The sequence below is a fragment of the Microvirga aerilata genome (assembly GCF_016743775.1).
Lineage (GTDB): Bacteria > Pseudomonadota > Alphaproteobacteria > Rhizobiales > Beijerinckiaceae > Microvirga > Microvirga aerilata.
Genome location: NZ_JAEQMY010000041.1, coordinates 1 through 45389 on the forward strand (window position 1 = coordinate 1; position 45389 = coordinate 45389).

At 60.6% G+C, this 45389-nt stretch carries 51 protein-coding genes, 1 tRNA gene and 1 pseudogene; 25 read left to right on the plus strand and 28 right to left on the minus strand.

The window, feature by feature from the left end; translation table 11 throughout:
- Window positions 1-224: 224 nt before the first annotated feature.
- Both JKG68_RS20880 and JKG68_RS34775 read left to right on the plus strand, forming a co-directional pair.
- Window positions 225-413, plus strand: a complete 189-nt coding sequence (locus JKG68_RS20880) for a CsbD family protein (protein WP_202063291.1) — start codon at window positions 225-227, stop codon at window positions 411-413.
- Between the two features lie 12 nt (window positions 414-425).
- A pseudogene (locus JKG68_RS34775) lies at window positions 426-728 on the plus strand (EAL domain-containing protein); the annotation flags it as partial.
- Between the two features lie 93 nt (window positions 729-821).
- Here the strand turns inward: JKG68_RS34775 and JKG68_RS20890 are convergent.
- Window positions 822-1568, minus strand: a complete 747-nt coding sequence (locus JKG68_RS20890; protein ID WP_246515683.1) for a Crp/Fnr family transcriptional regulator — start codon at window positions 1566-1568, stop codon at window positions 822-824.
- A 378-nt stretch (window positions 1569-1946) separates the two neighbouring features.
- Here JKG68_RS20890 and JKG68_RS20895 point away from each other — a divergent pair, with 378 nt between their 5' ends.
- On the plus strand, window positions 1947-4520 hold the full coding sequence (locus JKG68_RS20895) for a sensor domain-containing phosphodiesterase (protein ID WP_202063293.1): 2574 nt from the start codon (window positions 1947-1949) through the stop codon (window positions 4518-4520).
- Between the two features lie 308 nt (window positions 4521-4828).
- On the opposite strand, the gene JKG68_RS20900 is transcribed toward JKG68_RS20895, so the two are convergent.
- Entirely contained in the window at window positions 4829-5224 is a 396-nt protein-coding gene (locus tag JKG68_RS20900; RefSeq protein WP_202063294.1) for a response regulator, read from the minus strand.
- A 754-nt stretch (window positions 5225-5978) separates the two neighbouring features.
- Here JKG68_RS20900 and JKG68_RS20905 point away from each other — a divergent pair.
- Window positions 5979-6638, plus strand: a complete 660-nt coding sequence (locus JKG68_RS20905; RefSeq protein WP_202063295.1) for a hypothetical protein — start codon at window positions 5979-5981, stop codon at window positions 6636-6638.
- 2 nt (window positions 6639-6640) lie between these two features.
- Window positions 6641-7033, plus strand: coding sequence for a hypothetical protein (locus JKG68_RS20910; protein ID WP_202063296.1), 393 nt, complete (start codon window positions 6641-6643; stop codon window positions 7031-7033).
- A gap of 236 nt (window positions 7034-7269) precedes the next feature.
- On the opposite strand, the gene JKG68_RS20915 is transcribed toward JKG68_RS20910, so the two are convergent.
- Window positions 7270-8166 carry an AcrVA2 family anti-CRISPR protein gene (locus JKG68_RS20915; RefSeq protein WP_202063297.1) on the minus strand — a complete coding sequence of 299 codons (897 nt, stop codon included), beginning with the start codon at window positions 8164-8166 and terminating at the stop codon, window positions 7270-7272.
- Between the two features lie 828 nt (window positions 8167-8994).
- Between JKG68_RS20915 and JKG68_RS20920 the strand changes: the two genes are divergently transcribed.
- Window positions 8995-10656, plus strand: coding sequence for a recombinase family protein (locus JKG68_RS20920; protein ID WP_202063298.1), 1662 nt, complete (start codon window positions 8995-8997; stop codon window positions 10654-10656).
- Here the strand turns inward: JKG68_RS20920 and JKG68_RS20925 are convergent.
- The 4 genes from JKG68_RS20925 to mnmA all read right to left on the minus strand — a co-directional run bounded on the left by JKG68_RS20925 (window position 10635) and on the right by mnmA (window position 13170).
- Window positions 10635-10711 (minus strand) — tRNA-Met (locus tag JKG68_RS20925). The two genes, JKG68_RS20920 and JKG68_RS20925, sit on opposite strands and share 22 nt — an antisense overlap.
- Window positions 10712-10899: 188 nt before the next feature.
- A complete protein-coding gene (locus JKG68_RS20930; RefSeq protein ID WP_202063299.1) occupies window positions 10900-11118 on the minus strand; it encodes a hypothetical protein in 219 nt (72 codons plus the stop codon).
- Window positions 11119-11351: 233 nt separating this feature from the next.
- Window positions 11352-11993 carry a class I SAM-dependent methyltransferase gene (locus JKG68_RS20935; protein WP_202063300.1) on the minus strand — a complete coding sequence of 214 codons (642 nt, stop codon included), beginning with the start codon at window positions 11991-11993 and terminating at the stop codon, window positions 11352-11354.
- Between the two features lie 22 nt (window positions 11994-12015).
- The gene (mnmA, locus tag JKG68_RS20940; RefSeq protein ID WP_202063337.1) at window positions 12016-13170 is read right to left on the minus strand and encodes a tRNA 2-thiouridine(34) synthase MnmA; all 1155 of its coding nucleotides are present in this window, start codon (window positions 13168-13170) and stop codon (window positions 12016-12018) included.
- 230 nt (window positions 13171-13400) lie between these two features.
- On the opposite strand from mnmA, the gene sciP reads away from it, so the two are divergent.
- A complete protein-coding gene (gene sciP, locus JKG68_RS20945; protein ID WP_114187418.1) occupies window positions 13401-13676 on the plus strand; it encodes a CtrA inhibitor SciP in 276 nt (91 codons plus the stop codon).
- Between the two features lie 159 nt (window positions 13677-13835).
- Window positions 13836-14135 carry a helix-turn-helix domain-containing protein gene (locus tag JKG68_RS20950; protein WP_376773180.1) on the plus strand — a complete coding sequence of 100 codons (300 nt, stop codon included), beginning with the start codon at window positions 13836-13838 and terminating at the stop codon, window positions 14133-14135.
- A 40-nt stretch (window positions 14136-14175) separates the two neighbouring features.
- Here JKG68_RS20950 and JKG68_RS20955 read toward each other — a convergent pair whose 3' ends face one another.
- Window positions 14176-15186 carry a lysylphosphatidylglycerol synthase domain-containing protein gene (locus JKG68_RS20955; RefSeq protein WP_202063301.1) on the minus strand — a complete coding sequence of 337 codons (1011 nt, stop codon included), beginning with the start codon at window positions 15184-15186 and terminating at the stop codon, window positions 14176-14178.
- Window positions 15187-15447: 261 nt separating this feature from the next.
- Between JKG68_RS20955 and JKG68_RS20960 the strand changes: the two genes are divergently transcribed.
- Window positions 15448-16089 (plus strand): GNAT family N-acetyltransferase, encoded by a 642-nt coding sequence (locus JKG68_RS20960; protein ID WP_202063302.1) that lies wholly within the window; start codon window positions 15448-15450, stop codon window positions 16087-16089.
- Between the two features lie 36 nt (window positions 16090-16125).
- Here JKG68_RS20960 and JKG68_RS20965 read toward each other — a convergent pair whose 3' ends face one another.
- Window positions 16126-16515, minus strand: coding sequence for a flagellar export protein FliJ (locus JKG68_RS20965; RefSeq protein ID WP_202063303.1), 390 nt, complete (start codon window positions 16513-16515; stop codon window positions 16126-16128).
- A gap of 518 nt (window positions 16516-17033) precedes the next feature.
- On the opposite strand from JKG68_RS20965, the gene ctrA reads away from it, so the two are divergent.
- Together ctrA and JKG68_RS20975 are read left to right on the plus strand one after the other, a co-directional pair.
- A complete protein-coding gene (gene ctrA / locus JKG68_RS20970) occupies window positions 17034-17735 on the plus strand; it encodes a response regulator transcription factor CtrA (RefSeq protein WP_036356746.1) in 702 nt (233 codons plus the stop codon).
- Between the two features lie 74 nt (window positions 17736-17809).
- Entirely contained in the window at window positions 17810-18247 is a 438-nt protein-coding gene (locus JKG68_RS20975) for an EamA family transporter (protein ID WP_202063304.1), read from the plus strand.
- Window positions 18248-18262: 15 nt separating this feature from the next.
- Here JKG68_RS20975 and JKG68_RS20980 read toward each other — a convergent pair whose 3' ends face one another.
- Window positions 18263-19102, minus strand: coding sequence for an EamA family transporter (locus tag JKG68_RS20980; RefSeq protein ID WP_202063305.1), 840 nt, complete (start codon window positions 19100-19102; stop codon window positions 18263-18265).
- Window positions 19103-19232: 130 nt separating this feature from the next.
- On the opposite strand from JKG68_RS20980, the gene JKG68_RS20985 reads away from it, so the two are divergent.
- Window positions 19233-20132: a LysR substrate-binding domain-containing protein gene (locus JKG68_RS20985; protein ID WP_202063306.1), complete on the plus strand. Its 900-nt coding sequence runs from the start codon at window positions 19233-19235 to the stop codon at window positions 20130-20132.
- Here the strand turns inward: JKG68_RS20985 and chpT are convergent.
- Entirely contained in the window at window positions 20113-20754 is a 642-nt protein-coding gene (gene chpT, locus JKG68_RS20990; protein WP_202063307.1) for a histidine phosphotransferase ChpT, read from the minus strand. The two genes, JKG68_RS20985 and chpT, sit on opposite strands and share 20 nt — an antisense overlap.
- A 172-nt stretch (window positions 20755-20926) precedes the next feature.
- Here chpT and JKG68_RS20995 point away from each other — a divergent pair, with 172 nt between their 5' ends.
- The 3 genes from JKG68_RS20995 to JKG68_RS21005 all read left to right on the plus strand — a co-directional run bounded on the left by JKG68_RS20995 (window position 20927) and on the right by JKG68_RS21005 (window position 23777).
- Window positions 20927-21760 carry a 3'(2'),5'-bisphosphate nucleotidase CysQ family protein gene (locus JKG68_RS20995; RefSeq protein WP_202063308.1) on the plus strand — a complete coding sequence of 278 codons (834 nt, stop codon included), beginning with the start codon at window positions 20927-20929 and terminating at the stop codon, window positions 21758-21760.
- Between the two features lie 212 nt (window positions 21761-21972).
- The gene (locus tag JKG68_RS21000) at window positions 21973-22575 is read left to right on the plus strand and encodes a DUF1134 domain-containing protein (RefSeq protein ID WP_202063309.1); all 603 of its coding nucleotides are present in this window, start codon (window positions 21973-21975) and stop codon (window positions 22573-22575) included.
- Window positions 22576-22733: 158 nt separating this feature from the next.
- Window positions 22734-23777: a coiled-coil domain-containing protein gene (locus JKG68_RS21005; RefSeq protein ID WP_202063310.1), complete on the plus strand. Its 1044-nt coding sequence runs from the start codon at window positions 22734-22736 to the stop codon at window positions 23775-23777.
- 30 nt (window positions 23778-23807) lie between these two features.
- On the opposite strand, the gene JKG68_RS21010 is transcribed toward JKG68_RS21005, so the two are convergent.
- Both JKG68_RS21010 and JKG68_RS21015 read right to left on the minus strand, forming a co-directional pair.
- Window positions 23808-24161 carry a hypothetical protein gene (locus JKG68_RS21010; protein WP_202063311.1) on the minus strand — a complete coding sequence of 118 codons (354 nt, stop codon included), beginning with the start codon at window positions 24159-24161 and terminating at the stop codon, window positions 23808-23810.
- A 53-nt stretch (window positions 24162-24214) separates the two neighbouring features.
- A complete protein-coding gene (locus JKG68_RS21015) occupies window positions 24215-25078 on the minus strand; it encodes a D-amino-acid transaminase (RefSeq protein WP_202063312.1) in 864 nt (287 codons plus the stop codon).
- 114 nt (window positions 25079-25192) lie between these two features.
- On the opposite strand from JKG68_RS21015, the gene JKG68_RS21020 reads away from it, so the two are divergent.
- A complete protein-coding gene (locus JKG68_RS21020) occupies window positions 25193-25807 on the plus strand; it encodes a hypothetical protein (protein ID WP_202063313.1) in 615 nt (204 codons plus the stop codon).
- A 20-nt stretch (window positions 25808-25827) separates the two neighbouring features.
- Here JKG68_RS21020 and JKG68_RS21025 read toward each other — a convergent pair whose 3' ends face one another.
- The 9 genes from JKG68_RS21025 to JKG68_RS21065 form a co-directional block, all read right to left on the minus strand.
- Window positions 25828-26154: an SWIB/MDM2 domain-containing protein gene (locus JKG68_RS21025; protein WP_202063314.1), complete on the minus strand. Its 327-nt coding sequence runs from the start codon at window positions 26152-26154 to the stop codon at window positions 25828-25830.
- 186 nt (window positions 26155-26340) lie between these two features.
- Window positions 26341-26793 carry a response regulator gene (locus JKG68_RS21030; RefSeq protein WP_202063315.1) on the minus strand — a complete coding sequence of 151 codons (453 nt, stop codon included), beginning with the start codon at window positions 26791-26793 and terminating at the stop codon, window positions 26341-26343.
- Between the two features lie 83 nt (window positions 26794-26876).
- Complete coding sequence (locus JKG68_RS21035) at window positions 26877-27905, minus strand: apurinic/apyrimidinic endonuclease family protein (protein ID WP_202063316.1); 1029 nt, start codon at window positions 27903-27905, stop codon at window positions 26877-26879.
- A 63-nt stretch (window positions 27906-27968) separates the two neighbouring features.
- Entirely contained in the window at window positions 27969-28337 is a 369-nt protein-coding gene (locus JKG68_RS21040; protein ID WP_202063317.1) for a response regulator, read from the minus strand.
- Window positions 28338-28774: 437 nt separating this feature from the next.
- Window positions 28775-29563 (minus strand): hypothetical protein, encoded by a 789-nt coding sequence (locus JKG68_RS21045; protein WP_202063318.1) that lies wholly within the window; start codon window positions 29561-29563, stop codon window positions 28775-28777.
- A gap of 21 nt (window positions 29564-29584) precedes the next feature.
- Window positions 29585-30061, minus strand: coding sequence for a DUF3618 domain-containing protein (locus tag JKG68_RS21050; protein WP_202063319.1), 477 nt, complete (start codon window positions 30059-30061; stop codon window positions 29585-29587).
- Window positions 30061-30456, minus strand: a complete 396-nt coding sequence (locus JKG68_RS21055) for a phage holin family protein (protein WP_202063320.1) — start codon at window positions 30454-30456, stop codon at window positions 30061-30063. The genes JKG68_RS21050 and JKG68_RS21055 overlap by 1 nt, the downstream gene beginning before the upstream one ends.
- A gap of 11 nt (window positions 30457-30467) precedes the next feature.
- A complete protein-coding gene (locus JKG68_RS21060) occupies window positions 30468-30995 on the minus strand; it encodes a hypothetical protein (RefSeq protein WP_202063321.1) in 528 nt (175 codons plus the stop codon).
- Window positions 30996-31120: 125 nt separating this feature from the next.
- A complete protein-coding gene (locus JKG68_RS21065; protein ID WP_202063322.1) occupies window positions 31121-31507 on the minus strand; it encodes a helix-turn-helix domain-containing protein in 387 nt (128 codons plus the stop codon).
- A 109-nt stretch (window positions 31508-31616) separates the two neighbouring features.
- Between JKG68_RS21065 and JKG68_RS21070 the strand changes: the two genes are divergently transcribed.
- The 3 genes from JKG68_RS21070 (at window position 31617) to JKG68_RS21080 (ending at window position 33306) form a co-directional block, all read left to right on the plus strand.
- Entirely contained in the window at window positions 31617-32354 is a 738-nt protein-coding gene (locus tag JKG68_RS21070) for a helix-turn-helix transcriptional regulator (RefSeq protein WP_202063323.1), read from the plus strand.
- 81 nt (window positions 32355-32435) lie between these two features.
- Window positions 32436-33077: an acyl-homoserine-lactone synthase gene (locus JKG68_RS21075; RefSeq protein ID WP_202063324.1), complete on the plus strand. Its 642-nt coding sequence runs from the start codon at window positions 32436-32438 to the stop codon at window positions 33075-33077.
- On the plus strand, window positions 33064-33306 hold the full coding sequence (locus JKG68_RS21080) for a hypothetical protein (RefSeq protein WP_202063325.1): 243 nt from the start codon (window positions 33064-33066) through the stop codon (window positions 33304-33306). Before JKG68_RS21075 ends, JKG68_RS21080 begins: the two co-directional genes overlap by 14 nt.
- Before the next feature lie 76 nt (window positions 33307-33382).
- Here JKG68_RS21080 and JKG68_RS21085 read toward each other — a convergent pair whose 3' ends face one another.
- Window positions 33383-33877: a YciE/YciF ferroxidase family protein gene (locus tag JKG68_RS21085; protein ID WP_202063326.1), complete on the minus strand. Its 495-nt coding sequence runs from the start codon at window positions 33875-33877 to the stop codon at window positions 33383-33385.
- Window positions 33878-34025: 148 nt separating this feature from the next.
- Between JKG68_RS21085 and JKG68_RS21090 the strand changes: the two genes are divergently transcribed.
- Window positions 34026-34277, plus strand: coding sequence for a YgaP-like transmembrane domain (locus JKG68_RS21090; RefSeq protein WP_202063338.1), 252 nt, complete (start codon window positions 34026-34028; stop codon window positions 34275-34277).
- Window positions 34278-34341: 64 nt separating this feature from the next.
- Here the strand turns inward: JKG68_RS21090 and JKG68_RS21095 are convergent, their stop codons facing one another.
- A complete protein-coding gene (locus JKG68_RS21095) occupies window positions 34342-34608 on the minus strand; it encodes a GlsB/YeaQ/YmgE family stress response membrane protein (RefSeq protein WP_202063327.1) in 267 nt (88 codons plus the stop codon).
- 146 nt (window positions 34609-34754) lie between these two features.
- Here JKG68_RS21095 and JKG68_RS21100 point away from each other — a divergent pair, with 146 nt between their 5' ends.
- Window positions 34755-34922 (plus strand): hypothetical protein, encoded by a 168-nt coding sequence (locus JKG68_RS21100; RefSeq protein WP_202063328.1) that lies wholly within the window; start codon window positions 34755-34757, stop codon window positions 34920-34922.
- Window positions 34923-35163: 241 nt separating this feature from the next.
- Here the strand turns inward: JKG68_RS21100 and JKG68_RS21105 are convergent, their stop codons facing one another.
- From JKG68_RS21105 to JKG68_RS32980, 3 genes are all read right to left on the minus strand, one after another.
- Window positions 35164-35454, minus strand: a complete 291-nt coding sequence (locus JKG68_RS21105; RefSeq protein ID WP_202063329.1) for a toprim domain-containing protein — start codon at window positions 35452-35454, stop codon at window positions 35164-35166.
- A gap of 245 nt (window positions 35455-35699) precedes the next feature.
- On the minus strand, window positions 35700-38129 hold the full coding sequence (locus tag JKG68_RS21110) for a penicillin acylase family protein (RefSeq protein WP_202063330.1): 2430 nt from the start codon (window positions 38127-38129) through the stop codon (window positions 35700-35702).
- Between the two features lie 331 nt (window positions 38130-38460).
- Window positions 38461-38601, minus strand: a complete 141-nt coding sequence (locus JKG68_RS32980) for a hypothetical protein (RefSeq protein ID WP_210346410.1) — start codon at window positions 38599-38601, stop codon at window positions 38461-38463.
- Window positions 38602-38859: 258 nt separating this feature from the next.
- Here JKG68_RS32980 and hydA point away from each other — a divergent pair, with 258 nt between their 5' ends.
- From hydA to JKG68_RS21130, 4 genes are all read left to right on the plus strand, one after another.
- Window positions 38860-40320, plus strand: coding sequence for a dihydropyrimidinase (gene hydA, locus JKG68_RS21115; protein ID WP_202063331.1), 1461 nt, complete (start codon window positions 38860-38862; stop codon window positions 40318-40320).
- 148 nt (window positions 40321-40468) lie between these two features.
- Window positions 40469-41833, plus strand: a complete 1365-nt coding sequence (locus JKG68_RS21120) for an amidohydrolase family protein (RefSeq protein ID WP_246515684.1) — start codon at window positions 40469-40471, stop codon at window positions 41831-41833.
- A 13-nt stretch (window positions 41834-41846) separates the two neighbouring features.
- Window positions 41847-42518, plus strand: coding sequence for an aspartate/glutamate racemase family protein (locus JKG68_RS21125; protein ID WP_202063333.1), 672 nt, complete (start codon window positions 41847-41849; stop codon window positions 42516-42518).
- Between the two features lie 51 nt (window positions 42519-42569).
- A complete protein-coding gene (locus tag JKG68_RS21130; RefSeq protein ID WP_202063334.1) occupies window positions 42570-44021 on the plus strand; it encodes an amidohydrolase family protein in 1452 nt (483 codons plus the stop codon).
- A gap of 78 nt (window positions 44022-44099) precedes the next feature.
- On the opposite strand, the gene JKG68_RS21135 is transcribed toward JKG68_RS21130, so the two are convergent.
- On the minus strand, window positions 44100-45389 hold a 1290-nt coding region (locus tag JKG68_RS21135), incomplete at its 5' end, for an amidohydrolase (protein WP_202063335.1).

Below are 45389 nucleotides of genomic sequence, written 5' to 3' on the forward strand. Positions count from 1 at the left end.
CGCCTATCCCTGTACGCAGAACAAAGCCTTATCGTTCAGCAGATTAAGGATGGCCGGTAAGGAGGGTAAAACAAGCATCCCATTGTGATAGTAATCCCAATGGATATTCTCTGCTTCGAAAGAGAAATAGGGCCAATTTGTAACCGCCAGCGTCCGACGATGCCTTACGTCGCAGGAACGGCTCAAATCCACCGCACGTTAAACTGACAGCCAAGGAGAGAGCTATGGTTGACAAAGATCGTGTTGATGGTTCCGCCAAGAACATCGGCGGTAAACTCAAGGAAGGCGTCGGCAACGTGACCGGCGATTCCAAGATGCAGACAGAAGGCAAGGCGGATCAAGCTGAGGGCAAGATTCAGAACGCCATCGGCGGCATCAAGGATTCGATCAAGGACGCCTTCAAGAAGGACTGAGGAACGGGCTATGCGTCCCTCACCCACCTCAAGCAGTTTCCGGTGGGTCACACCAAGATCGACCGGAGCTTTGTGCAGTACCTTGAGCACGACCCTAATGATGCGGCTATCGTTGCGGCGGTGATTGGCCTCGGAAGAAGCCTGAAGCTCCAAATTACAGCGGAGGGCGTTGAGACGGTTGGACAGGCGCAGCCGTTGCAGGAGATGGGCTGCGAACACGCGCGGGGCTTCTACTTTGCGCAGTCTGTTGCTGGTTCTCACGTACCGGGCCTGATTCCAAGGTCGGGGGAAGCAAGGCAGCATAGGACAGCCTGAAGGCGAGTTCCGCCTCCAGGCTGTCCTCATGAGATTGCGGAATCTGAAGGAGTATGTGGCGACCGTGGCGAAGGGACGAGGGACTACGTAGCCTCAGTCCTCCTTCGCGGTATACGGCAACAGGCGCACGAAAACGTCGTGAACTCTCTGGTAGCATTCACATGAGACCTCTCTGAGAGCAGTCGGGTCTGTGATGGTGATGCCGCCCCTGCCTTGCCTGACCCACCCTGCGGCCTGAAACCTCTTCATGATGGCACTGATGGTCGAGCGTTGGGTTCCCAAACGCTCTGCCCAGAACTCATGGGTTAGGGGGATCATCCCTTGATCGACGCGATGGCTCGTGCTCAGGATCAGGCGAGCACAACGGGCCTCCACACTATGGATTGCGTTACAGGCGACGTTCTGGAGAACCCGTGCCATCTGAGCCTCCATGAAGTGGCGCATCTGGCGCTGAATGGCGGGACGGGTGCTGACCACCTCGTGCATCTTGGCGATCTTGATCCGTGAAGCCGTGCCAGTAATTTGCACGACATAGCGTCCGAAAGCCTGATTGGTGACCGCTGCTCCGGTGAGACCTGTGACGCCTTCGCTGCCAAAAACCGACATCTCGGCAGAGCGACCGTCGTGCATGACGGCCATCAGCGAGATGATGATGTTATGCGGAAAGTAGGCGTAGGGAAGGGGCTGGCCCGTCTCGCAGAGCACCTGACCCTGCTGCAAGTTCACGATCTCCAGGTGCGGCTTCAGACAGGCAAAGTCTTCCGGCTCCAGAGCAGCCAAAAGTTTGTTGGCTCGATGCCCCTGCACTGGCCCTGCACACAGCATATCGGTAGAATACATTTATTTAGTCTGCCCCTTATCGCTCTCTATTCTTATGAAGCGTAGCTAAAAGCAAGCATTCTGCTGGTGAGGCACCCTGACGCAGAAAGTTTACATCTCAACCAATCTTGATGCCGCTGAAAGTTCTGGACGAAAGGCATGGGTTATGTGTCGCATTATGCTGAACCCACCCTACGGACCTTGAGGATAGGCCGCGATCAGCGCGATTGGAGTCGCCATACGGGTAAGATCAAAGTTAACATCATCTCGTTTTAGATGCTGGCACAGGTACCCCACGCCACCCAATACCTGCCCTGGTTTACTTCATACCGGCGGGCTCATATGCTTGGCAGTGCTTTTTCAGGATAATATTCAGGCTTCCCCCTTATGTCAGTACCCATGTCCGAGAGTCGCTCCCCGTCATGGACAGAGGCTGATCGTCTCGCTGCTCTCAGGAGCTTTCAAGTTCTCGACACTGAGCCGGAAGCAGCCTTCGACGAGATTACCGCTTCCGCCGCCCACATCTGTAACGCGCCGATGGCACTCGTGTCCTTGGTGGATGATGTCAGGCACTGGTTCAAGTGCGAGATCGGAGTTGGAGCGCGGGAAATCCCGCGCGGCATCGGCATCTGCGGACATACTATTCTGCAATCCGGTGTCTTTGTCGTTCCCGACACCACGAGGGACTCGCGTTTTGCCGATAATCCGCTCGTCACCGGCAAACCCAATCTGCGCTTCTATGCCGGTGCGCCACTGGTCACCGATGACGGACTGCCGCTCGGGACTCTCTGTGTTCTCGATGACAAGCCTCGCCCTGAGGGGCTGACGCCCGAGCAGTTAACCGCCTTGCTTGATCTTGCTCGTGCGGTGATGGCCCAACTCAAGCTCAGGCAAGCCGAAAAGGCTCACGAGGAGAATGAGGCACGGCTCAAGCGCATCATCGATGCTGTGCCCCACATCGTGTGGTCGGCGCTGCCCGATGGCCGCAATGATTTCCACAATCAACGCTGGTACGAGTTCTCAGGTCTGCCTTTAGGCTCAGGGTTGGGCGACAACTGGCGCGAAGCCCTCCACCCCGAGGATCGGGAGCGAACCTGGGCCGAATGGCAGCACTCCCTCGCAACAGGTGAGCCGTCTGAGACGGAATATCGTCTGCGCCACCATTCCGGCGAGTACCGGTGGGCTTTGGGACGAGCGGTCCCACTCCGCAACGAGCAGGGCGACATCGAGCGCTGGCTCGGCACTGCGACAGACATTGACGCAGCCAAGCGGACGGAGGTCGCACTGGCCGAAAGCGAGGAGCGCTACCGGGCCTTGATCCAGGCGAGTGCTGCTATGGTCTGGCGAGCGGCACCCGATGGTTCAATCATCAAGGGCTGGGGCTGGGAGGACTTCTCCGCACAAGCACCCGAGGAGTATGAAGGTCATGGCTGGCTGAATGCTCTTCATCCCGATGATCGGGAGCGGGTCGTTACGGTCTGGCAGGAACTGCTTGAGCAACGCCGATCCGGCGCGGTGGAGTATCGCGTTCTGACAAGGGCCGGTGAGTATCGCTGGGTTGTAGCTCGCGGCGTACCGTTGAAGGCCGATGACGGCTCAGTTCGGGAATGGGTTGGCACGATCACCGACATTCATGAAGAGAAACAGTCTGAGGAGCGTCTCTGGTGGCTGGCCAACCATGATCCACTCACAGAACTGCCCAACCGCACCCTGTTCCAAGTTCGTCTGAGCAATGCTCTTGCCGAGGCAAAGCAAAACCAAACAGCCGTCTCTCTTCTGCTGATTGACCTGGATGACTTCAAGGATGTGAACGACTCCTTTGGCCATGATGCGGGCGATGCTCTGCTCAATGAAACCGCAAAGCGGCTGTCCAGAATGCTCACGGGCTGTGACACGGCTGCAAGACTCGGGGGTGACGAGTTCGCGGTTCTGCTGACAGACCCGTCCTTGCTTGATCAAGGGGAGGCGTTTGCCGAGAGCCTGATCAAGAGCCTCAACCAACCGGTGTTTTCCTATGCAGGCCAAAGCATCGCCACCAGGGCAAGCATTGGCATGGCGCTGTACCCGGACCATGCCACGGAGCATGCGGAATTGCTGAAGGATGCGGACATCGCCCTCTACCGGTCCAAGGCTGCGGGACGCAATCGCGTGACGCTGTATGCACCGGAGATGCGAGCCGTCGCCACGCAACGGATTGCGCTCAGGCGCGAGATGCGGGAGGCGCTCTCGCAGGATCAGATCGTCCCCCACTATCAGCCGCAGGTATGCCTCGCCACGGGTGCCATTGTTGGCTTTGAGGCACTCGCTCGCTGGCACCACCCGACCCAAGGTCTTCTGACACCCGGCACCTTCGGAGCGGTTTTCGATGACGTTGAGCTTGCCGCCTTGGTGGGTCAGCGTCTGATCAGAACAATCGCGGCAGACATGCGCAACTGGCTCAACTGCGGTCTGAGCTTCGGGCGGGTCGCAGTCAATCTGTCCCATGCGGAGTTCACCCAGCCCGGTTTCGCGGATGGCTTCCTGCGCGCTCTCGATGAGGCACAAGTTCCCGCTGAGCATGTCGAGATCGAGATTACCGAGAAGGTGTTGCTGGATGGACATTTTGATGCGGTCTCATCCGCTCTGGAGACCTTCCGCAAGCACGGCATCAAGGTGGCACTGGACGATTTCGGCACCGGCTATGCATCTCTTACGCACCTCAAGCGGTTTCCGGTTGATCATCTCAAGATTGACCGGAGTTTTGTGCAGGACCTGGAGCAAGACCCTGATGATGCAGCCATCATCGCGGCGGTGATTGGCCTTGGCAGAAGCCTGAAGCTCCAGATCACAGCGGAAGGGGTGGAGACGACCGGCCAAGCCCAGTGGCTGCGGGAGATGGGGTGCCAGTATGCGCAAGGCTACTACTTTTCACAGCCTGTCGCTGGTTCCGACGTACCGGGTATAATTTCGAGATGGGGACGCAAGGTGGCATAAGAGAGCCTGAGTGCGACTTCCGCCTCCAGGTTCTCCTGATCAGGTCATGATCCTGAAGGACTGCGTGACGACCCTGGAGTACACAAGCCTCCCACATCGCTGGCACAGATTGTGGAGCACGGATCGCTGACAGGGCTCGCTCTTGGCCTTCAACTTATCCTGTAATGCAATCAGGTGCTGAGCGTAGGGTTCGCGCTGTTCGCTGTGCTGCACCAGCAGCTTTTCCAGCAAGTGATACTGGAGGGTAGCATCTAAGTTGCTTCTGCTGAGTTCATTGCACTTACACTCATAGGCGAGATCGATGTCGATCAGGAATGTGATGAGCCGTCCGTCAGTTCGTGGATCAGTCTTATGACTGCTGTCATCTGGTAGGGCTTTTTGACAAATCGAGCATCGGTAGCCACGCCCGAGAACCCGGACGGCAATGCCCCAGAGGTGACAATCACCGAAATGTTCGGGTGCAACGTCTGGGCGATTTGAGCAAGGTCGAACCCGTTGAGATGTCCCGGCGTGGTTACGTCCGTGAATACCACACCGATGTCATCCTTGGCTTGAAGGATGGTTATGGCGTAATCGGCGGTAGGAGCCTCGATGACCTCGAAGCCTTCATGTTCCAGAAATTCCACCGCCACCGCTCTCACTGCCGGTTCATCCTCGACCACGAGGATCAGTTTCCGTTCAGAGGGTACGCTGAGGTCGGACATGGGGACGGGGTCATAGGGTAGCTCCTCCTAAAGGTCAAAGCTGACCATTGGTGATGGACGTACAGGTCTCAACCAGGGCTCGGATCAGCCGCATGAGCGCTTGGTGCTCGGGTCCGTAAGCCGTGCTTGCAGCGGACTCTCAATCCCAACTTGGCCAATGGGGTCAATCCTCTTTCCGCGCCACTCGCCTCCCTCACCTGACCATAATGGGTTGACCTTCGACGTGACCTTTTGGTTCTCGAGATGGCGAACGACCTGAACGAAGTGAGGGCGGAAGACATCTCATCGCTGACGAGCAAACGCGAAGTCAGATTACCGGCTGAACGGACGTGAAGCCGATTACGTCGAGCGAAGCGAGATCGAACGTCGAAGACGAGTGATTGCACGTCGAGGACTTGGGACCGAAGGGAGCAAGGTCGCAGACGCGGGAGAGTTCTTCAAATCTCATTATAATTACATCTTACGCATTATAGATTATCGATTGTAGATTTTTATTAAGTAAGCTAAACAAGAAGACTCTCCTGAAGCCACTGCGAGAACATCCTGTACACGCATCTTGCGCAATGCTTTGCGGAGGCATGAGCATACTGCATATCAGCCATGCTCCAAAAATATAGGTAATATGAAGGGTGGCTTGTTATTTATTAATAGGCGGTGAAAAATATAGTTTCAACGCTAAAGCTTAAATCGCTGGCCAGACTACTGGTCAGAGGCATTAATTTAACGAACTTTTATATTGGGACTAACTTATTCCGTGACTAATATCTTTGATGTGCTGGAGAGACAGCTACAAAATCTTGAGGGAGGCAATTCGTCTTCTTCCACCAACAACACGTCCGATCCTCTATCTGGTCTAAACGGCATTCCGTCTGTAGCCGAGATCACCGTGGCCACCTTCAACCACTACGATAACGGCAAGGATCACAAAACCAAGTGGTCTTCGTCTCGGTTCACCATGAACCTTCAGTTCTTCACGCAGACGGAAGCGTTCACGCCGAGGGAACCGTTGGCTGCATGGAAGGGCACGGTCCAACTTCTCGATCCAGGGTTCTGGATCAGCTACGTCGATGTGAAACATGAAGAGGGTAAGATCGACGCCGACACGTATGCCTACCTAAAGGCCGCGTATCGCAAGACCATGGACGAGTACCCCGATAATGCCCTGATCGGCACCTTTACGGACAAGAGTTGCGGCACGAACTACTCATGGCCCTACTTCCTGCGGTTCTACTACGACCGGTTCGAGGAACCGAACCTTGAAGTCTGGCTGGATGAGATGCTTCCCAAGATCGATGTGTGGGAAACCGTAAAGACGGTTCCCGGTAAGCCGCTACCCATCATCCGTTCTCGATACAATCCCCACAACCTCTGGAAGCCCGGTCGTCCCATGGGTGGCAAGGGGAGGAAGCACTGATCATGAGCAAGCAATTGATTGAAGCCATTCTGGCATTGAAAGATCGCGTTGACGTTGTCGAACAGAACACTGCGTCCATAAATCAGATCAACCAGGAGAACCTCACCACACTCGTCGAGGGCCTGACAATCTTGGTGAGACGGCTTGAAGCTGTCGAATCCAAGGTGGATCAGTTGACGGCTCCGGTCATCGTGGACAACGATGGTGTCATCAGCGAAGTCGCTGGTGCTTTGAGAACGGAGTTCAACACCTTGAAGGCCAACATCACGAAGGAGGTGGACACCCTAAAGGGTTGGTTCCACACTCATCTTAACGATCATGAGATCAATGGTGGTCGGACGAAGATGCTGTCTGGTGCTGAATTGACCAAGTTCCTCGATGGAGATCAGCCATAAGCCTTTCAGCATCCTTCACCAGCTTCGTGAACTTGTGGCCGGTGGAAATTTGCGTTTGGTAGTCGCCGACTCGGACCCGCACATGGAATGGTCGAAGCAAGCTCCAGTGGCACGAGCACTTCGCTCACGAAGGTGACCTTCAGAGCCTGAGGGAAATCGGGGCTTATCAGCCCCGACTTTCGTTCTTGGCCTAAACACGGGAATGAACAAGATGATTAGGCGTAGGTTGTGACGCGTCAGGTAATGACCCTGTATGACTGCATTGGATTGCCCCCGTTTATAGACGCTGCCCGAACCTTCACCTCACGCTCCTTTTCAGTTCCGCGCCAGATTACCCGAACGTGAGCCCGACGCTCGTGCGCACGTTTTGTAGGTCCGCCTTCCCCCTGCGTGGTCATCCTTGCGCCCTCGGCCAGGAGTAAGGCGCGATTGATCTTTACTATGCACGGTGCATCGAGTTTCTTCTGTCCAAGCCTCCTGTTGCGATTGTAGACATCAACGCTGAAGCTCCGTTTCGCGCTTGTCTCGACAACTTTCGAAGATGAGGTGATGAGCATCGTTGCAACAATCACATCTCCAACGAGTTTGTCAGTGCGACTTTTCAATGTTTCGATTGCCCCGTTCGACCATTTGGGGCGAGGGATGCTGTAGACATAGGTAGTTGTTCCATCTGGGCATAGACAGAACGAGGCGGCATCAATCAACCAGGATCGAAACGGCTCATTAAGAGCCTCTTGACGAATAAAGACTGTGCCCTCGATGCCAGCCCCCGACTGTTGGAGGAGAGCGCAGTAAGTCCGCTCGAAATCCAACTCATCTTCGACGCAGTGATAAAGATAAGAGCATATCTCCTGTGGGAGAAAGAGGTCTCTCTTAGCCAACCGCCTCTGGCCCTCCTCCAAGTAACGGGAATACGCATCCCGCCCGATCCCATCGGTGTGCCAGCGGTCGAAAAGGGAGCCTAAGTCATAGTTGGGGCGCTCAAACACGAATGGTGGTCTCTCGGGATCGCCAACAATCGTTTGGCCGATCCACCGTCCACCCACGATGTGAGAGCCCGCTTCGAATCCGGTAATAGGACGGACCGCACCACGCTTCGCGGCCTTTACAAGATCAAGGTAGCTGCGGCTCATGACATCACCTTGCGGCCATACTCCATGGCGGTATGCAAACGAGGTGCTTTCATCGTGGGCTTCAAGCATTTTCCATCAAGGTTCATAGAACAGTCCATAAATTCATAGTTAAGCGTATAGGGCAAAGATCGCTGGCGACGGGAACGAGTGGTATTTCCCAGTTGCGGTGGCAGCAGCAATAACCAAAATTTCGGATCACAGATTGATCTGGATCAATGATTTTCCACTTTCCATGCTTTGGAAGCTCTGGAACTCATTTTGAATTTGCTGGCGAAACTCCAGACCTCTCGTGAATCGCTCCTTCTGTGAGATCGATTTTCCGATCAATTCGGATGACCCCGCTGGAGCCGAGGCACTCCAGTCGAGAATATCCAAAGAACCCTCGTTCGCAAAAAATGTGCTGTTGGCCGAACGCTGACCTCTTCTTGCTAAGGGATAGCCATCCTGATTGTCATTATTCTTGCGAGGTGCCCTGTGGGGCAGACATGCCCTCTCCTGCGAGGGTAAATTTCTATCATTTTAATTTAGGTGATCCGGCCACACCTCCCGTATGTTGAGCACAGGTAGGAAGGCTCCTGCCCTTAAACAGGCCACCCGTAGAGGTGGGTACCGGTCAGATCAGAATACGGAGTGCAACCCCGGTACGCTCCAAAAGTAATTTCTAATGAATACGGTTACGACTGGAAATTGCCCGGTCCAAGATGAAAACGAAAAGCTCGACTTCCTGATGCGTCTTGCTGAGACCCTTGCTCGCTCTCTGGCACAAGAGGATAACGAACGGGATGCAACCCCAATCGAGGCTACATCAGCCAAAAGGGAGTGGCTCTGATGGTGAAGCCTGTCGCAATAGCGGTATATGCAAGGCATTCGACTGACCAACAGTCGCCACGTTCTGTCGAAGATCAGATCACATACTGTATCGCAGCCGCAGAACGGACCCATCCGGGCTGCAAGATCGTCAGGACCTACAAGGACAGTGCCGTATCCGGTGCGAGCTTGGACCGCCGTGAGGTCCAGGCCATGCTCCGCGATGCTCGAAAGGGTGTTTTCGAAATTGTCTACTTCGAGGACCTGACCCGCTTCAGCCGTGAAATGGCAGATGCCACTACCGTGAAGAGAGAGTTCGACTTCCTGGGCTTGGAAATGTGGGAAGCGAATGGCGGCAAGCTCGATACCATGCGCACTGGGGTTCAATCGCTGTTCGGCCAGTTGTTTCGGGAAGAAACCGCACGGAAGGTTTACCGGGGTATGAAGCCCCGCGCCCAAGAAGGCTTGTACATGGGAGGAAGGCCATATGGCTATAAGCCTCTCATAGAAGAAACGCGGAACATCGATGACAAAGGCAAGCTGAAGATCGAGGAGGACGAAGCTAAGATCGTCGTTCGCATTTTCGAGGAACGAGCACAGGGAAAGAGCCCTCGCCTTATTGCGGCTGGCCTCAACTGGGAAAATATCCCCTCACCCCGTGGTGGGAAATGGAACGCATCGACGATTAACGGTCAGAAGGGACGCGGCATCGGCATATTCCACAACGAGCTTTATGTAGGCCGCTACCGCTGGAACAAATTGAAGTTCAAGAAGCCACCTGGGTCGAACAAGCGGATATCGGTCTCTAAGGATGAGGCGGAACACGTGATCGTGGACGTGCCGGAATACCGCATCGTAGAGCAAGTTCTTTGGGACAATGTACAGGCGATCATCGGCGAGAGCGGCGCTACCCATATGTCGCATCGACGGACCCCTCCGCGTCTTCTCTCCCAACTGCTCAAGTGCCCCGCCTGTGGCGGTGGCATGTCTTCATACGGAGTTGAGAAAAAGACAGGTAAAATCCGCGTGGGGTGCTCGACCCATAAGGAAAGCCGCTCCTGCTCTGATCCGCGCACGTTCTATCTGGAGTGGATCGAAGAGACCGTCGTGGAAACCCTTAAGAAGGGATTGGCAGAACCGGCAGTCATTCAACGCGCCATTAAGGCATACGAGGATGAGCGTCGTCGTGTTGCGGCTGAGGCTATTGACGAGAAAGCATCCGTTGAGAAGCGAATTGCTGATCTATCGCGCAAGATCACTCGATTGAATCAGATGCTTATTGCTGAGATCGGCGACGAAGAGGAGAATAGCCGTGCAGTGAAGGAGGCCGCGACTGAAAAGCGTAACCTTGAGGTGAGGCTTGAAGTCCTGAAGCAGGAAACACCAGACAATGTCGTGAAGCTCCGCTCCTCAGCCGTTGAACGTTATCTGAGTGCAATTCAGGGTCTTCGTAAGGCTATCGAGAGCCGTGCCTTGGCTGGAGACCTTGGCCCAGCGATGGTTATTCGCGAATTTATCGACTCTGTGTACGTCCACGGTGAGAAAGACAGCAAGCCAAAGTGGGTTGAGGTGAAAGGACGGTTGGCTCGGCTATTCGATCACTCGGCTCAGCTTCAGAGCTTCCCGATGGAAGCTTGCATCAATTCATCATGGGGGAAAGGTGGTAGCGGAGGAGGGATTTGAACCCCCGACACAAGGATTATGATTCCTCTGCTCTGACCAACTGAGCTACTCCGCCCCAGGCAACGGGGCAAACCCCGTGTCAGGCAAGCGCGATATAGGGAAGATTGCCCCCAGGTGTCAAGAAAGACACGCGGTTAAGCCGCACATTTGTGACAGGGCTGTTTCGGAGGCTGTTCAGGGGGGCAGGCCTCGCCCTTGCCGACGCCTCGGTCCTGTCAGAATGGCTATGGCTGCTGCAGGCCCTCAGCCCTTGGGCTTCATGCGCCAGAGCTGGAAGCCCTCGGTCGAAACAGCCTGCTCGATGGCTCGGCGCGAAAACTTGTGCGGCGGAGCCTCGCGGGAGTTCAGCGTTCCGGTCAGGCCCCACGGCGCGTACTTCGCGGGAAGCTTGGTGCCGGACTCGTCGCCCGCGAAGGCATGCAGATCGTCCTTGGCCTGGGAGGTGAACATGAAAAGGCGCATGGCAGTGACTTTCAGTGGGAACAGAGGTCGCGCTCGACCACAAATAGGGCTCGCCCGGCGGAAGTCACCTCGGTGGGGCTTGAGGGACGGCTGAGGCAGCACACGACGGCGTCGCATACGCCTGGGACGCGGATGGGCGCACCGAGGCGCCCTGCTCCTGTGGGACAACCTGAACGCTGTCCGCCGATCGGCCGCCGGAGCTGCGGCCTCGTGCGATCCCGAAGAAGCCTCCGTCAGGCCCGCTTCTTGATTCTCATCAGCTTGAAGAAGCCGCTGGGAAAGAGGGGCTTCAACTCGACCACGTCCATGCGTCCCGTGCCTTTCGCCCAAGCCTCGACCCGGGCAGCCTTGAAGGCCGAGCTCCACCCGATGGCTTTGGCAACGGGGGAAGCGAGCTCTTCAAGCTTCGCGATGGGGCCGGCGGGCTGCCCCCAGTGGTTGGCAAGCACGATCTCGCCGCCCGGCTTGAGCACGCGCATGAACTCTTCGAGAGCGGTCTCGGGTTCCGGCACGAGGGTGATGATGAACTGGGCCGTGACCGCATCGAAGGTCTCGTCGGGAAAGCCCAAGCGGGTGACATCCATCACCTGCAGGCTTTTCACATGGGTGAGGCCGCGCCTGTCGACCTTTTCCTGCGCCCGGCGGAGCATGTCCTCGGACAGGTCGACCCCATAAACCTCCGCATGTCCCGGATAGTAGCCGAGAGACAAGCCCGTGCCGACGCCAGCCTCGAGAATCCTGGGGCCGCAGGCGACGGCGGCATTCACGGCGGCGCGGGCTGCCGGTTCGGTCAACTTGTCGTAGACGAGGTCATAGATCGGAGCCCAACGCGCATAAGCCTTGCGCATCAGGACCGTGGTCGCTCCATCCGTCATAAGGGATCCCTAGGTGAGTGCCTCAAGCCGCAGCGGGCGCAGCTTCGGCAACAGTGCGAGCAATGGTGCCCCCGCCAAGCACGCGGGCCCGGGGAGCATCGCTTTCATAGATGACACAAGCTTGGCCGGGAGACACCCCATCTTCGGCAGATAACAGCTCGACCGTAGTGGCGGTTCCTGTGGACCGTAAGGTGGCGGGACGGGGCTCGCGGGTCGAGCGGACCCGGACGGCAACCTCCATGCCCTTCTCGCCCAAGGCCTCGAGCGGAACATCGCCGAGCCAGTTCATGTCCGTGACGCGGATGAGGCGGGTCGCCAGGGCCTCCCGGGGCCCCACCACCACGCGGGCCTCCTTGGCCTCCAGGCGCACGACGTAGAGCGGCTCGCCGACCGAAAGGCCGAGCCCCTTCCGCTGGCCGACCGTGTAGTGGATGATGCCCTCGTGCCGGCCGAGCACGCGGCCGTCCACGTGAACGATCTCGCCGCCCCGCACGGCCCCGGGCTTCAGCCGCTCGATCACGTCGCTGTAGCGGCCTTGCGTGACGAAGCAGATGTCCTGGCTGTCGGCCTTCTCCGCCACGTTGAGCCCGAACTCGCGCGCAAGCTCGCGGGTCTTCTCCTTGGGCAGCTCGCCTAAGGGGAAGCGCAGGAGGTCCAGCTGCTCCGGGGTGGTGGCATAAAGGAAATAGCTCTGGTCCCGGTCCGGATCGGCGGCCCGGTGCAGGGCGCGGCGCCCGTCGGGCAAAGCCCGGCTCGCCACGTAATGGCCCGTGGCCAGCACATCCGCGCCCAGCTCCCGGGCGGTCTCCAGGAGATCGCGGAACTTGATGGAGCGGTTGCACTCGACGCAAGGAATCGGTGTCTCGCCGTCCAGATAGCTCTGGGTGAAGCGGTCGATCACGGCCTCGCGGAAGCGGGCCTCGTAGTCGAGCACGTAATGCGGGATGCCGATGAGTTCGGCCACCCGGCGGGCATCGTAGATGTCCTGGCCGGCGCAGCAGGCTCCCTTGCGGTGGGCGGCGGCGCCATGATCGTAGAGCTGGAGCGTGATCCCGATGACGTCGTAGCCCTCGCGCTTGAGCAGGGCCGCGACCACGGACGAGTCCACGCCGCCCGACATGGCAACGACCACGCGGGTCTTGGAAGGGTCGTGGGGCAGATCGAGTGAGTTGAGCATCATTCCATCCAGAGGCGCCGTTCAAGGCGGCGCACAGGAGGGGCCAAAGCCCTTCTATAGCGATTGCAACCACATTCTTCCAGAGAAACCGCGTTGCAATAAGCCGGCATTAACGATTACGGCCAAATCTGGGCACGCTCGTAACCGCCTGAAGGGGCTTAGGAAAACATTAAGCCCCGTCGCGTAGGTTGAGCCCACTAAAGGTCGTTGAATTTTTGTGTGAGCGTATCATGACCGAACCCCACCGCCCAAGGGTCAAGTATGTCATTGGGCCTGATGGCAGTCCCTTGACGATTGCCGACCTGCCTCCCTCCAGCACCCGCCGCTGGGTCATCCGCCGCAAGGCCGAAGTTGTTGCCGCCGTTCGCGGCGGACTTCTCAGCCTTGAGGAAGCCTGCCAGCGCTACACGCTGACCACTGAGGAGTTCCTGAGCTGGCAGCTGTCCATCGACCAGCATGGCTTGGCTGGCCTTCGCACCACCCGGATCCAGCAATACCGGCAGTAATGATCGGCATGGGCTGAACGAAGAGGCGCTGCTCCACGAGCCAGCGCCTTTTTTCGTTGCGGCCTCAAAATCCAACCGGCAGACGTGGCCGTTAAGACCCTGCTAACCATAAGATGGGCATATATCCCTGAATCACTTCCCCACAGGCAGGTTCATATCGTGCTCGGCACCCAGAATCGTTTGGAACAGCAGGATTCGAACCGGGCAAGCGCAGACCCGTCCCTGCCGGCGGCAGCCGAGCCGGTCACCGCCGCATCCCGATTTGCCCTGGTCGGCCGCACCATCGCCGAGATGGAGCGCCACCTCATCCTGGACACCCTCGCCTCCTGCTTCGGCAACAGGACCCACGCGGCCAGGATCCTCGGCATCTCGATCCGCACCCTGCGCAACAAGCTGAACGAATACGGGGAGGCCGGCATTGCCGTGCCGGAGCCGGGGCAGAAGCCTGCCATCGCCTGATGGACGGGCACCGGGCGCCTGGGTCCGGCCGGAACACGTCCTAGTCCGTGGAGGACAGAGGCGGCGGAGGCACCGAGCCGTCGCCGGTGCCGATCCGGCCGCGCCAGGCCTGCGCCAGCCGCGCGCGCTCGAACATCAGCACGACCACGAGCGAAAGCCCGAACGGGATGAGAAGATAGAACAACCGGAAGATGATGAGCGCGGCGAGCACATCGGCTTTCGGAATATCGGGCATGGCGGTGAGGAACACGAGCTCGAACACCCCGAGCCCCCCTGGGGCATGGCTGACCAGCGCCGCCGAGAAGGAAGCCAGGAAGACGGCGAGCACGATGATGAAGCTGGGCTCGAGGTGGGACGGCAGCACGAAGTAGATGATGCCGGCGGCTCCCAGCAGCTCGAGCGGCGCGGCGATCAGCTGCCGCACCATGACGGCAGGACGCGGATACTCCAGCTTGGCCTTGCGGATGACGAGCGGCGGCAGGTGCAGAACGGAGCCGATCACATAAAGGGCGACGAAGCCGAGCAACAGGAAGCCGACGACGCGGGCTGTGGCCGGATTGGTCAGCATGGTGGGCAGAAGGTCTTCGAGCCGGTGCAGAAGGGTCGGGTCCAGCACGAGGACGACGCCGCCGAGCAGAATGGTCCCGAGCCCGAAGGTGAAGGAGCACAGGGCGACCAGCACGGCGATCTGGGGGGCGCTCAGGCCCTTCGACGTATAAGCCCGGTAGCGAACGACGGCACCCGAGAACACGGACGCGCCGATGTTGTGGGACAGGGCATAGGTGGTGAACGACGTGACGGACACGAACAGCCAGGAGATGTGGCGCACCCCCAGATGAAGCAGCGCGATCCGGTCGTACCAGGCCAGGGCGGCATAAGCGACCAAGGTGGAGAGCCCTGCCAGGGCATAGCGGTGGGCGGGAACGGCGGTCAGGCTGTCCCAGACGTCGTCGAGGGACATGCCGCGAAGCTCGCGATAAAGAAGCCAGCCGGACACGATGACTGCCAGAAGCCCGACGAGGGGCCAAATGAACTCACGCACATTCTTCATCGAGCCGGCAGAACTCCCTTACTGCTCCTTCTGTGCCTACAATCCCCTTGTTCTGCAAGGGGGATATGGCCCGTTTCAGCATGACATAAGGTCCAAGACGAACAAGGTTGCAAACGACGGCAAGGGAGGCGTGCGCAGGCGCGCGGCCCCCCGGGCCCCGGGCCCTGCAAAGGAGGGTGACGGCGCGGGACAATAGGCTTATCAGGTGGCCTCCCCTGCCGCGGGACGGTCAGCTCCCCTACGGCACCCGGAAGGCCAGATATGACAGCAGAATCATCCGTGATGCTCAATCTCGATGGCTACACGAACGTGCCGCCGGGCAAGATCGCCACGGTCGTCACCTACCTGGAAATGCTGGAGCGGCCATCCGCTCCCCCGGTCCAGAAGCCGGACGCCTGGACGCTCCAGCGCATCGATGAGGATCGCCGGCGCTATCGAGCCCTGTTTCGCCAGGTTGGCGAGCCGTGGCTCTGGTTCAGCCGCGCCGTCATGCCCGATGACAAACTGGCCGGCATCCTTAACGACCCCCGGGTTGAGGCCTATGCCCTGCGCGACGGCACGTCGGACGTGGGCCTGCTGGAACTGGATTTCCGTTCCGGCGACGAGGTCGAGCTTGCCTTTTTCGGTCTCGTGCCGGGGCATATTGGACGGGGCGCCGGCCGCTTCCTGATGAACGAAGCGATCGGCCGCGCCTTCGCCCGCCCGATCAGGCGGCTGTTCGTTCACACCTGCACGCTCGATTCCCCCGGAGCCCTCCCGTTCTACATCCGCTCGGGATTCACGCCTTACCGGCGCGACATCGAGGTGGTGGACGACCCTCGGCTCCTCGGCCTTTTCCCGTTGGAGGCGGCTCCTCACATTCCGGTCCTTGTGCCGGCCGGAAACGAAAAAGGCGCATCCTGACGGACGCGCCTTTCGAAACTTGGCGGTACGGCCCGATCAGGCTGAGGCGCGCACGGCGCGGGACTGGCCTGTCTGGCTGATGGCGGCATCCAGGGAGCGCTCCCGGTCTTCCAGGCTCTCGGCCTTTTTCAGTTCCTCGAAGGCCTCGCCGAGCTCCGCCTTCGCATCGTCGAGCTGAATGTGAAGATTCTCGGCCGAGAGGCGAAGGTTGTCCCGCCGCTGGGCCGCAGCGCGCGCATAGGTTGGATAGGCAAAGTGGTTCGGGTCGGCGATGCCGGCCTTTTGCTCCTCCGCCGCGATCTCCCGGTCAAGGTCAGCCGCCATGCGGTCGAACTCGGCGATCATCATCTCGATCTGCGCCACCCTGCGACGTTTCTCGTCGACCTGAAAGCGTTTGAGGCGGATGAGCGTATCCCGCGACTTCATCTTGATTCAACTCCACACGTCGCTGTTTCACTTCATCTCACGGATCGCTCAGTTATCCGCCAGACGTGAGACACCATCGCCGATGGAAGTTGACCCTTCCTTACCGGCTGCGACAAAAAAATCCGGCGCTGTTCAGCCTCTCGACACATTCCGTCGATCAACTCGTCCACAGCCCGGCCTCGTAAACCTTTCGTTTACCGATTTCGTTAACACTGGCTTGGTCACGGGCGCGGCTTCATCCGATCCGCCTCCGGATGCAGACCAAACGCTTTGCTTGCAAGCTTTTCGGTTATTGTGAGGCCGTTCCGTATGGTGACCCAAAATCCACAGGATATTGGCTTTGTTCAGACGATTGGCTTGCCAAGGTCGTTAAGAGCTTGCGTCAGAGAATCAGGGTTTGTTAACCATTCTGTATTAGCGTTTCGAATCAGTTCAAAAGAGCATCCGTCGCAGGCCCTGCGGCGGATGGGCAGCCTTCCGCTGTTCGCACGCTCAAGGGCAAGGGCTGGGGATTGAACATGCGCGTACTTCTGATCGAAGACGACAGCGCGACTGCGCAAAGCATCGAGCTGATGCTGAAGTCCGAGAACTTCAATATCTATACGACGGACCTCGGCGAAGAGGGCATCGACCTCGGCAAACTCTACGATTACGACATCATCCTTCTCGATCTGAACCTGCCCGACATGTCGGGCTACGAGGTTCTGCGGACGCTGCGCGTCGCGAAGGTGAAGACGCCGATCCTGATCCTCTCCGGCATGGCCGGCATCGAGGACAAGGTGAAGGGCCTCGGCTTCGGCGCCGACGATTATCTCACCAAGCCGTTCCACAAGGACGAGATGGTGGCCCGCATCCACGCGATCGTCCGCCGCTCGAAGGGCCATGCCCAGTCGGTGATCACCACCGGCGACCTGATCGTGAACCTCGACACCAAGACCGTCGAGGTCGGCGGCGCCCGGGTTCACCTGACCGGCAAGGAATACCAGATGCTGGAGCTCCTCTCCCTTCGCAAGGGCACGACGCTCACGAAGGAGATGTTCCTCAATCATCTCTATGGCGGCATGGACGAGCCGGAGCTGAAGATCATCGACGTCTTCATCTGCAAGCTGCGCAAGAAGCTCGCCAACGCCTCGCAGGGCCGCAACTACATCGAAACCGTCTGGGGCCGCGGCTACGTGCTGCGCGAGCCCACCGAGGCGGAGGAGCGCATCGCGATCTGACGCGAGCGACCATGGAATGAAAAGAGCCCGGCACCGCGACCGGGCTTTTTCATTGCCGCCGGGTGGAGGTTCCCATGAAATCGATTCTGCTGTCGTGGCAATTCTGGGCCCTGCTCTCGGCCGGTTGCGCGGCCCTCACGGCAGTCTTCGCCAAGATCGGCATCGAACAGATCAACTCCGATTTCGCGACGTTCATCCGGACCATCGTGATCCTGCTCGTGCTCGGAGCCATCCTGATCGGCAGCCGGCAATGGCAGCCTCTGACATCCGTCTCGGGCCGCACCTACTTCTTCCTGATTCTCTCCGGCCTTGCCACGGGCGCATCCTGGCTCTGCTACTTCCGGGCCCTGAAGCTCGGCGACGCCGCACGGGTCGCCCCGCTCGACAAGCTCAGCGTCGTGCTCGTTGCTTTGTTCGGCGTTTTCTTCCTCGGAGAGAAGCTGGCGACGCCGAACTGGATCGGCATCGCGCTGATTTCAGCAGGCGCAGTTCTCGTCGCCTACAAGGCGTAAGAGCCGGAGGGTCTCCTAGACCCGCATCAACGCAACTCCGCAGGTGATCAGGCAAGCCGCGACGATCCGCCCGGCGCTGGCCCGTTCCTTAAGGAAAACGACAGCGATCAATAAAGCGAAGAGCACACTCGTCTCGCGCAAAGCCGCCACCAGGGCAATGGGAGCTTGCGTGAAAGCCCAAACCGCAATCCAGTAGGAAGCAAGGGACATCACTCCCGCAGCCGCACCGCTTCGCCAATCCGATTTCAGTTTGGCAAAAGCCTTCTTCCCTCGCGATAACAAAGCAAAACTACAGGTGAAGATGCCGTCGACAACGGTTGCGATCAGGATGAAACCTGATGCGGCCTCCGAGAGCCTTGCCCCTATCCCGTCGATGAGGGTGTACGATGCCGTGCATCCCGCCGTGGCAAGGGCATAGCCCAACGCCTTTGGCGACATAGCCTCCGCGGCGCCACTCCTCAAAGTCATCAGGCACACGCCTGGCCCGATGGCAGCGATCGCCAGGATCTTAGGACCCGCTATGGCCTCCCCAAGGATCAGGATACTGGCGCCTGCTACGAGCAGGGGAGCGGATCCGCGAGCGATCGGGTAGATCTGGGAAAGCTCACCATGCTCATAGGCACGGATCAAGGTGAGCTTGTAGCAGGTATGGACAAGGCCCGATGCCAGAATCCAAGGCCAAGATGCGGCACTCGGCCAAGGAAAGAAGGGCAACAGAACGCAGCTTAAACCCATCTGCGCCAGCACGATCACCAGAAGCGAGGAGAAGCGATCAAGGCCGACTTTCACCAGCCCATTCCAGCCCGCGTGCATGAATGCGGCCAATAGAACTGCGCCGAAAACGCTCAAGTCCATCTTCAATCTCTCACAGACCGGTGTCTCTCGGCAGGGCTCAAGTTCGCCCGTTCGCTCATGTACCCTTGTTTCACTGAACTAAGCGGCTGATAATCGAGATTATCGAACAAACGATGTGCGCTTTTCTCACATGCCGCGACGCCGCCTCCCTTCCCTGAATGCCTTGATCGCCTTTGAGGCCGCTGCGAGGCTCGGGCGTATGACGTTGGCGGCTGATGAACTTGCCGTCACCCACGGAGCGATCAGCCGGCATGTCCGGCAACTGGAGGAGAAACTGGGCGTTCGCCTTTTCGAAGGTCCGAAGAACGCCCTGCGCCTGACGGATGCCGGGCGAGCACTGCTGCCTCACCTGACCTTGGGACTTGATCACATCGAGGCGGGGGTACGGACCATTGCGGATGAAGGAGAGGGCACCCTCGACGTGTCCTGCACCGGCACCTTCAGCATGCGCTGGCTCATCCCGCGCCTTTATCGCTTTCAGGACGCCCATCCCGGTATCGACGTCAGGCTATCGGCTTCTTACGCGCCGGTCGACTTCTCACGTGAGCGGTACGAGATCGCCATCAGGCTTGCGGAGCATCCCCTCCCGCCGGACGCCCCTGTAACGACCCTCTTTGCGGAATATGTCGGTCCTGTCCTCTCGCCAGCATTGGCCGCTCGTCTCGATCTCACGCAGCCGGAGCACCTCGAACGGGCTCCGCTCCTGCATACGATCACGCGCCGGCACGCCTGGGAGGATTGGGCGGCTCGAACCGGACACCTCACAAACTCAGGCTTGGTCGGAACAGAGTATGAGCACTTCTACTATATGCTGGAGGCAGCCACGGCAGGCCTAGGGGTGTGCATCGCCCCATGGCCGTTCGTCATCGACGACATTCAGGCGAAGCGCCTGGTCGCACCCTTCGGGTTTGTTCCCAACGGGCTCGATTATGTTGCGGTGCGCCAGCCCGGTCGCCATCGCAAGGCACAGGCCTTTTGCGATTGGCTGGCTCATGAGGCGGCAAGGACGCCTATGCCACAGCAGCCTTGATCGTCACCTCGTCGCCTTCGATGCTGAAGGCCATCGTCATGTTCGAGGCGCGGGCCACCATGCCGGCATAATAGATCTGGATGCCGTGGGCATCGACCGTGCCGCTCTCAGAGTCTCCCGCCAAAAGGGCCTCGGAATGCGCCGGGATGCGGGCGTTGAGGCCCTTCGACACGATGGTGAACGCACAGGCCTCCGCATCACCCGTGACGGTGACCGAAATCGAGCCGCCCCGCGGGATGGCGGTGGTGGCGATCATGATCAGGTTGAGGAGGAGCTTCACCCGGTTCTTCGGAAACAGGAGCCGGGGCGCCGACCAGGAGAAGGTGATCTTGTCGTCGAGGAAAAGGCCGCGGGCCACCTGCTCGGCATCGCCGAGGTCGATGGAGGCGCCGGCCGATCCGGCCGCCCCAAAGGCCAAGCGGGCAAACTGCAGGCGCGCCGAGGCCTGTCTGGCGCTCTTCTGGATCAGGTCGAGGGCGAAGTCGCGCATGGAGGAGTCGCTGTCGTCCTCCAGCACTTCCAGGCCGTTGACGATTGCACCCACCGGCGAGATCACGTCATGGCAGACGCGCGAGCAGAGGAGAGCGGCGAGGTCGAGCGAATCGAGCGAGATCGTGGCCATGGGGGCTCCGGAGGCACCGTAACGTCAGCTGTTTGTTCATGAAATCGAGGTTTCGACGCGCATGAGTACAGCCAAACAGGAAAGAGAACGTGAACCGGGATACCCGGCAACGAGTTCTTTGGAAAGCGGGCAAAAAGAGATCGACAGCCCTTGAGGGAACAGGCACAAAGCTATGATGCGTTTCGATGGTCAGGCTCCCGACGAGATTGCCTTGAGGCTCGCCCAGATCGCCTTGGAGGCAGGACGGGTCCTGCGCACCATGGAAAGCGCGCTGATCGACAAGCGCATCAAGGATGACGGAACCCCCACGACCGCAGCCGATCTGGCGGCGGAGGCGTTGATCATCCAGCGCTTGAACGAGGCCTGGGACGGAGTTCCGGTGGTGGCCGAGGAAACCTCGAGCACCGTGCAGCCGGACGATTACTTCTTCCTCGTCGATCCCCTGGACGGGACGGGCGACTTCATTCACGGCACCGGCGAATACAGCGTCAACATCGCCCTCATCCGTGGGCAGAGGCCCGTGGCCGCCGTGGTGGCCGCCCCTGCCATGGGGTCCATCTGGATCGCGGGAGACACCGCCCGGAGGGGATCGCTCCCCAGCGGGCAGGACACCGACTTCGCCTGGCAGGACACAAGGGTCAGGCCCGCCCCGGAAGCGGACCTTGTGGCGCTGGTCAGCCGCCGCCATGGGGACATCGCCACGGAAGCCTGCCTGTCGGTTCTGTCGATCGGCACGAGGCGCATGACCTCGTCCGCCCTCAAATTCTGCCTCATCGCCTCAGGCGAAGCCGACGTGTATGTCCGCTGCGGCCCGACCATGGAGTGGGACACCGCCGCAGGGGACCATATTCTCTGCCGCGCCGGCGGCAGCGTGGTCGGTCCGGGCGGGGTTCCCCTGACCTACGGGCACGAGGACCGCGGCTATCGGAACGGCCCCTTCGCGGCCATCGGTGACACGGCGCTCGCGCCCAAGCTCGACCTTCCCGTCGCAGCCTCGGTGGCCTAGAGGCCCCTCAAATCGCCAAGCGTCCCGATTTCAACTGAACGCCGCAGGGAGGGTCCTTCCATGCGAGATGGCAGAACATGCCGCTCATCTTCCAGAAAGCACCACCCGTACAGAGATTGTTAGGGTTGATGACCGTAAAGTTCGAACCTCGATAGAAGCCTTTCGGCCCAAGACGGCCGGATTGTCCCCTGTCTCATGCGAGGAGATAGCCCATGCGCTCCCGATCCAGGTTTCTTGCGGCTGCAGCTTTTGCCGCTCTTCTCGGCGCCCTGCCCCTGCCGGCATCCGCCCAGACCGTCCAGCGCGCCTACGCGACCAATCCCGGCAGCCCGGACTCGTTCAATTCCAACGAATTGGTCGAATCGGGCCATCAGTTCTTCGGCTCCGCCTCCCGCGGCCTTGCCCTTGCCATGCAGGAGGCGATCCGCCGGTGGGGCGAGCCCAACGGCTACATTCTCGGCCAGGAGGCGTCCGGCGCCTTCTTCGGCGGGCTGCGCTACGGCGAGGGCAAGCTGTTTACCCGCAATGCAGGCGATCGCCGGATCTTCTGGCAGGGTCCGTCCGTCGGCTTCGACGTAGGCGGCGAAGGCGCCCGCACGATGATGCTGGTCTACAACATGCCCTTCACCGATGCCCTCTATAAGCGCTTCGTGGGCCTCGACGGATCGGCCTATTTCATCGGGGGCTTCGGCGTGACGGCCGCAGCGGCGGACGAAATGATCGTCGTTCCGATCAGGGCCGGCGTGGGCGCCCGCCTCGGGGTGAACGTGGGCTACCTGAAGTTTACGCCCGAGCCGACCTGGAATCCGTTCTAGGCCCCTGCCAAAAGCCCGGGGCGTTTCCGGGCCAGTGGAAACGCTCCGCAAATGCGCTACAAAGGGCGGTCTGGAGCAACACGGCTCCGGAAAGCTGCGCAGGCACAAGGCAAGGTGCTTGAGCGTTACCGGTCAAGCACCTTGGAGTTGGCGTCCGCGTGGTCCAATCCGTCATGATCTTTGCGCTGGGGTTCGTCGCAGCAACCCTCATCGCGCTTCTCATCATTCCAGCCATCAATGCCCGGGCGGAGCGCCTTGCCCGCCGCCGGGCCGAGGCGCTTTTTCCCATGTCGATCTCGGAATTGACGGCGGAGAAGGACCATCTGCGCGCCGAGTTCGCCGTGCTGCAGCGGCGGATCGAGCGCAAGGCCGAGGAAGCCCTGGCGTTCAAGCACGAGAGCATGGAAGAGCTCGGCCGGCGGGCCATCCGCATCGAAGCCCTGGAGGCAACCCTGGCCGAGCGGGACCGGACGGTCTCCCAGCTCGAGAGAGCCTTGGCCGACACCCAGACCCGCCTGGCGGCGACCGATGAGGACCTGGCACAGACGAAGACCTTCCTGTCCGGCACCCGCGAGACCCTGACGGCCCTCGAGAATGCTCACCGGGCAACCCTGAACGAGTTGTCCAACACCCGCATGGAGCTGGAGCTGACCCAGCACGACCGCTCCAAGACGAAGACGGAGCTTCTTCATGCGGAGGAAAAGCTCCTCCGCCTGGAGACGGAACATGCGGATGCGGAACGACGCCTCATGGCGGCCTTGAGCGATCTCGACGCCAAGCGCATCACCATCTCGGATCTCGAGACCCGGCTGATGACCCAGACCGCCCGGGGCAACGATTTCGAGCGGGCTCTGGGCGAGCGCCACAACGAACTGTCGGACGAACGCCTGCGTCTGGCGGAGCTGGCCAGGAGCCTTGCCGCCGAGCAGGAGCGCGGCCTGATCCTGGAGCAACGCATCCGCGAGATCGAAAGCGAGCGCGACGAGGCGCAAACCCGCCTCACCGGCCTGGAAAGCTCCGAGGGTCAGAACGACGAGCTGCGCCGCCAGATTTCCGAGGTGGCCGCCCAGATCATGACCAGCGGCAATGACCGTTCCCAGAGCGGCAAGCCTCGCGAGACCAATGCCTCCCGCGACAGCAACGGCCCCCGCGAGAACAACAAGTCCCGCGAGGGCAAGCGGCGCAGGTCGGCGGGGAAGTAAGGCTCAGCCCCCCTCCCACCGTTCACGGGATCATTTCGGATCGATCTGCTGATTTCCGCCCGCGCTGCCCGGCGGCCGGATGACCGGGGTCGTGCCGGGGTTCGGCACCGGAGCCGGCACGGTGATGTCCGGCGTTGCGGTCTCCGGCGGACGGATCACGCCGTCGGTCTGTTCAAGCTTTTCACTCAAGGTCCTGGTCGAGCCCGTCTCGGCGGGCCCGTTGGTCCCCGACAGGTTGCTGTCGGGCTCCACCTTCTCGGCGGGCATCTGGCTCGGCGCGGGCATGTTCGGGGCCTGCTGGTTCAGCACCCCGGGATTCTGCGCCAGGGCAGCCGTGCTAAGGCCGGCTGCCAGGATCGTGGATAGGACGAGCACTCGCGTCATGGGTCGCTCCTTTGGGAAGGCAACGGACGACCATGGGGCGGGTTCCGATCAGGTTACTCGGCCGCCAGGGCGGGCGCAGACGCCATTTGCAGGTACAGCTCGCGCAACTTCCTGGTGATTGGCCCCGGCTTGCCGTCCGCAACGGGGCGACCGTCGATGGAGACCACCGGCAGGACGAAATTGGACGCACTGGTCAGGAAAGCCTCGGCGGCCTCATAGGCCTCCTCGACGGTGAAGCGGCGCTCCTCGAGGGCGATTCCCCCTTCTTTCGAGAGCCGCAGCAGGGACTTGCGGGTGATGCCGGGCAGGATGGCATGCGAGAGGGGGCGCACGACGATGCTGCCGGTCGGCGTGACGATGAAGGCGCTCGACGAGCCGCCTTCCGTCACGAAACCCTCGTCAACCAGCCAGGCCTCCTGCGCGCCGGCTTCCTTGGCCGCCTGCTTGGCAAGCACTTGGGCGAGCAAGGAGATCGACTTGATGTCCCGCCGCTCCCAGCGCAGATCCGGCACGGTCACGACCGCGATGCCCTTCTCGGCCGCCGGCGCGTGGACGATGGCCTTAGCCTGGGTGAACATCGCCACCGTCGGCTTGGCGTTTTCGGGAAAGAAGAAGTCCCGCTCGGCGACGCCGCGGGTCACCTGGAAGTAGATGAAGCCCTCCTGCATGCCGTTGCGGCGGACGATCTCCCCCTGAAGGGAGGTCCACTCGGCTCTCGTATAAGGGTTGGGGATGCGAACCTCGCTCAAGGAGCGCTCCAGGCGCTCCAGATGCGCCTCGTTGTCGATGAGCCGTCCATCGAGAACTCCGATGCCCTCGTAGACGCCGTCCCCGAACAGGAAGCCCCGGTCCATGAAAGGCACCTTGGCCTCTTCGAGCGGCAGGAAGGATCCGTTCAGGAAGACGATGCGGGACATGGGAACTCCAAAATCGCAATCCGGCCAAACCAAGCTTGACCTATAGGCGGACGCATCCCGCGATCTATATGACCAGGGGCGCCTGCCGCTTTAAGGCCGATTGGTAAACCCATCATGCCGTCAACGCCACTTCTGATTCCCGCCGTTCTGTCGTTGCTGTTGATGACCTCACCAGGCGCGGCAGCCTCGCGGCCTGCCCAGAGCTGGTTCAGTCAACAGGGCTACGTGACACCGGCGGGGCATCGCATCATCGCCTGTCACGGTTACGGGTGCTCGCGCCGGCTGGCGCTTTCGGTCGATGGGGCCTGGTTCGGTCGCGCCAGGGCGGCTTTGAAGGCCGGACAGGGCTCGCCCGAGGCGGAAAGACGGGCTCTGGGCGACGTGATCAGGACGTACACGGCCTATCTGGCCGCGTCCTTCGGGGGCAAACCCGACGATCCAGGCTCGCCGGCAGGGATGTCAGGCGTGAATGGCCAGATGGATTGTCTGGACGAGACCGCGAATACGACAAGCCTGCTACTGGTGCTGCAGGACGAGGGCCTTCTGGCCCATCATGTGGTGGAGCATCCGGAGTCGCGCGGCTTCTTCTTCGATGGGCGCTACCCGCATTTCACGGCGGTCATCGCGGAGAAGCGGACGGGATCGGCCTGGGCGGTGGATCCCTGGGCCAAGGCGCCCGGCCAGAGGTCGGAGATCCTGCCGCTCGATCAATGGCGGCAGGATTCCTAAAGGCTTTATCGTCAGCAGGCTTATTTCAGGTGCTGTGCAAGGTGCTTGTTCATCTCGAACATGGTCACCTTGGGCTTGCCGAAAATCGGCTGAAGCTTGTCGTCCGCCAGAATCTCGCGCTTGTTCTCGGGATTCTGGAGGTTGTTCTTCTTGATGTATTCCCACATCTTGCTCACGACCTCGCCACGCGGCAGAGGATCCGTGCCTACAATGGCGGCCAGCTCCTTGGACGGCTGCAAGGGTTGCTGAAGAGCATTGGGCTTGGAACCAGCAGCAGCCTTCTTGGCGGCGGGCTTCGCAGCGGCCTTCTTCGCACCGGCTTTTCCGTCTGTCGTCTTGGTCGGCATGTATTCCTCCGGGAATGGTGTGGGACAGCTTGTCGACAGCCCTGAACCAGGCCCGAGAAGCTCATTGACCAACCCTCAATCGGACATTTGGGGGGGAGTGTTCCCAGACCCCGGCGCCCGACAGAAGGTCAATTCCGGCAGAGCTTATGTCCGCTCAGCGCAGTCAGCAAGATAGAGATCAGGAATTTAGGCTGTTTTCGGAAAGGGCAGGATTTTAGCGGCCGTTTCCACAGCGATCTGCGGGGTGGACCCCGCCCGGTGATAGCGTTTCGTCCGCTCCGCGGCGGATTGAACATGGGACAGGATCGCCTCGTTGGGACAAGGCTTTGCGAGAAACGCCGCTCCGGGCGGCAAGTCTCCCTGCGAAGGCCAGCGCCTGCCCGACATAATCAGAATTTCAGTCTCGGGCCAGGACTGGTTGACCCGGTGCGCCAGCTCGTAGCCGTTGCAGCCGAGCGGCATGTCGACATCGGTCAGGAGCACGTTGACCGGCAGGCCTGCCTCCAGGAGCACAAGGGCCTCGGTGGCGTTGGCGGCTTCGACAACCTTGAAGCCTGAATCTTCAAGAAGCTCGGAGACGAAGAGACGAATGAGGGGCTCGTCTTCAACCAACAGAACGGTGGACTGGTCGGCGGGCATCGACTTCTTGACTCACTGGCACAATATCCCACAACGCATCCAGAACGGTTTGGTTCCTTGGCCGGTGATAATTTCCGATAGGCTTAAGCATAGGCCTGCCGCCTCTCCACGTAATGGGCGAGCCCCTCGGTGGCGAGGTTCTTCAGCTTGGCCTCGATCTCGAAGTCGGACCATGCCAGGTGGCGCATCACCAGATCGTTGATGGCCTCGTTCCACATCAGGTCCGAGTGGGCGCGCAGATCCTTCGGCTTGATGCCCGCATCCATGAAAGCGTTGAAGTCCGGGAGGGCCCGCACATCCTGATCGGGCAGCAGATCCTCGCGGGAGACGCTCACATGGCTCACAGGCCTGACGCCGCGCCAGGAGTCGATGATGCGGGCGATCCTGGGATCGTCGGGCTCGATGTACTCGCCACGACTCATAATCCAATGATGATGAAGGTCGAGGACGAGCGCGACGTCGTCGACGAGGGGCAGCAGGTCGTCCAAGCCGAAGCTGACCTCGTCATTCTCGATCGTGATCAGGTTGCGGGCCGTCTTCGACAGGTGGGCGAGACCGCCCCGGACACCCTCGGCGCCAAGGGCTTTGGCGCCCCCATGAATGTTGATGTGCGCTCCGTGCGGGTGCCAGCCCTCGCCGTAGCCCATCAGGGCCATGACCTCGACGTGATACTCGAACTCCGCCAGGCCGTTGATGGCCGCGGATGGATTGGCCGAGGCGATGACGCAGAACTGCCCGGGATGCATGCTCAGGCGAACATCGCTCTCGCGGGCGAACCGTCCGACATCCGCAAGCTTCGTCTCGATCAGGCGGCGCAGATCCGGATCGCGGTAGAAGTCCCAGCAGGCCGGGTGCGTGTAGCCGGGAAGCAGATCGCTGGACAAGCGATGCAGCCGTTCGATTCCTGGGCGGGCAGCCACATGCGCGACCTGAAGCCGGAACGCTTCGAGGTTATGGGCGACCACGGAGGCAAGCTTGTCGTAGGCGGCCTTCGGATCGAGACGGCCGAGATATGCCATCGTCACCGTGGACGTGTTGATCTCCCGCGCCGCACGGGCATCGCCGTCCTCGGGAATATACTTGCAGCAGAAGCCAAATCGAAAATCATGCATGACGAGGGGATGAAGTCGCGTTGGAAGAGCAGGTTCCCACGCTGGCCGAGATAAGGACCGGGTTCAATGGCAGGGCAAGGGCCTCGGGGCGATATCCCCTACGGACTGAAGCAGGGTGCGCTCCTCGAAGGGCTTTGCGATGAACGCCGCCTGTCGGAGGGACTCCGGCACGTCGGACGGCCGCGAGGCCGACACGAAGGCAAACGGAACGTGCCGCTCGAGAAGGGCCTCGGCGACGCCGAAGCTTTTGCCGCCGACCACGTCGATATCCAGCAGAGCGCAGTCGAGGCGGTCATCCAGGTGCCGGTAGGCTTCCAGAAGGGAGCTGACCACACTGACGACCTCGTGCCCCTCGTCCTCGAGGATTGCCTGCAGATCGAACGCAATAGAAGGATCGTCTTCCAGAATCAGGATACGCACAGCAAACCCCATCACTTGGTCCTCCAGCAGGACCAACTTCCAAGCCGAAAGCCTTCTTTGGAGAACGGGAACTTTGTCCCAGCACAGAGCCAACAAGTTCGGTTGCGTCGGGTTCCTGACTTCGTCGGCGCAGCGGAGACTTTGAGGATTCAAGGTTAAGCGTCGCCGATAGAAGCACGACGGAGCGCCTGAACCGCCCGAAATCCCCTTGAAAACCGGCCCTCGCGCTACCATTTCATGATCAAGCTGGTGGGATGATCTCCCACCAGAAGCGGTCACGCTGCCGAGATGATGACGCCGGATGTACGCGCATCATCTCGCCGTGGCCGTTATTGTTTTCAGGCCTTGGCATCTGATGCGGCGGGCCGCTCCAAACATCGGGCCGAACTCAAGGAAAAAGCGCCGGTTTGCACCGGCGCTTTTCTCATATGGCAGGCTTTGGAAAAGCCTCAGTGGCGATTGGCGTCCGGCTGACCGCCGCCGAATTCGCTCTCGTGGCGGCTGAACTGCGCATCGTCGCCCGTGAAGGTTTCCTCGACGTATTCGCGGCCCCGCGTGGCGGCCTCGCGCGCATAGCGGAGACCCTGGTTGCGCACCTCGTCGGACCACTCGCCGAACATTTCGTTCTCCCGGCGCGTGCGCGGCAGCAGGGCACCCAGGAGAAGGCCTGCGGCCAGGCCCACGAGGCCGACGACCATCGGGTTCTCGGAGACGTAGCTCTGCACCCCGCCCCGAGCATTGCCGTAGGCGCGGGAGGAGCGGCCGCCCATCTGGTTCATCCGGCGACGCTGACGGCCGTAGTTGTCCGAGGCCCAGCCGGAGGCGCGCTCATAGGTATCCTGGGCCCATTCGGAAGCGTCCTCATAGAGATCCTCGGCCTTCTGGCGCACCTGCTCGCTCGCCTGCTGGGCCTTGTCGGCCATCGAGCCGCCCTGGCCCTGCGCATTCTGCTGCGTGGACTGGCCCGAGGTTTGGCCCGCTCCTTGGCCCGACGTCTGGCCCTTGGACTGACCGGCTCCTTGACCGGAACCCGTTGCGCCCGAACCCTGACTGGCGCCCGTTGCACCGGAACCCTGGCTCGTGGCCGGCTTCGCGTCATGAGCGTGAGGCATCGGAGCCTCGCCGATATTGCCCACCGAAGTTCCGGCAGAGACCTTGCCGGCCGAACCCGTGTCCGCGCCGCCGCCGCTCTGCTTGTCTGCTCCCGGCTTGCCGGGTTCGTTCTTTGTGTTTGCCATGGAAAGCTCCTATTCAGTTCATCAAATGCGGGAATTCACACCGGGGCGCTCGAACATCCCATCCGACGTTTGCAGCGGCGCCGCTCCGGTCGACGATTGCAGCGGCGCTGCTCCTGCGGAAGACTGCAGGGGAGTTGCCTCCGAGCCGTAGAGACGGGGATCCTCCGCCTCCATCAAAAGGTGCTCTTCCGTGATGAGATCCTCGTCGGCGGCGATGATCCGGATCCTTTGCCGGGATGCGGGTGCGGGGCGGCCGAGACGATACGCGAGGAGCCCGATGCCCAGGGCGACGAGCATGACCGGAACCGGATTGCGCCGGACGGTTTCCAGAACCCTGTCGTAAAGCGGACCGTACTGCCCGTTGCGGGCAGTTCCGAGCATGTCGTCGACGACGCCGGAGACTGTCATCTTGTCCTGGAGACGATCGATGGTGTGTTCGAGCTGAGCGCGGCTCCGCTCGATGTCTCTCTCCAGCTCCTGCAAGCTCTGTGTCGTCATCACGTACCTCTCTCGGACAGGACTTCCGCATCGCGCTTGAGCGAACGCATCGTCCTTTGCGGCGTAAGCGAGGACGAGGTCATGGCGCTGCGTCCCCACAGCCCAAGGCCGATGGCGATGAGCGCCAGCACCCCGCCGACGATGAGCGCGGCAAGCGCCTCGGAATCGACGACGGTGGCCAGCCACTCGACCAGGGATTCCGTCAGCAGCATGACGGCCGCGATGGCGAAGATCGCCGCCACCACGACCAGGGCAAGCCCCAGGAAAAGCGTCTTGATGTTCTGGGTCACCTCAGTCCGGAAGAGGGTGAACTCCTTTTGCGCGAGATCGGTCGACTCGCGCAGGGCCTCGCCGACGAGGCCCTGGATGGTTTGATTGCCGTTGCCCTGCTGCATGGCGGTCCCCGTCAGGTACGGGCCTTGGCGCGCGAGCGCTGGCCCTGTGGTGCGCGGCCCTGCCCGCCTTGAGCGATGTTCGTGCTCATGCGGTCATGACGCAGATCCTCGGCCGTGCTCTTGATGAAGCGGGCGGTCAGGAAGCCGACGGCGACCGTCACGGCCGCTACCGTTGCCGGGCGGCGGCGGACCACATCCTCGAAATCGTTGAAGAAGTCCGCGAAGGTCCGCTCCCGGATCGTGTCCGCAAGCTGCTCCAAGCCCTCGGCTGCCGTGTCGACGACAGCGCGGATGTTGGGCCGCTCGTCGAAGGAATGGGTGGACTCCCGCAGGGAAGTCGCGAAATCGGCCACCGACTGCGCAATGTCGTCCTTGCGGCGATCGACGTAGTCCGTCGCCTGCTCGCGCGCGGAATCGATGAAGTAGCGGCTGCGCTCGACAGCGGCGCCCGCGATATCGCCGACGTCGCCCTTCAGCGCATCCCAATCCTCGTTGCCGGTATCCTGCTGCCTGTTGGTGTTTTGCTGTCCCACGCCCATGGTCAACCTCTCTCAATCGTGAGTGAGTAACCATTAGAAGCGCGGCAGGTTCCGAAGGTCCCAAAAGCGCAGCATTTCAGAGGGGTTGGCGCTCCTGGCCAGCGTACACGGATCCTTTGCGAGGCTTAGCCCGCGGAGGCCAGCCAGTCGACGAGGTCGGCGACCTTCCTGCGGGCCTCGTCGTCCTTCAGCTTCAGGAAACCGCGGACCAGACGATCGCTCTCGGGTCTCGTCAGGAAATCGGCCACGAGGCTGTCGTCGGAAAAGCCGCCCGCACGCAGCCCCGGGAGGCCTTCAAAGAAGAACTCGATGCTCACGTCCAGGATGCCGGCGATATGGAGCAACCGGCTGGCGCCGATCCGATTGACGCCCTTCTCGTACTTTTGAATCTGCTGGAACGTCAGGCCGATGGCGTCCGCGAGCTTCTCCTGGCTCATCCCGAGCATGATCCGCCTGGCCCGGACCCGGCTTCCGATGTGCTTGTCGATCTGGTTGGGAGACTTCTTTTGCAAACACCGCTCCTGCCTTTGGCCCACTTTGCGCTTTTATGCCACTTTCAAAACTTTTGGTAGCATAGTTATTATATTCATCTAAAGGTTGATAAACGCACAGGAGACGCAGGTGAGCGGCCGCAGCTTCAGCTATGCGACGGAGGCCTTCGAGTTCATCGAAGGGCTGGAGAACCTGGTCACGCCACAAGACGTCATCAACGCGGTGGAAAAATCCTTTGGGATTTTCGGTTTCGAGAATTTCATCATCACGGGCCTTCCCAACCCCAGGGAAAGCTTCGAGCAGGTCGTCCTCCTGAAGAAGTGGCCCGTGGGCTGGTTCAACATCTACGCCAAAGAGGACTATGTGCGGGTCGATCCCATCATTCGTCTCTGCAGAACCACCGTTCAACCTTTCGAATGGTCCGAGGCCCCCTATGATCGGGCCTCCGAACCACAGGCCGCCGAGGTCATGGACCGGGCGACCGATTTCAGGATGAAGGAAGGCTTCTGCCTGCCGATTCACGGCATCCAGGGCTATGAGGCCTGCTTCTCGATGAGTGGGGCGCACCTGGATCTCTCGCCCCAGAAGAAGCCGGCCCTGCACCTGATGGCCATGTACGCCTTCGAGCGGGCTCGCCAACTGCTCAAGCCCAGCCCTTATAACGGCTCAGGTCTCCTGACCCCTCGCGAGCGCGAAGCCCTTACCTGGGCGGCGGCGGGCAAGTCTGCCGCCGATACGGGAGAGATCCTCGGGATCACGGAGCGCACGGTCACGGCTCACATTGCGAGCGCGTGCCAGAAGCTCGAGGCCGCCAACAAGACGCAGGCCGTCGCGAGAGCCCTTCAGTTCAAGCTGATAGGGCTCTGACACCGCACCTGTAACTTCCTACAATATCTTTTCCCGCCGGGACCCGCGAGATTCCCGCCCTTAGAGGCAGGAACCCATCCAATGACCCAAGTGCACATTATCACCCATGATAATGAACATTTACATAGAGATAAGCTTGAGCAGTATTTCCGCCTCCGGCATGAGATCTTTGTCAAAGAGCGGGGATGGCTCGATCTGAAACGCCCCGACGCACGGGAGGTCGATTCCTACGACAACAAGAATACGATCTACCTCCTCGCGATCGATCAGGACCGGATTGTAGGCGGTCAGCGGCTTTATCCGACCCTGCTGCCTCACATGATCAGCGAGGTTTTCGCCCCGATGGCGGAGCGTGGCATTCCGAGCGCGCGCCACATCTTCGAATGGACCCGCTACCTCGTCGTCAAGGAAAGGAGGATGGGCAGGACTGACTGCCGTCTGCTGGCCGCCCTTCAGCAGTTCTGCCTTGAGGAGGGCGTCACGGAGGTGACCGCGGTCGTCGAGATGTGGTGGCTGCCCCGTTGGCAGCAGGCAGGCTTCAAGGTTCGACCCTTGGGGTTGCCGAGCATGATCGAGGGCCAGGCCTGCATCGCGGCCTCCATTCAGATCTCGCAGGACAGCCTGGATCATGTGCGCAGGCTGGCGGGCCTGCGTGGCTCATGTCTCGTCCGCGATCCCCGGATATCTCCCATCCTCGATCGGATACCCCATGTCGCTGCCTGACGAGAACCATCCCGTCAACTCTTTCGTGCAGGAGGAGATGATCGAGAATCTCTCCCAGGCGATGGCCCAGTTTCTCGCCCAGTGGCCTCCGGTCACCCGTCTGAGGCTTCTGGCCTTCATGCATCTGGTCGAGCAGCCCGAGACCATGAAAGCCCTGCTGGAGATTACCCCCTCCGGGTCCCTGCGCCTGACCCTGGATACCGACGTTACTCCTGGCCGCACCCACTAGCGCCGCCAGGTCAGGAGCCCAAAGAAACAGGCCCCGCTCCGTCAAAGGAACGAGGCCTGTATTCGGCTGCCTGTGATCAGGCAGCCTTCGTGTTGACGCGAGCCTCTGCGAGCTGGGTCAGCAGCTGATCGGTCTTCTTCTCTTCCTGAAGGTTCTGGTCGAGAAGCTTTGCGGCATCGGGCATGCCGAGCTCCTGGGCCCAGGTCTTCAGGGATCCGTAGCGGGTGATCTCATAGTGCTCGACGGCCTGAGCGGCCGCGAGGATGCCGGCATCGAGGGCTTCGCTCTCGGCGAAGTCTTCCATGACTTCCTTGCCTTCCTCGATGATGCCGTTGATGGCCTCGCACTGGACCCCGCGGGCCGGCTTGCCGAGCATCTCGAAAACCTGCTCGAGGCGCTCGATCTGGCCCTGGGTCTCCTCGCGGTGGGTTTCGAAAGCCTGCTTCAGCTCCTCGGACTCGGCTGCCTTCGCCATCTTCGGCAGGGCCTTCAGAATCTGCTTCTCGGCATAGAAAACATCCTTCAGGGTGTGAAGGAACAGGTCGTTCAAGGTTTTTTCCTTGGCTGGCATTGTGACAACTCCTTTGGTTGAGCGTGGACTCAACGAAGGCCAAGGTTGGAGGTTCCTCGCGGCAGGAAGCTTAAAACGAACACCGGGAACAACACCGCTTCACGTCGCGTTCGGCCCAGGCAAATCAAGGAGAACTGACGTGGCGAACATGACTTCCGCCAAGACCGGATCGCTGATGAACGTGGAGCCCAACCTCAGCACCACCGAGCGCAGCGTCTACATGCTAGTGGGCCTCGGTCTCGCGGCTGCGGCGGCCAAACCCCGCCCCAATCCGCTCCTGAACATTCTGGCGCTCGCGGGCGGGTCCTATCTGGCGTGGCGCGGATATGCCGGCAGCTGCCCCGTGAAGGCTGCCTTGATGGGCTCGCACGAGAGCGATCGCATCGCTCATCACGGCTGAAAGATAAAGGGCTACAGCAGTTTGAGCTGTAGCCCTTTTAGCCGGACCCGGAGAGCGTGGATGCTCAATAGGAGGATGTCGAACGGCGTCCTGCGATCAGGCCATAGATGAAGAGCACGATGATGGCGCCGACGACGGCACCGATGAAACCTGCCCCCTCATCCGCCCGGTACCAGCCGAGAGCCTGTCCGAGATATGTGGCAACCACAGCGCCGATGATGCCCAGAATGGTGGTCATGATGAAGCCCGACGGCTCGTTCCGGCCGGGCATGATCCATTTTGCGATCAAACCAGCCACGAAGCCGATAATGATGGTCCAGATGATGCTCATGAGATAGTCCCTGTCAGTGTTGCCTCAACATGGAACGCATATCTTCGGCTAAGGTTGCGGGCGGCTGGCGCTCCGGCTCCGATTTTTCATGATCTTGCCTTACTTGAGGTGGAGACTTCCGGCTCCCGCACATGGAGGCCCTTGCCATGGATGTTGCTGGATCCCACTGGACCTACGAGGCTGTGCAAGCCCTCATCTCCCTTGCCCGGGAAGGCGCTCCAGTCTCGGTAATCAGCCTGAAGCTGAAACGCTCGGTGACGGAGGTTCGAGCTAAGCTGAACGATCTCGGCGTCACGCCAGCGGCCGAGGTTTAGAACACGTACCCGGCATGCAGGAGCCGACCCGCGCAGGGGCGCGCCATAGAACCTGATCCTGTCTGCTAATGTCCTGAACAAATGGCATGGCCCGTTGCCTCAGCGTATTCCTGTGCGGCCGGTTCTTCCTTGGCCTTGAGCTCGCGCTCTGCCTCAAATCAGTGATCGTGCGGATTGCCTGTGCGCCCCTGGCGCTCCCAGATCTCGCAGGACCTCACGCACGTCTTCTCGTCACGGCTGTTCATCCCTCGCATCCTGTCAGCCGTTGGTTCTGTGGGCATTCACCCTCCAACAGCCGCTGGCCGGCGGTAAAACGCACTCGCTGAGGGGGCAAAGGCGCCTTATGCTCCCTGGCGAGATGCTGCCTGATACTCTCCTGGGCTCGGTCCAGATCGGCGTGGGTGGGTTGGCCCAGCCTTTCCAGCAGGCAGAGCCTGGCTTCCACATACCAATTCCCGGACACGTCGCCATAATGGTCGCCGAGGAGGGTCAGCCCCGCCATCGGCTGCGGCTTATCATCAAGGATCAGCATGCCCTCTTCGTCGCTGCCGGTGCCCACCCGCACCGGTTGAACATTCCTTGTACTTCCAGGAACCGCCAAGCCAAGATGTTTGCTCACGGCGGAGGGCGGGCACTTCGAAGGTCCGGCCTGAGCGAGGGCAAATGGGCGCCTTCATCGACAGGAACCAGAGATATATTTGGAGGGATCGTTTGCATCAAAAAGGACCGGCCTGTGGCCGGTCCTTTTCCCGTATCGGAGGCCCGCGAGGGCCAGCATCAACCTTTGGGGGTCAGCTGAAGGCGCTCGCTCGCAGCCCGTTCCACCGCCTCTCGGGAGTAGAGGAGCGGAATGTAATCGCCGGTCGCCCAAAGAGGCGCAAGATCACGGTAGTGCGGGCTGTAAGGGTTGCCGGACTGACCAGGCGTGTTGATTGCGCGGCTATCGTCCCAGTTGCCGACATCGAGCACCATGCGGAACGATGCACCCGACGTCACCTTGAACGTCGATGTGCTGTAACCCGCAGCGTGAGGCACGTTGTTGCCGCCGCCCATTGCGAGCGGCCCAACCGTCATCTGAGCTTGTGTGGCCTTGTCGGCAAGAGGCTTCAAAGCATGATTAAACTCAGCCTGATGCAGGTTACCCCATTTCCATCCCGCCATGTCCTCGCCCAGCAGCTTGCTGAGTTCATCGGCTGCAGCGGAAAGGCTCTGCAGCAGAACCTTGTCGCGGGCCGCTGTCTGATCCGCGCCAAGCGCCTGATCCGGCTTTTCCAGATAATCAACGATTGCCGAGAGGCTACCATTGCCGATGATCGCACGAGCTGCATCGGGCGTCGTTGCGGCAACAGTCGCCCGACCCAGATGCTTACTGGTCCAGACCTCAAAGAGTGCTGCTCCGGCGCTGTCGGCGGTTTCCTTCGCGTCCCAGTTCTGCAGCAGCTCAAGAGCTGTCCTTTGCTTTGGATCCTCTGAACGAAGGGGCTTGAGAAGCGCAACGAGCCTGCGACCGAGCATGCTGGTATCGTCGTTTTGCAGGTCCATTGCATCGGCCAAGGTAAACTTCGGCTTTGCCTGAAGCACCTCTGTGATGCGCTGGAACCGCGCAGGATCAGCCCATTGGTCGAAGCCGATCCGCCGCTCGTTGATCGGGTAGCCAGGCGGAAGATTGTTCTGGTTTGCGGTCGCGAAGAAGCCTTGGGATGGATTGTACTCCTTCGGCAGATCCGCCATCGGGATGAAGCCTTCCCACTCATACCGCCCATCGCCAGGCACCGGCATCAGGCCGTCGTAGCTTACCCGCTTGGGCGTAAGGCCACCTGGGATCCAGCCGATGTTGCCGTCCGTATCGGCATAGACCTGGTTCTCGGAGGGTGCGCCCCAACGGTTCATCGCCTCGAGAAAACCAGTCCAGTTCTGAGCCGTCATATAGTCCGAGGAGCCGAAATAGGCAGATGTGCCCGGATCGAACCAGACCGAACGCATGGCGAAAGCCTGCTGTTTGGCATCATCCTTGGATAGCACTGGCCCATGGCGGGTGAAGAGCAGTTCGACGGTGCGGGGCTGCTCGCCCTTGACCTCTATGGTCTCCCGCACGACCCTCATGTCTTCCCAGCCGTCTCGGAACCTGTATTGGTTCACGTTGCCCGGGTTGAGCTGATAAACGTAGAGATCCTCCTGATCGATGGCAAAGATCGTCAGGCCGAACGCAATCTTCCCGTTATGCCCGATGGAGATCCCCGGCAAAGCCGGCTCGCCCGCACCGATCACGGACATCCCCGGCGCATTCAAATGGACGATGTAGCGCAAGGAAGGCACGCCATGAGCCCGATGGGGATCATTGGCCAGGATCGGCCGACCTGTTGCTGTCCGGGAGCCTGCAACAACCCAGTTGTTGGACCCGATTCGGTCGATGTTGGCCATCGCCTCATCAAGGAATTCATCATGAGAATCCAGGGAAGCTTTCTTCTGCAGCGGCGTGAACGAGACGTCTTTCGTGCCGAGTTCGTAATCCTTCAGCACGTCCTTGGGAATCGAGCACGGGTCGAGCCCTGCGGGCACCGAAGTTTGCCATTCCGGCTCGAACTTGGCGCGCAGGCGGTCGGCATCGAGACCGGCCGCACAGGCAACCTGCGCCCGGCGGACTTCGGAGGCCACATTGCGCGTCAGGCCATGGCTGCGGATCCGAACGACATCTTCAGGCTTCCACAAGTCGGGCAGCGTTCCGGCAATCTTGAACTCCACAGGAGCGGCGCGGGTGCCATCGCGGACTTCTTGCACAAAGGCATTCACGCCTTCGACGAAAGCTTCGGTGTAGGTTTTGGCGTTGGGTCCGTAGGCAGCCCATTCCTTATCCATGTCGCCGCGATAAAGGAACATGCGGGCGGCCCGGTCCTGATCGGCATATTCGGGCCCGAAGTCCTTCGCAAGCAAGCCAAGGCCACGCTTGCGCCACAGGTCGATCTGCCAAAGCCTGTCGCGAGCAGAATTGTAGCCTTGCATGAAGAAGGCATCGTGCTGATTTGCCGTGTAAATGTGCGGGATGCCCCAATGATCGACGATGATCTCGGCCGGAGCTTGCAGCCCTCTCACCTGTTGCGATGTGGTTCGGACCGCAGTCGACATGTCTGCGAAAGCTGGGATCGCGGTGCTGACGAGCAGAGCGCCCACATAGGGCATCAGGCGTGCGGTTCTGGTCGATGATCTCATTGAGTTGTCCTCCCTGAGCGAAGTCGATCGTTCCCTTTTTCTCCAGGGTTGGAGTGGCGTTCAGGAATCGATCAAACCCGATACTCGGTCCTTTGCCGGGTGACCAACAATTGCATTCCTGACAGGGCAGGTATCAGGATGATGACGCTTGTTACTTGAAGCTTCCACGCTAGTTGTGCGCCCTCCGGCATATTCACCTTCGTGAAATAGTCATCCAACGGATGAATGCTGCAGTCGGTGCAGTAAGACACCCAAGCTAATCGATCAGCGGCTTGGCTGCGAGCGGCAGCTCAGGATCAAGCTCCGAGCCCTTCAGGAAAGCTTGCATCGGTTAGGCGATCAGACGAAGTCGTTTCTTTCCCGACGATGCGGCGAACGCTTCGAAGATGGCTCCAACCACGAATTGACCCGGCGGGACACGCCATAGGCCCCAGGCAAGCACATCCAGGTCGTCCATGTGAATGGAGGTCATGCAGCAAGCACTGCTCCAATCCGTGCTTTGTCTCATATCAGAAGCAACCAATCGAATAAGGTCGACCTTCGTTTTATGTTGCAGTGCAAAAAGCCGCTGAGGTCGCGAAATACAACAAGCGGCCGAGATACGCGTGAGGCCTTGGATAGCGGACTTGGCTTGGTGCTTTCCAAGTTCTCCTTGCTGAGGCTCGATTCATCCGCATACATTGTGTTTTGCACGATAGAAGACCGCTATCTTAGAGCCCTGGGGGATACATTGGCCGAGTACGACCTGGTCATTAAAGGTGGGCGCATCGCGACGACCGAAGGCATCTCGACGATGGATGTGGCGATCCAGGGCGGGGTGATCGCCGCACTCGGACGAGAACTGCAAGCGCCCCGTACTATCGACGCCACCGACAAGTTCGTCCTTCCTGGCGGTGTGGACGCCCATTGCCACATTGAGCAGCTCTCCGGTGGCGGACTGATGAATGCCGATACGTTTGAGACGGCAACCCGCTCCGCTGCATTCGGCGGCACGACCACGGTTATCTCCTTTGCGGCCCAACACCGGGGAGACAGGCTGCGCGATGTCGTGGAGAACTATGCGGGCCTTGCTGCCGCTGGCGCAGTGACGGACTACGCTTTTCATCTCTGGATTTCCGATCCGACGCCTGAAGCGTTGGAGCAGGATTTGCCCCGGCTGATCGAAGCCGGCCACCGGTCGATCAAGATCTTCATGACCTATGATCGCGTCCGCCTGCTTGATGAGCAGGTCCTCGACGTGATGATGGTGGCCCGCAAGCACGGAGCCCTGGTCTGCGCACATGCCGAGAACCACGGCATGATCAAATGGATGGCTGACAGGCTCGTGGCACGCGGCTACACCGAGCCGAAATTCCATGGCGTCAGCCATCCGCGTGTCTGTGAAATCGAGGCATTTGAGCGTCTCATCCGCTTCTCTCAGCTCCTGGACCAGCCTGTCATGCTGTTTCATGTCTCCACGGCGGAGGGAGCCGCTGTCATCCGGCGAGCACGGGGAGAAGGCATCAAGGTCTTTGCCGAAACCTGTCCGCAATATCTTTTCCTGACAGCGCAAGACATGGACCGGCCGGGTCTCGAGGGTGCCAAATGGATGTGCAGTCCTCCTCCCCGTTCAGCATCCGATCAGGAAGCCTTGTGGCGAGGGCTCGACCTTGGAGACCTTCAGGTCGTCTCCTCCGACCATGCGCCTTATCGCTTCGATGCCAGCGGCAAGCTTGCTGCGGGCTCGGATCCGAACTTCAAGCAGATTGCGAATGGTTTGCCTGGGCTCGAAACCCGCCTGCCGCTGCTCTTCGATGCCATGGTGAGCCAAGGACGGTCGAGCCTTGAGAAATTCGTGGAGCTTACGGCCACAGCCCCGGCGAAGATCTATGGGCTACATCCTCGTAAGGGTGCCATCGCCGTCGGCGCCGATGCGGACATCGCGATATGGAATCCTGATCGGGAGGTGATGCTCACGAACGATGGATTGCATGACAATGTCGGCTACAACCCCTTTGCGGATCGCAGGCTGAAAGGCTGGCCGGAGACTGTTCTGCTCCGCGGCAGCACGATTGTTGCCGACGATAGGCTGCAAGCCGCGCCGGGATCCGGACAGCTGCTCCCCCGCAGTTGCTCGACTGCCATGCGCCCGACCGGACGTCTGAGCCCGGAGTTCGATCCCGCTACCAACTTCGGCGCGCAACTCCTGTGATCAACATCCCTGAACACAATCAGCAAGTTGCCCCATCTCCAATCAACGTATTTGCATGGGCCGGTAAATCATGACTGACAGAGTAACGGTTGTTCGACGTGCAGCTTGGACGGTTGCATGGGACGAGGGCGCCTCGCAACACGTCTACATGCAGGATGCGGACGTGGCCTTCTCCGAGGCTGGCATCCTCTATGTGGGACCGGCTTATCAGGGCCAGGCCGACGAGGAAATTGCCGGTGCGGGGATCATGGCGATGCCCGGACTTGTCAACATCCATTGCCATTCCGGCGACGAGCCGATTGCGAAAGGTTTGTTCGAAGACGTGGGAACCGCTGCTCTTTGGGGTAACGCCCTTTACGAGTATTCGGCGCTGATCGACGCGGATGCGGACGCCAAGGCTGCGTGCCAGACGGTGATGCTGAGCGATTTGATGCGCAGCGGCGTGACCACCCATCTCGATATCGCATCGCCTGCCCCCACATGGCTCTCGCTCGCTGCCCGAAGTGGGTTACGGTCGTACCTCGCACCCGGCTTCCGAGAGGCGCAGTGGCGCATGGCCGGAAGCCACCGTCTCGAATTCGAATGGAATGAAGCTCAGGGACGGGAGCGCTACGGCGAAGCGCTGGCTTTCGTTGAAGAAGCTCGTGCCCACCCCAGCGGCCGGATTGATGGCGTGATCGCGCCGTCGCAGATCGAGACATGCTCAGAAGAGTTGATCCAGGATGCTGTCGGCCATGCGCGCAGCCGTGGGATGCGCATCACGATCCATGCGGCTCAGACCATGGCTGAGCACGAGGAGTTGCTGCGACGCACCGGTGAGACTGCCCCTGCGATGCTCGAGCGGTTGGGGGTCCTTGGACCGGATCTGATCCTCGGTCACTGCATATTCCTCGACCACCACTCATGGACCCGGCAGCGCAGCCGCTATGATCTTGAGCGTCTGGCCAGCAGCGGCACGTCAGTTGCGCACTGCCCGGTTACATTTGCGCGCAGTGGAATGACCCTGGAAAGTCTTGGCGCCTATCTCCGCGCAGGCGTCAATGTCGGTATCGGCACCGACAGCTATCCCTTCAATATGCTCGAAGAGATGCGGGAGGCATTGATCTGTTCACGCGTTTCCGGCCGCAGCGTTTTCGACATCGATACCGGCAGCCTGTTTTCTGCCGCGACAATCGGTGGAGCGAAAGCTCTGGGCCGCGGCGATATTGGACGACTGGTATCCGGCGCCAAGGCGGATTTGGCTTTGGTTGACCTGAGTCATCCATCCATGCAACCGGTTCATGATCCTTTGCGCAATCTCATCCATTGCGCCGCAGACCGCGCCATCCGCGATGTATATGTGGACGGCAAGGCCGTCGTGAAGGATCGGCGCGTCGTCAACCTCGACTACGATGGAGCGGTTCGCGAACTGCAGGACGCGCAAAGGCGCGCTTGCCGACGGGCCGAACGGGATGACCCGCAGGGCCGCCCGCTATCCGCCCTCGCCCCCTGTTCCCTGCCGCTCCATCGTTGAGGATGAGACGATCATGGGCCCGACGGTTTATGTGATCAACCCGAATTCCTCCCAAACTGTCACTGCGGAAATCGACAAGGCAGTGGCTCCTCTTCGCAGCGCCGATGGACCGGATATCGTATGCCTGTCCCTGGCCGAAGGCCCACCCGGCATCCAGTCGCAACAGGATGTCGATGGCGTCATTGTCCCTATGCTGCGGAAAGCCGTCGAGCTAGAGGATAGCGCGGGCGCCTTTGTCGTTGCCTGTTTCTCCGACCCGGGTCTCCATGCCCTTCGCGAATTGAGCCGCCGTCGCGTCTTCGGAATCGCGGAATGCGGGGTGCTGACCGCACTCACTCTCGGACAGCGGTTTGGCGTCATTGCAATCCTGCCCACATCCGTTCCGAGGCATCTGCGCTATTTCGGCGCCATGGGCGTCATGGATCGCTTTGCCGCGGACCTGCCGATCGGTTTGGGTGTCGCTGAGCTGTCGGACGAGGGCCGAGCACTGGATCGCATGATTAAGGTTGGCCGCACGTTGAAGGATTCCCATGGAGCCGATGTCCTTGTGATGGGGTGCGCCGGGATGGCAAGGTTTCGAACGGCCCTGGAAGCAGCTGTTGGCGTTCCGGTGGTGGAGCCCACGCAGGCGGCGGTCGCAATGGCGGTCGGCCATGTCCGCTTGTCGCAACCCGCCGCCCATTAGTCCTTTTGGAACGCATTCGCAAAAACCCTGCCTGACCTCATGGAGTCTGACATGACCAATACCGTCGCCAAGACGACCCTCTTCCGGAACTGCGACTGGATCGTCGCCTGGGATGAAGCTGCTCAATCCCATACTTATCTCCGCAACGCTGATTTCGTGATCCGGGGTACGGAGATTGTTCACGTCGGCGAAGGTTATTCCGGCCTGGTGGACGCTGAGGTCGACGCCCGCCGGATGATGATCATCCCCGGCTTCGTCAACGTGCACAGCCACCCTGGCCATGAACCGGGCTGGAAGGGCATGCTGGAGGAGCTGGGCAGCCCACGTCTCGGCCAGAGTTCGCTCTACGAATTCATGCCGGTTTTCCAGATCGGCCCCGAATACACCCGCCCGGCACTGCGCGTTGCAGCGTCGGAGTTGCTCAAGAGCGGCGTGACAACCATCTGCGATCTCGGCAGGCCCCGCGAGACCTGGGCCGACGAGTATGCGGAAACAGGCATCCGAGCCGTGCTCTGGGGGATGTTCCGGTCCGGTCCCTGGAAAACCACGAACGGCCACTCGGTGGAGTACGATCTCGACCCCGCCACAGGCGATCGGTTGCTGCGCGAAGCGCTCGACATCGCCGATGCAGCATCAAAGCACCCGAGCGGACGCATCACAGGTTTCATCGGCCCTGCCCAGATCGATACCTGCACGGAAGGACAGATCCGCGACGCGCTCGAAGCGGCCCGCGAGCGTAACCAGCCGATCCAGATCCATGCGGCCCAGAGCATCGTGGAATTCCAAGAGATCATGCGCCGTTATGGCTGCACACCCATCGAATGGCTGGATAAGATCGGAGCCCTTGGCCCCGACACGATCATCGGGCACTGCATCTTCCTGAACGATCATCCCTGGCTGCACTGGCCTCATGCCAACGATTTCGAGCGTCTGCGCGACAGCGGCGCTCAGGTGGCACACTGCCCTGTCGTCTTCGCCCGACGCGGCATCGCACTCAATACCCTCAGTCGCTACGTAGAGGCAGGCATTCGATGCGGTATCGGTACGGACAGCTTCCCCCATAACATGCTCGATGAGCTTCGCATGGCCTGCTATGCCGGACGCATCGTGGCGGGGAGCTTCACGGCCTCCACGACCCGCGATGCGTTCATGGCGGCAACGGCGGTGGGAGCCGACATGATCCGCCGCCCCGATCTCGGGCGCCTTGCACCAGGATGCAAAGCGGATTTCTCGCTCGTCGATATGAGCAATCCCTACATGCAGCCTGACTACGAGCCTATCCGCAGCCTTGTCTATTCAGCGAACGACAGAGCCATCAAGGATGTCTATGTCGACGGCAGGCAGGTCGTCCGCAATGGAGAGATCCTGGACTTCGACATCGGCGAGGATATCGAGATGCTGCGCAGAGGCCAAACCGAGGCCATTGCGGCCGCCCCGCAACGCGATTGGGCTGGTCGGGGGCTGGAGCAATTGAGTCCGCGTGTCTTTCCGATCAGCCGCTGACCTGTAGCGTTGAATGCAAGAGGCTCCGAGCGTTCCCGGAGCCTCTTGCATCATGGCATTCGGACGGGCCGGGATGGGCTAACGAACCGCTTCGCCATAGCGGTCAAAAACGACCTCCCCGCCACGGATCGTGAGATCGCACCGGGTATCCTGCAGGATCTCCTCCGGCGAGGCCGTCAGGAGATCGCGCGAGAAGACCGCCACATCTGCTGCAAGTCCGGGCACAAGACGGCCCCATTCGTGCTCGGCCCTGTTCACATAGGCTCCAAATTCCGTGAAAGCGGTGATCGCCTGTTCAATGGACACCACCTCCCGCTCATCCATGACGGTGCCATGGGAGGTCTTACGCGTCAGCATCGAGAAGAAGTTAGGGAAAGGATTAATGTCGCAGACGGGAGCATCGCTGCCGGCCGCAGGCTTGAAGCCGAGATCGATCCAGGTTTTGAGAGGGTAGGAAGGATATGCTCGCTTCTCGCCGACAACCGAGACGTACAAATCCCCGAAATCGTAGATGAAAACGGGCTGCGGCACCGGCTGGACCCCCAAGCGCTTCATGCGGGCGTTCTGGTCGGCTCTTGCATAACCCGCATGCTCGATCCTGTGGCGGCGATCCGAATCCGGCATAGCCTCTAGCGCGCGCTCGAATGCATTGAGAGTCTGCTCGATTGCCGCATCGCCGATGGCGTGAACGGCAAGCTGATACCCTTTTGCGTGGTAATCATGCACAAGGTCATTCATCTCGTTGTCATGCAGGAGCATCAGGCCTTTGGTTATGGGCTCTCCGACATAGGGCTCCGTCATGGCCGCGGTCCTGCCGCCGGCACTGCCGTCGGTAAAAATCTTCACGGGCCCGACGCGCAGCATGGAGTCACCCACGCCTGTCACCACTCCATCGGCATAGGCCTGCTCGACAATGCCTCCCGGCCCGCCGAGCAGGCACTGGGTTGTCCGCACCGGCAAGCGGCCAAGCCGCTGGGCCGTACGATAGGCGGCAACCTCGCGGTAGCCTGCCCTCATGCCGACGCCTGCGTCCATCACACTGGTGATGCCGTAGGACAGACATGCCCTGCCAGCATCGTCAATGGCCTGAACGAGCTCCTGATCCGTCGGCTCCGGCAGCACGGCTTTGAGACGGTCTCGTCCGGTCTCGGCCAGCAGGCCCGTCAAACGCCCGTCCCGCTGTTCGATGGCGCCTCCTTGCGGAACGGGAGTCGTTTCGTCGATTCCTGCAAGTTCAAGCGCCTTCGAGTTGCAGATCGTCACGTGGCCGCAGGCCCTCACGATCGCAACGGGATGATCGGGCGCTGCGGCATCGAGCTCCTCGCGGAGGGGATGGCGCCTGACATCTAGCTCGAATTGGTCATATCC

Excerpts from the sequence above, each read along its gene's own strand:
- JKG68_RS20895 (WP_202063293.1), top strand. The coding sequence starts at position 1,947 with ATGTCCGAGAGTCGCTCCCCGTCATGGACAGAGGCTGATCGTCTCGCT.
- JKG68_RS20915 (WP_202063297.1), bottom strand. The coding sequence starts at position 8,166 with ATGAGCCGCAGCTACCTTGATCTTGTAAAGGCCGCGAAGCGTGGTGCG.
- ctrA (WP_036356746.1), top strand. The coding sequence starts at position 17,034 with ATGCGCGTACTTCTGATCGAAGACGACAGCGCGACTGCGCAAAGCATC.
- JKG68_RS20920 (WP_202063298.1), top strand. The coding sequence starts at position 8,995 with ATGGTGAAGCCTGTCGCAATAGCGGTATATGCAAGGCATTCGACTGAC.
- JKG68_RS20880 (WP_202063291.1), top strand. The coding sequence starts at position 225 with ATGGTTGACAAAGATCGTGTTGATGGTTCCGCCAAGAACATCGGCGGT.
- JKG68_RS20965 (WP_202063303.1), bottom strand. The coding sequence starts at position 16,515 with ATGAAGTCGCGGGATACGCTCATCCGCCTCAAACGCTTTCAGGTCGAC.
- JKG68_RS21030 (WP_202063315.1), bottom strand. The coding sequence starts at position 26,793 with ATGCCCGCCGACCAGTCCACCGTTCTGTTGGTTGAAGACGAGCCCCTC.
- JKG68_RS21080 (WP_202063325.1), top strand. The coding sequence starts at position 33,064 with ATGTCGCTGCCTGACGAGAACCATCCCGTCAACTCTTTCGTGCAGGAG.
- JKG68_RS21015 (WP_202063312.1), bottom strand. The coding sequence starts at position 25,078 with ATGTCCCGCATCGTCTTCCTGAACGGATCCTTCCTGCCGCTCGAAGAG.
- JKG68_RS21025 (WP_202063314.1), bottom strand. The coding sequence starts at position 26,154 with ATGCCGACCAAGACGACAGACGGAAAAGCCGGTGCGAAGAAGGCCGCT.
- JKG68_RS21120 (WP_246515684.1), top strand. The coding sequence starts at position 40,469 with ATGCAGGATGCGGACGTGGCCTTCTCCGAGGCTGGCATCCTCTATGTG.
- JKG68_RS21075 (WP_202063324.1), top strand. The coding sequence starts at position 32,436 with ATGACCCAAGTGCACATTATCACCCATGATAATGAACATTTACATAGA.
- JKG68_RS20935 (WP_202063300.1), bottom strand. The coding sequence starts at position 11,993 with ATGACGGATGGAGCGACCACGGTCCTGATGCGCAAGGCTTATGCGCGT.
- JKG68_RS20975 (WP_202063304.1), top strand. The coding sequence starts at position 17,810 with ATGAAATCGATTCTGCTGTCGTGGCAATTCTGGGCCCTGCTCTCGGCC.
- JKG68_RS20980 (WP_202063305.1), bottom strand. The coding sequence starts at position 19,102 with ATGGACTTGAGCGTTTTCGGCGCAGTTCTATTGGCCGCATTCATGCAC.
- JKG68_RS20900 (WP_202063294.1), bottom strand. The coding sequence starts at position 5,224 with ATGTCCGACCTCAGCGTACCCTCTGAACGGAAACTGATCCTCGTGGTC.
- JKG68_RS20955 (WP_202063301.1), bottom strand. The coding sequence starts at position 15,186 with ATGAAGAATGTGCGTGAGTTCATTTGGCCCCTCGTCGGGCTTCTGGCA.
- JKG68_RS21040 (WP_202063317.1), bottom strand. The coding sequence starts at position 28,337 with ATGGGGTTTGCTGTGCGTATCCTGATTCTGGAAGACGATCCTTCTATT.
- JKG68_RS21100 (WP_202063328.1), top strand. The coding sequence starts at position 34,755 with ATGGATGTTGCTGGATCCCACTGGACCTACGAGGCTGTGCAAGCCCTC.
- JKG68_RS21050 (WP_202063319.1), bottom strand. The coding sequence starts at position 30,061 with ATGACGACACAGAGCTTGCAGGAGCTGGAGAGAGACATCGAGCGGAGC.
- JKG68_RS21055 (WP_202063320.1), bottom strand. The coding sequence starts at position 30,456 with ATGCAGCAGGGCAACGGCAATCAAACCATCCAGGGCCTCGTCGGCGAG.
- JKG68_RS32980 (WP_210346410.1), bottom strand. The coding sequence starts at position 38,601 with ATGACCTCCATTCACATGGACGACCTGGATGTGCTTGCCTGGGGCCTA.
- JKG68_RS20910 (WP_202063296.1), top strand. The coding sequence starts at position 6,641 with ATGAGCAAGCAATTGATTGAAGCCATTCTGGCATTGAAAGATCGCGTT.
- JKG68_RS20985 (WP_202063306.1), top strand. The coding sequence starts at position 19,233 with ATGCCGCGACGCCGCCTCCCTTCCCTGAATGCCTTGATCGCCTTTGAG.
- JKG68_RS21010 (WP_202063311.1), bottom strand. The coding sequence starts at position 24,161 with ATGACGCGAGTGCTCGTCCTATCCACGATCCTGGCAGCCGGCCTTAGC.
- JKG68_RS20890 (WP_246515683.1), bottom strand. The coding sequence starts at position 1,568 with ATGTATTCTACCGATATGCTGTGTGCAGGGCCAGTGCAGGGGCATCGA.
- chpT (WP_202063307.1), bottom strand. The coding sequence starts at position 20,754 with ATGGCCACGATCTCGCTCGATTCGCTCGACCTCGCCGCTCTCCTCTGC.
- JKG68_RS21020 (WP_202063313.1), top strand. The coding sequence starts at position 25,193 with ATGCCGTCAACGCCACTTCTGATTCCCGCCGTTCTGTCGTTGCTGTTG.
- JKG68_RS21060 (WP_202063321.1), bottom strand. The coding sequence starts at position 30,995 with ATGGGCGTGGGACAGCAAAACACCAACAGGCAGCAGGATACCGGCAAC.
- JKG68_RS21105 (WP_202063329.1), bottom strand. The coding sequence starts at position 35,454 with ATGCTGATCCTTGATGATAAGCCGCAGCCGATGGCGGGGCTGACCCTC.
- mnmA (WP_202063337.1), bottom strand. The coding sequence starts at position 13,170 with ATGCTCAACTCACTCGATCTGCCCCACGACCCTTCCAAGACCCGCGTG.
- JKG68_RS20960 (WP_202063302.1), top strand. The coding sequence starts at position 15,448 with ATGACAGCAGAATCATCCGTGATGCTCAATCTCGATGGCTACACGAAC.
- sciP (WP_114187418.1), top strand. The coding sequence starts at position 13,401 with ATGACCGAACCCCACCGCCCAAGGGTCAAGTATGTCATTGGGCCTGAT.
- JKG68_RS21130 (WP_202063334.1), top strand. The coding sequence starts at position 42,570 with ATGACCAATACCGTCGCCAAGACGACCCTCTTCCGGAACTGCGACTGG.
- JKG68_RS20930 (WP_202063299.1), bottom strand. The coding sequence starts at position 11,118 with ATGCGCCTTTTCATGTTCACCTCCCAGGCCAAGGACGATCTGCATGCC.
- JKG68_RS21125 (WP_202063333.1), top strand. The coding sequence starts at position 41,847 with ATGGGCCCGACGGTTTATGTGATCAACCCGAATTCCTCCCAAACTGTC.
- JKG68_RS21045 (WP_202063318.1), bottom strand. The coding sequence starts at position 29,563 with ATGGCAAACACAAAGAACGAACCCGGCAAGCCGGGAGCAGACAAGCAG.
- JKG68_RS21090 (WP_202063338.1), top strand. The coding sequence starts at position 34,026 with ATGACTTCCGCCAAGACCGGATCGCTGATGAACGTGGAGCCCAACCTC.
- JKG68_RS21035 (WP_202063316.1), bottom strand. The coding sequence starts at position 27,905 with ATGCATGATTTTCGATTTGGCTTCTGCTGCAAGTATATTCCCGAGGAC.
- JKG68_RS20995 (WP_202063308.1), top strand. The coding sequence starts at position 20,927 with ATGATGCGTTTCGATGGTCAGGCTCCCGACGAGATTGCCTTGAGGCTC.
- JKG68_RS21085 (WP_202063326.1), bottom strand. The coding sequence starts at position 33,877 with ATGCCAGCCAAGGAAAAAACCTTGAACGACCTGTTCCTTCACACCCTG.
- JKG68_RS21000 (WP_202063309.1), top strand. The coding sequence starts at position 21,973 with ATGCGCTCCCGATCCAGGTTTCTTGCGGCTGCAGCTTTTGCCGCTCTT.
- JKG68_RS21095 (WP_202063327.1), bottom strand. The coding sequence starts at position 34,608 with ATGAGCATCATCTGGACCATCATTATCGGCTTCGTGGCTGGTTTGATC.
- JKG68_RS21110 (WP_202063330.1), bottom strand. The coding sequence starts at position 38,129 with ATGAGATCATCGACCAGAACCGCACGCCTGATGCCCTATGTGGGCGCT.